The following is a 56196-nucleotide window of genomic DNA, read 5'->3' as shown; positions in this document are numbered from 1 at the left end:
GGCCCGACAGCGACGTCGCTGACTCTGGTAGCCATGCCCCGCTGAGTGAGAACCTCACCACCTCGCCGAGGCACGATCTCGCGACCCGCGTACCGGCGTAACAACTGATCACGCAAGAACATGGGTAACCCACCGGGTACGCCCAGGCGTCGATCAGCGCCTCTCCGCAGGCCCGCGAACCCAACACGCCGCCCGCAAACGACCGGCAAAATACGCGGAGAGACGGACTAGCGGTACAGTGGTGGTCCGTGGGTCATCAACGGAATCAGGCTAAAAGTGCCACCAAGCACATCTTCGTGAGCGGTGGCGTCGCCTCCTCATTGGGTAAGGGTCTCACCGCCTCCAGCCTCGGTCAGCTCCTGACCGCGCGCGGTATGCGGGTGACGATGCAGAAGCTCGACCCGTATCTCAATGTCGATCCGGGCACCATGAACCCGTTCCAGCACGGCGAGGTGTTCGTCACCGAAGACGGTGCCGAGACCGACCTGGACGTGGGTCATTACGAGCGTTTCCTCGATCGCGATCTGACGATGGACGCGAACGTGACCACCGGCCAGATCTATTCGACGGTGATCGCCAAGGAACGCCGCGGTGAGTATCTGGGCGATACGGTGCAGGTCATTCCGCATATCACCGACGAGATCAAGAGCCGCATCCTGGCGATGCAGGGCCCCGATCTCGAGGGGCACGTGCCGGATGTGGTGATCACCGAGATCGGTGGCACCGTCGGTGACATCGAGTCGCAGCCGTTCCTCGAGGCGGCCCGCCAGATCCGTCACGATGTGGGTCGCGACAACGTGTTCTTCCTACATGTGTCGCTGGTGCCGTATCTGGCGCCCTCGGGTGAGCTCAAGACCAAGCCGACGCAGCACTCGGTGGCCGCGCTGCGCAATATCGGTATCCAGCCCGACGCGCTGATCCTGCGGTGCGACCGCGAGGTCCCGCAGGGTCTCAAGAACAAGATCGCGCTGATGTGCGACGTCGATGTGGAGGCGTGCATCTCCACGCCGGACGCGCCGTCGATCTACGACATCCCCAAGGTGCTGCACAGCGAGGGCCTCGATGCCTATGTGGTGCGCAAGCTGGGGCTGCCGTTCCGTGATGTGGACTGGGCGGTGTGGGGCGATCTGCTCGATCGCGTGCACTCTCCGCGTGAGACTGTCGAGGTGGCGCTGGTCGGCAAGTACGTCGATCTGCCCGATGCCTACCTGTCGGTGACCGAGGCGCTGCGCGCGGGCGGTTTCGCCCATCGCGCCAAGGTGAACATCCGCTGGGTGCCGTCGGACGAGTGCGAGACCGAGGTCGGCGCGCAGGCGGCGCTGCGTGACGTCGACGCGGTGCTGATCCCCGGTGGGTTCGGCATCCGCGGTATCGAGGGCAAACTCGGCGCGATCGGCTACGCCCGCCGTCGCGGTATCCCGCTGCTCGGCCTGTGCCTCGGTTTGCAGTGCGTGGTCATCGAGGCGGCGCGTTCGGTCGGTATCGCCGACGCGAACTCGGCCGAATTCGAGCCCGACACCAAGAACCCGGTCATCTCGACCATGGCCGACCAGGAAGACGTTGTCGCCGGTGAAGCCGATCTGGGCGGCACCATGCGACTGGGCGCCTACCCCGCCACGTTGAAGAAGGGCTCGGTCGTCGCGCAGGCGTACGGCACCGAGAACGTGTCCGAGCGGCACCGGCACCGGTTCGAGGTGAACAACTCCTACCGCGACGCCATCGCCAAGAGCGGGCTCGTCTTCTCCGGCACCTCGCCCGACGGGCACCTGGTGGAGTTCGTCGAGTACCCGGCTTCGGTGCATCCGTTCTTCGTCGCCACCCAGGCGCATCCGGAGCTCAAGAGCCGTCCCACCCGGCCGCATCCGCTGTTCGCGGCGCTGATCAACGCCGCGTTGAAATACAAACTGGCCGAACGCCTTCCCGTAGACTTCCCGGAGGAAGAGCTCGCGGAGCAGGCCACCGCGGAAGCCTAGGAAGATCGGCGATAGGAACGCATGAGCGAGCCCGGTAGTCACGACTTCGAGACGGTGTCGAGCCGGGTGCTCTACAGCGGCGCGATCCTGGCCCTGCGCCAGGATCAGGTCAGGATGCCGGACGGGCGGGTCGCCGAGCGTGAGGTGATCGAGCATCACGGTGCTGTCGCGGTGCTCGCGCTCGACGACGACGGCAACGTGGTGCTGATCCGCCAGTACCGGCATCCGATCGGCACCAGGCTGCTGGAGCTGCCCGCCGGGCTGCTCGACATCGACGGCGAGGACCCGCTCACCGCGGCCAAGCGTGAGCTGGCCGAGGAGACGGGCCTCGCCGCCGCGCAGTGGTCGGTGCTGGTGGATGTGGCGTTGTCGCCGGGCTTCACCGACGAGGCGCTGCGCGTGTTCTTCGCGACCGGTCTCAGTGCCACCGACCGGCCCGATCCCGAGCACGAGGAAGCCGACCTCGAGCTGGTGCGGATGCCCCTCGCCGAGGCGGTGCGAGCCGCGCTGGCGGGGGAGATCGTGAACGCGACCGCGGTCGCCGGGGTGCTCGCCTATGCCGCGGCCGAGGCGAGCGGGGTGCCGTTGCGCGCACCCGACGCACCGTGGCCCGGTCAGCCGACCACGTTCCTGCGGCGTAAAGCCGCTGAGGCGCAGCCGACGCACGGCAACCACGCGTGAGTACCGCAGCGGTCGGCGGGGACTAGACGGGCGAGGGCGTGCTCGAACGGGAGATAGCCGCCTACCTCGACCATCTCGCGGTCGAGCGCGGAGCCGCGCGCAACACTCTCGGCGCCTACCGCCGCGACCTCGCCCGGTACCGGAGTTTCTTGACCGGGCGCGGTGTCGAATCGCTGGGTGCGGTGGCCCAGGGCGATGTCGCCGAATTCACCATGGCGTTGCGCGCCGGCGGCGCCGATCATCCCGCGCTGGCCGCGGGTTCGGTGGCGCGGGCGTTGATCGCGGTCCGTGGACTGCACCGGTTCGCCGCTGCCGAGGGCCTCACCGACACCGATGTGGCGCACGCGGTGAAACCACCCGCGCCGGGTCGCCGGCTGCCCAAAGCACTGCCCTACGACCAGGTTCTGCGGCTTCTCGAATCGGCGGGTGGCGAACCGGACGGTGCCGACGGCGGCCCGCGCGGACTGCGTGACCGGGCACTGCTGGAGCTGCTCTACTCCACGGGCGCGCGTATTTCGGAGATGGTGGGACTCGACGTCGACGACATCGACGCCGAGCAACGCTGTGTGGTGCTGCACGGCAAGGGCGGAAAGCAGCGCCTCGTCCCGATCGGCCGTCCGGCACTCGCGGCCGTCGACGCGTACCTGGTGCGCGGCCGACCCGCTCTCGCCGCGAGCGGAAAGGGTTCCGGCGGAGCTCTTTTCCTCAACGCCCGCGGCGGCAGACTGTCGCGGCAGAGCGCGTGGCAGGTCTTGCAGACCGCCGCCGAACGCGCCGGAATCGGGGCGACGGTCTCGCCGCACACTTTGCGTCACTCCTTCGCGACCCATCTGCTCGACGGCGGCGCCGATGTGCGGGTGGTGCAGGAACTGCTCGGCCACGCCTCGGTGACCACGACCCAGATCTACACGCTCGTGACGGTGAGCACCCTGCGTGAAGTGTGGGCCACGGCCCATCCCCGTGCGACGTGAACCGGCACCTCCGATACCCGCTGAGCAGGTATCGTGCGAACACGCCCGGCGTTGCCATGCCGCACCTCACCGGTCCGAGCGGTAGCGTCTACCCAGAGTTGGACCGTACGAAAGCGAGCCGGTCCCGGATCGGCCTCGCTACCCTCGACAGGGGTTACCGGCAAGGAAAACGTATAAGGAGCAGCGGATCGTGACGACAGCGGAAACACCGTGGGACGGTGGACCGGAACAGGTCGCCGAGGCCGTCGAGATGGGCCCGACAGGGCGCCCGCTGCGACTGGTACCCGATCCACCCCAGGTCCAGCGACACGGCGACGCACTCGTCGTCGCCATGTGCAACCAGAAGGGCGGGGTCGGAAAGACCACCTCGACCATCAATCTCGGTGCGGCACTGGCCGAGTACGGTCGCCGGGTGCTGCTCGTCGATCTCGACCCCCAGGGTGCGCTCTCGGCCGGGCTCGGGGTGGCACACCACGATCTCGAACTCACCGTGCACGACCTGCTGATCGGCGGCAAGGCCAAGGTCGACGACGTGCTGCAGACCACCAAGGTCGACGGCATGGACCTGTTACCCAGCAACATCGACCTCTCCGCCGCCGAGATCCAGCTGGTGAACGAGGTCGGCCGCGAACAGTCGCTCGGCCGCGCCCTGCACAGCGTGCGCGATCGCTACGACTACATCCTCATCGACTGCCAGCCCTCGCTCGGCCTGCTCACGGTCAACGCGCTGGCCTGCTCCGACGGTGTGATCATTCCGATGGAATGCGAATACTTCTCGCTGCGCGGGCTCGCGTTGCTCAACGACACCGTCGAGAAGGTGCGCGACCGTCTCAACCCGCGACTGAGCCTCTACGGCATCGTGGTCACCATGTTCGATGCGCGCCTGCTGCATTCGCGTCAGGTGATGTCGCGGGTGGTCGAGGTGTTCGGTGACCTGGTCTACGACACCGCCATCTCACGCACCGTGCGCTTCCCCGACGCCAGCGTCGCCGGGGAGCCGATCACCACCTGGTCGCCGAAATCGGGCGGCGCCGAGTCGTATCGAGCGATGGCCCGTGAAGTCATCCACCGGTCTGGCCGGTGATCGGAGCTACACCTGCGGTGCAAGCAGTACCCGAAGACGCGGTGCCGGCCGCGGACAAATCCGGATTCCATCTGCGGCTCACCAATTTCGAGGGGCCGTTCGATCTGCTGCTGACGTTGATCAGCTCGCGCAAACTCGATGTCACCGAAGTCGCGCTGCACCAGGTCACCGACGAATTCATCGCCTACACCAAGGCCCTGACCGCCGAGCTGGCCGAGAACACCAAGCTGCGCGCGGACAAGATTCTCGATCAGACCACCGAATTCCTCGTCGTCGCCGCCACTTTGCTCGACCTCAAGGCCGCCCGGCTGCTGCCCTCGGGTGAGATGACCGACGCCGACGATCTCGAACTCCTCGACGCGCGCGACCTGCTGTTCGCGCGATTGCTGCAATATCGCGCGTTCAAGCAGGTGGCCGAACTGCTCGCCGAGCTGGAAGCCGCGGCCCTGCGCCGGTATCCGCGGTCGGTGGCGCTCGAGGAACAGTTCGAAGGACTGCTGCCCGAGGTCACTCTCGGGGTGGACATCGCCGCGTTCGCCGAGATCGCGGCGGCGGCCTTCCGGCCACGTCCGGTCGCCGAGGTCGGGCTCGGGCATCTGCACATGCACACCATCTCGGTCGCCGAGCAGGCCGAGGTGGTGCTGGCCATGTTGAAGGAACGCGGGCCGGGCGGCTGGACGACCTTCGCCGAATTGGTGGTCGACTGCACAGTCCCGGTGGAAATCGTGGCGCGGTTCCTGGCGTTGCTGGAGCTGTACCGCGGTAAGACCATCGCCTTCGACCAACCCGATCCGCTCGGGCCGTTGGCTGTCAGCTGGCTCGGCGAGCTCGACCCTGATGCGGAAGCAGTGGCATTGACCTTCGAGGAGGATTACGGATGAGCGCGTCAGGCCCGGAGGCGGCAGCGCAGTGTGACCACGCAGGGCCCGCGATCATCCGAGGAGGCAGAGCATGACGGAAGCAGTGGCGGAATTCACCTCCGAGCCACTCGACGACCTCGAACTGCGGTCCGCGCTGGAGGCGATGCTGCTCGTCGTCGACGCCCCGGCACCGACAGAACAGCTGGCAGCGGCCTTGGACGACACCAGCGAGCGCGTCGAAACCGTGCTGCGCGCGATGTCGGCGGAACTGAGTGCGCGGGGCAGCGGCATCGACCTGCGTTTCGTCGGTGACGGATGGCGCTTCTATACTCGACAGGAGTACGCGCCCTATGTCGAGCGGGTACTGCTCGACGGGGCCCGGACGAAGCTGACCCGGGCCGCCTTGGAAACCTTGGCGGTAGTGGCCTATCGCCAGCCGGTGACCCGCATGCGGGTCAGCGCGGTCCGAGGGGTGAACGTCGACGGAGTGATGCGCACACTGCTGGCCAGAGGCTTGATCGCGGAAGCGGGTCAGGACCCCGAAACCAACGGCACGCTGTACCGCACCACCGAGTTGTTCCTCGAACGGATCGGGCTCGCCTCTCTCGGCGACCTGCCACTGCTGGCGCCGCTGCTTCCCGGCGTCGATCTGATCGACGAGATCAGCGAGAGCCTGGAAACCGATCCCCGGTTCACCAGGCTGAAAAAACCCGCCGAGTCCGACATGGATCTCGGCACCGACGATTGACAGGACAGATGAATAATTCCGCTCGCCGAGATGGCACACCGGATCGAAGAAGTCGCAGCGACCAGCCCCGAAGTGGCGCGAACCGAACTGCGGGCAACCGTGGCGAGGGTGCGCGCACCGGGCAGGGTGGCTCCCGCGCAGCGGCTCCGGGCCGCCGCGGCACCGGCGCGGGTGGCTTCCAGCGCGGCAATCAGACAGCAGCCCGGTCCGCGGGCAGTTTCCAGCGTGACGCCGAGTCCGGCGGTCGCCGTGGATCCACCGGTGGTGGGTACCAGCGCGATGACCGTCGTGGCGCGTCCACCGGTGGGGACCGTCGCGGCGGTTCGCCCGGTGGCTTCCAGCGTGACGATCGACGCGGCGCCCCGGCCGGTCGCGGCGCGTCCGCCGGTGGTTACCAGCGTGACGACCGTCGAGGTGGCCCCGCAGGCGCAGGTCAGCGCGATGACCGTCGCAGCACCGGTGCCTCCAGCGGTGGCGGCTACCCGCGTGGTGACGCCGACCGCGGACAGCGTGGAGGCACCGCCGGTCAGCGCAGCGGCGCTTCGGCAGGCACACAAGCCTTCGCGGCTCGCAAGAAGACCACGAAGCCGCAGAAGAAGGTCGTCGCTCCAACGATCCTGAACAACGCCAAGCCCGCGCGGCACCAGCACGCCGACGTCACCGAGGGCCCCAAGAAGCTTCCCTGGGGCGAAGGCGAACGTCTGCAGAAGGTTCTCGCCAAGGCGGGTGTGGCCTCGCGTCGCGCCGCCGAGGAGATGATCGCGGCCGGTCGCGTCGAGGTCGACGGCAAGATCGTGCGTGAGCAGGGTCTGCGCATCGACGCCGAGAACGCGGTCGTGCGCGTCGACGGCACCCGTGTCGTGGTCCGCGACGAACTGGTGCACCTGGTGCTGAACAAGCCGAGGGGCTGGCAGTCCACCATGTCCGACGACCTGGGGCGCCCCTGCGTCGGCGATATCATCGCCGAACGGATCGCCGCTGGTCAGCGCCTGTTCCACGTCGGCCGTCTCGATGCCGACACCGAGGGCTTGCTGCTGGTCACCAATGACGGCGAGATGGCGCATCGACTGATGCACCCCTCGTTCGAAGTTCCCAAGACCTACTTGGCCACCGTCGACGGCGAGGTGAACTACCGCCTGGTCGGCAAGCGCTTGCGCGAAGGCGTCGAGCTCGAGGACGGGCCCGCCAAGGTCGACAAGTTCATGGTGCTCGAGGCCTACCAGGGCCGGTCGCTGGTGAAGCTCGTGTTGCACGAGGGCCGCAAACACATCGTGCGTAGGCTGCTCGACGAGGTCGGCCACCCGGTGATCCGGCTGGTGCGCACCCACCTCGGCCCGGTGGCGCTGGGCGACCAGCGTCCCGGCACGCTGCGGGTGCTCGGCCGCGACGAGATCGGCAAACTCTACGAGGCGGTGCAGCTGTGAACGGTGTGGACTTTCCCCTGGAATTCACCGGCGACCGGATGACCGGTGACGCGACGCTCGTCGTCGCGATGGACGGTCCTTCCGGCACCGGTAAGTCCAGCGTGTCGCGTCGGCTCGCGGCGCGTCTCGGCGCCCGTTACCTCGACACCGGTGCCATGTACCGGGTCGCGACCCTGCGCGTGCTGCGTGCGGGTGTCGAGCTGACCGATTCGGATGCGATCGCGGAAACCGTTGCGGCACTGCCGCTTTCGATCGGTACCGACCCCAGCCACGAGGTGATCGAACTCGACGGGGAGGACGTCTCGGCGGAGATCCGCGGCGACGCCGTCACCAAAGCCGTCTCCGCTGTTTCCGCGGTGGCGCAGGTGCGCGAGCAGCTCGTCGCCCTGCAGCGCGAGATCACGGCGATGGCCGGACGCATCGTGGTCGAAGGCCGCGATATCGGCACCGTCGTACTCACCGGCGCCGACGCCAAGATCTATCTCACCGCCTCCGCGGAGGCACGCGCCGAGCGGCGCAACGCACAGAACATCCGCGAGGGCCGCGGCGACGATTACGCGGCCGTGCTGGCCGACGTGCAGCGCCGCGACACCCTCGACTCCACCCGCACAGTGTCGCCGTTGCGCCCCGCCGCCGACGCGGTGCTCGTCGACACCAGCGACCTGACGATGGCACAGACCATCGAGGAGCTGTACCGCGTGGTGGCTCAGCAGCTTTCGGCCACGACAGGAGGTCCGCGATGATCGAAGAGATTCTCGTAGGCGACGGAACCTGGACCGACGAGTCCGAATGGGAAGTCCTCGACATCGACGGGGACGGCGAAGGCGAACAGCACGTCGCCATGCCCACGCTGGCCGTGGTCGGACGCCCGAACGTGGGCAAGTCGACCCTGGTCAACCGCATTCTCGGCCGCCGCGAAGCGGTGGTCGAAGACGTTCCCGGTGTCACCCGTGACCGCATTTCGTACGAGGCCAACTGGGCCGGGCGCCGCTTCATGGTGCAGGACACCGGCGGTTGGGAACCCGACGCCAAGGGTCTGCAGCAGCACGTCGCGCGCCAGGCCGAGGTGGCGATGGAAACCGCCGACGCCATCCTGCTCGTCGTCGACGCCACCGTCGGAGCTACCACGACCGACGAGGCCGCGGTGCGCAAGCTGCGCCGCTCCAAGATCCCGGTGATCCTGGTGGCCAACAAGGTCGACGATCAGAAGGTCGAAATCGAGGCGGCCTCGCTGTGGTCGCTGGGTCTGGGCGAACCGCGTATGGTCTCGGCCGCGCACGGCCGTGGCACCGGTGACCTCCTCGACGACGTGCTCGGCGCGCTGCCCGAGACCCCGCGCGAAGGCACCGCCGTTGCGGGACCGCGTCGCGTGGCACTGGTCGGCAAGCCGAACGTCGGCAAGTCCAGCCTGCTGAACAAGCTGGCCGGCGACGAGCGTTCGGTGGTCCACGATGTCGCGGGCACCACCGTCGACCCGGTCGACTCGCTGGTCGAACTCGGTGGCAAGACGTGGAAGTTCGTCGACACCGCTGGTCTGCGCCGCAAGGTCTCCAATGCCACCGGCACCGAGTTCTACGCCTCGCTGCGGACGAAGTCGGCGCTGGAAGCCTCCGAGGTCGCGATCATGCTGATCGACGCTTCGGTGCCGATCACCGAACAGGACCTGCGTGTGATCAGCCTGGTCGCCGACTCCGGTCGCGCGCTGGTGCTGGCGTTCAACAAGTGGGACCTGGTCGACGAGGACCGCCGCTACATGCTCGAGCGCGAGATCGATCGCGATCTGGTGCGGGTGCCGTGGGCCCAGCGGGTCAATATCTCGGCCCACACCGGCCGCGCCGTGGCGAAGCTGGTGCCGCAGATGGAAACCGCGCTCGAGTCCTGGGACAAGCGCATCTCCACCGGCCGCCTCAACACCTGGCTCAAGGAAGTCATCGCGGCCACCCCGCCGCCGATGCGTGGCGGCCGTCAGCCCCGCGTCATGTTCGCCACCCAGGCGAGCACCCGCCCGCCGACGTTCGTGCTGTTCACCACCGGGTTCCTCGAGGCAGGCTACCGCCGCTTCCTGGAGCGCCGCCTGCGTGAGGAGTTCGGTTTCGACGGTTCGCCGGTGCGCATTTCGGTGCGTGTGCGCGAGAAGAAGGAACGCAAGAAGTAGTTCGAGTGTCAGACGAGTGAGCCCCGGCGAATATCGCCGGGGCTCTTCGTTTTTCAGGCGTCGAGCACGCGGTCGAGCAGATGGTCGACGAATTGTGTTGTGCGCGCGAGCGGCTGGTCACGATCACCATGCCGACGCTGGTACTGCTCGGGTCGGAATCGTCGGTGGTTACCGCTCGGACGCCACCACGCCGCGCCCGCGATCACCACGAAGAACGTGGCCGCGGGCCTGATAATCGACTGAGAAAAACCGGGTGGTGGACACCTTGGCAATGTCGGGCACGTTGAGAGCGGTAAGAGGTCCTCTGTGGCCTCCGCGAGGGAGTGCGTCATGAGTCTTGTCGGAACCCTGGTCGGCTACGCGCTGACAGTCTTTCTGGTGCTGCTGATCGCCCGGATGGTGGTGGACTGGATCGATGCGCTGGGCAACGGACCCCAGTGGGCCCGCAAAGCCAGGGAGGTGACCCACGCCGCGACCGAACCGGTGATCGCCCCGGTACGCAAGGTACTCAAGCCGATCCGGATCGGTGACTTCTCCCTGGACCTGGCCTTCACCGCCGTGTTCATCGCCGTCCTGATCCTGCGAGCGATCGCCTTCAGCCTGTAGTCGAGGTGGCGCTGCCGAGGGGTCAGCGCGCCGGCGAGTTCACGGACGCGTCCTCGACGGGTAGGCCCGCGAGCAGGGCCAGTGACTGTGCGGAATCAGAACCCGGCTCGGCGTGGTAGACGACAAGCGTCTGGCCCGGCGCGCCGTTGACCGTGAAGGTCTCGTAGGACAAGCCGAGCTCACCGACCAGGGGATGGACGAAACGTTTCTCCCCGGCGGTTTTCGCGCGGACATCGTGCTTGGCCCAGAGGCGGCGGAAATCCTCGCTCTTCAACGACAGTTCGCCCACCAGCTCGGTCAGACGTGGGTCGTCGAGATCGGTGCCCGTGCCGGCCCGCAGACCGGCCACGGTCTCCGCGGCGATTCTCGGCCAATCCGGAAAAACGTTGCGGGCCTCGGGGTCGAGGAACACCATCCTGACCTGATTGACTCCCGGCGCCGAACACGAATTCAGCGCGATGGCCGACGGCGTCGCGGCCAGAACATCCATATACCGGCCGAGTACCAGCGCCGGGGTGTCCGACCAGGTGCGCATCAGGCGCAGCAGGCTCGGCGTGACCCGTTCCGGTCGTCGCGGTGCGCGACTGCGTCGCGGTGCGGGGCGCGCCAATTCCCGCAGGTGCGCGATGCCGTCGTCGTCGAGCGAGAACACCCGGGCCAACGCCGCCACGATCTGATCGGACGGGTGCTTGTCCCGGCCCTGTTCGAGCCGGATGTAGTAATCGGCGCTCATCCCGGCCAGCATGGCCACTTCCTCGCGCCGGAGTCCGGCCACGCGCCGCTGACCGCCACCGGCCATCCCGAACTCTTCGGGGCCCACCTGCTGGCGCCGGGCCCGCAGGAACGCACCGAGACGGTTGTCGGTATCCATGCTTTCGAGGGTATGCCGACCTCGCGGCGGCTGGGTGGCCCTCGCACTACCAGGAAGTTTCCGACCTGGCACGCGTCGAGGACCGAGACGAACGTTGTGGTCATGACACACAACATCGAAGGCCGAGTCGCCGTCGTCACCGGAGCATCCAGCGGTATCGGTGCCGCCACCGCGCGACGGCTGGCGGCCGACGGCATGAAGGTCGCGCTGCTCGGGCGGCGTAAGGATCGGCTGGAAGAACTCGCGCGCACTCTCGGCGCGAACACCCTCGCGGTGACTGTCGACGTGAGCGTGCGGCAGTCGGTCCTGGACGCCGCGGCGCAAGTGCGTGCCGCGTTCGGCTCCGTCGATCTGGTCGTCGCGAACGCGGGCATCATGCTCGGCGCGCCGTTCGAGCAGGCCGAGATCGACGAATGGGATCAGATGGTGGCGACGAATATCAACGGATTGCTCTACACCGGAAGAGCTTTCATCGATGACCTACTCGCCGCGGCAGGCGCGGGTCGACGCGCTGACCTGGTGTTCGTCGGTTCCATCGGCGGCCACGCCGCGTTTGCGAACTACGGCGTCTACTGCGCCACGAAAGCCGCGGTAGCGCACCTGACCCGCACTCTGCGCACCGAACTCGGTCCACGCGGTGTTCGGGTCAAGAACATCGAACCCGGATTCACCGGCACCGAACTCGGTGCCGGAATGCGCGACGACACCCGTCGCGCCGAGCTCGCCGGATGGCGCGAGGGACTGGAAATCCTGCTCCCCGAGGACATCGCCGACGCGATCGCCTTCGCCGTCTCGGCACCACGCCGAGTAAACGTCGCCGAACTCATCGTCGTACCCACCGAACAGGGATGATCGAGTGCTGCCGCCGAAACCATTCGGCGGCAGCAGTGGGCTCGAACCCTGCCGAGGCACAGCAGCGAACCGCCACCTCGAAACCAGTCGAAGAAAACCGGTGACCAGCCGCGCGTCGCGTGTGGCGATCCGATTCATCCGTTTCGGGTGAGGCCCTCGCGGCTCCCATCGGGAAACGTTGGACGTCGGTCTTCTACGGAAGGATTCATGATGGCTCACGTATCGGAAACCGGGCATCCGGTCCGGCAGGGTTTCGCCGCGGGCACGTCCATCGGCGCCGCGATCCTGCTCCTGGTCGTCGCCGTGTTGTCCGTTCTGCAGGGCATCGCCGCGGTGGCCGAGGACGACCTGTTCGTCGTCGGCATCGACTACGTCTATGAATTCGACACCACGACATGGGGCTGGATCCACATCATCGGCGGGATCGTACTCGCGCTGAGCGCGGTGGGGCTGATGAGCGGCGCGACCTGGGCGCGGATTGTGGCGGTCGTCATCGCGTCACTGTCGATCATCGCGAATTTCCTGTGGCTGCCGTATTACCCGGCGTGGTCGATCCTGATCATCGTGCTCGATGTGGTGGTCATCTGGGCCGTCACGACATGGGATCCGCGCTCGGTCTGATCCGCCGAAAATGCCCGGTGGCAGCGGTCCGCCGCCGCTGCCCCGTGCGGCGGACCAGTCGGGTACCGGACAGCGCTGCGGCTTACACCACGTACGTGATCGTCGCCGCCACCGCCAGGGCCAGCATGCCGAGGCAGTTGATCCAGAACTCGTATCCGAGGAACCGGGCCCGGTAGTGGGCGTACGCGGCGCATCCGAAATAGGCGATCACGCCGACCGCGGTGGCGAATCCGACGCCGGGATACTTCAGTCCGACAAGGAGACCGGCTGTGGCCGCCAGCTTGATGGCGATCAGTGTCCACCACCAGTCGCGGGGAAAACGGACGCCGTCGAGGCATCGCTGAATGAACATCGGCGGGCGCACGGACATGAGCGCGTCGGCGAACAGCGAGACCGCGAGTAGTGCTGGTAGCCACCATGGTTGGGAAGCGTGGATCATTGGTTTCCTTTCGGGGGCGTGATGACGAATTCGATGATCTGTCGTAGTTGTTCGGCCGCGGCGGGCATCTCGATGGCACCGCTGGACGCGGTCATCAGCAAGCCGAGATAGGCGAGATAGATGGTCCGAGCGCCGTGGCCGACCTGGCTGCGGGGCAGCGCTGATCGGGCGAGCACGGTTTCGAGTTCGCCCAGCAGGGCCAGCGCGAGGTCGCGAAAGATCACCGACTCATGGTTTCCGCGGACGAGGATCGCCAAATACTCGCGTGAGAGCTCGGAGTCGAGCGCGAAATGTCCGACGAAGGGCGCGAAGAGCTCGAGCACGTCCTCGGTGGTCGCGGTCTTCGTCGAGGGTGCGAGTTCGGTTTGCCTGCTGTTGTGTACCGCGGTGATCCAGTTGTCGTAGAGCGAGACGAGCAGCGCGTCTTTTTCGCCGGCAGCCATGACGGTCCCGGTGCTCACGTTCGCTTCGGCGGCGATCTGCCGAATCGTGGTCGCCTTGAACCCCTGGGCGCGGAAGAGCCGTTCGGCTGCTGCCAAGACCTTCTGTCGCGTCGCCGCCTGTTGCTCCGACCGCGACTGAACATGTTCATTGAACATGTTCAGAACGCTATACCAATGATGATCTCGGACGCAAACGCGGTGTCGTCGGTCGGTCGATGGGCCGGCCCGCCCTCTGCGCACCGAACAGGGGCGATCGAAGGCTGCCACCGAAACCATTCGGCGGCAGTCGTTTTCGTTGCCGAATTGGTACGGCCGTGCCCGGATTGCCTGGATACTCGAAGGGGTCACCCGCGGATCGCGTGCGGGGGAGCAGGGGAGAGGACTCGGGATGGCCCTGGTTGTGCAGAAATTCGGCGGTTCGTCGGTAGCCACCGCGGAGCGGATCCGGCGGGTCGCCGAGCGGATCGTGGAGACCAAGAAGCAGGGGCACGATGTGGTGGTGGTGTGCTCGGCCATGGGCGATACCACCGATGAGCTCCTCGAATTGGCGGGCCGGATCGCCTCCGCGCCGGAACCGCGCGAGTTGGACATGTTGCTCACCGCCGGTGAGCGGATCTCGAACGCCTTGGTGGCCATGGCGATTCACGCACTGGGTGCCGAAGCCCGATCGTTGACGGGCTCGCAGGCCGGCGTGATCACCACCGGCGCCCACGGCCGGGCCAAGATCATCGAAGTCGACCCGGGCCGGGTGCGCCGCGCACTCGACGACGGCGAGGTGGTGCTCGTGGCCGGGTTCCAAGGCGTGAGCCAGGACAGCGACGATGTCACCACTCTCGGTCGTGGCGGCTCCGACACCACCGCCGTCGCGCTCGCCGCGGCCTTGAAGGCCGATGTGTGCGAGATCTACACCGACGTCGACGGAGTCTTCACCGCCGACCCGCGCATCGTGGCCGACGCGCAGAAACTCGACCAGATCTCCTACGAGGAGATGCTGGAAATGGCCGCCTGTGGTTCGAAGGTCCTCATGCTGCGCTGCGTCGAATACGCGCGCCGCTACCAGGTACCGGTGCATGTGCGCTCGTCCTACACCGACGCGATCGGCACCACCGTCTTCGGCTCGATGGCCGACATCCCGGCCGACCAGGCCGTGCTCACCGGCGTCGCGCACGACCGCAACGAGGCCAAGGTGACCGTCGTCGGCCTGCCCGACGAGCCCGGCTACGCGGCCGAGGTGTTCCGCGCGGTCGCCGACGCCGAGATCGGCATCGACATGGTCGTGCAGAACACCGGTACCGGACGCACCGACATCACCTTCACCCTGCCCGCCGCCGACGGCGCGCGAGCGGTCGCCTTGCTGCGCGACCGCCGTGCCGAGATCGGCTTCGCCGACGTTCGCTACGACGACCGCGTCGGCAAGGTCTCGTTGATCGGCGCGGGCATGCGCAATAATCCGGGCGTCACCGCGAGCTTCTGTGAGGCGCTGGCCGCGGCGAATATCAACCTCGACCTGATCGCCACCTCGGAGATCCGCATCTCCGTGCTGGTCCGCGACACCGACCTCGACGAAGCCGTGCGCATCCTGCACCGGGCCTTCGATCTCGGTGGTGCGGAAGTCGCCGTCGTGCACGGGGGAACAGGACGGTGAGCGCTGTTGACGCCGGGCACGGGCCCCGAGTAATTTACCGATAAGTAAGTTACTGGATCGGAGGGTTCGTTGAGCACCCAGTTGACCACTTTCACCAGGGCTGGACTCGAGTTCGACGTCGTCGACTCCGGACCGCCCGACGGCCCCGTCGTCGTTGCGCTGCACGGCTTCCCGCAGACCGCGACCTCGTTGCAGCCACTCACCGCGTTGCTCAACGCGCGCGGTTACCGCACCATCGCCCCGAACCAGCGCGGCTACTCACCGGGCGCTCGGCCGTCCGGCCGCCTCGCCTACCGCGTTCCCGAACTCGTCGACGACGTGGTCGCGTTGATCGAGGACATCGACCGCGGTCCGGTGCATCTGGTCGGGCACGACTGGGGCGCGATGGTCGCCTGGTCGGTGGCCGCGGCCCGCCCCGAACTCGTCCGCACGCTGGTGACCGTGTCGGTGCCGCATCCCGGCGCCTTCGCCCGCTCGATGATCAGCAGCGATCAGCTCCTTCGCTCGTCCTACATGGCGCTGTTCCAGCTGCCGGTGCTCCCCGAGCGCCTGATTCGCGCGCGGCCCGGCGTCTTCGACCAGATCCTGGCCACATCGGGCATGTCCGCCGACGCGATCGACCGCGTGCACACCGAGATCATCGACACCGGCGCGCTCACCACCGCGTTGAACTGGTATCGCGCCTTGGCGCTGATCACACCGCGCGCGGTGACGGCACGCGTCACCGTGCCGGTGACGCACGTGTGGAGCACCGGCGACGCGGCGCTGACCCGCCGTGGTGCCGAACTGACCCGCGGATTCGTCACCGGTGACTATCGTTTCGCCGTGCTCGACGGCTCGCATTGGCTGCCCGAGGAATGCCCGGATGAACTCGCCGACCTGATCGCCGACCGTATCGAGTCGTCGCGGGGCTGAGTCGTCGCGGGGCTGAGACCTCAACCGATCGGCGAAGAAGCCAACGGCCGCAACGCCGCCGCGGTCGCCGGGATCAACGGCGCGCCCCGCAGGGCGGCCCGGGCGGCCAGTTGTTCGATGATCCGCCCGCGCACCCCCGGCCATTCGTCGTGCAGGATCGAATAGAACGCGGTGTCACGCACCGCGCCGTCGAGCCCACGCGAATGTGCCCGGCGCACACCGTCACTCACCGCGCCGAGCCGTTCGATCGCCGCCCGGGAGCGCAAGTTGCGGGCGTCGGCGCGCAGGGTCACCCGCCGCACGCCCCAGCTGTCGAAGGCGTGGGTGAGCAGCAGCAGCTTGGAGTCGAGATTCACCTGACCGCCCCGCACCGCGGGGGTGAGCCAGGTATTGCCGATCTCGACGGCGTCGGGGATCGCCCCGCCGGGCAACGAGGTGACCGGTTCGGCGGACAACGGCCAGGTCAGTGGTCCCTGCCAGTAGTCGAGCCGGGTGAATCGGGTCGCCCCGACCACACACTCGTCGGCGACGGTGACGATCGCGAAAGCCAGCGCTGTGCCTGCCAGCTGCGCCGCTTCGGCCTGGAAGACATAGGTGCGCGCCTCCTGGTCACCGTGCGGGACGACGGTGAACCCGGCCGGTCCGTCGAGCGCGGCGGCCGCGGCGATCAGTCCCGGAACGTGGTGAGGTGCGAGAGGTTCCAGCCGTGCGATGCGGCCGTGGAGGATAACGGGTGCGGGCATGGTGACCGGCGTCCCTTCGTCTGAGAGGGTCGCCGACAGCGCGAGGCGTGGATCTCACGCGGCACGCGATTTCGGCGAAGCGACACGAACGATCCAGCAGCATCGAAAAACTAGATCAAGATAGCCGACGTGACGCGTTCCCTCGTTCGAACCCACGCAGAAGTCGCGGTCGGAAAGTTTCGCGCCTCGACGATCGGTTCCTCCCGGACCGGCCGGTCCCGATCGGGCGGTTTCCGTCACGGTGGCGTGTCGGTGGCTCATGGGGGTACCAACTGGATCGCGGTGGGCGGAAGTGTGTGTTTTCCCACGTCAGGGCCGTAACGGTTCGATAAATGACATCAATGTCGGCCTGTTGAACAAATGCCCAGTTGTGTCGGGTTTTCGCCAGTTCCAGCCCGTGTTCCGGCGAAATGTAACGCACGTTATCGGATCGTGTCGCACAGGAGTTCGATGTGATGCAGATCACATCACCTATTCTCTAGTCGGCCTGGCTGGCAAGCTCGTAATTGCTGAACGTTAACCGTTTGTGATCATCGACCGGATCGACACGGATCCGGGGTCGCGAACGACCCGCACTTCCGCTGCGGCGTGGCGGTCATCAAAGGATCCGGTACGGATCACTTATCGGCCGTGTCGGGGCGGCTGTCCGGAAGGGACTTGTTGTCATGAGCAGCATCTACTTCGAATCGAACAGCAATCTGTCAGTTACCGAGCGCGGCCGCCGCGTCTCGGCGACCTCCGCCATCGAATCGCCCATCGCGCCGCTGGCGATGCCGGGGCTGATTCTCGGGCTGATCCTGCTCGGCCTCGGTGTGGCCGGCCTGCTGCGACTGGGTGACTGGGTGGGCAATTACGGATCCGTCCTGGTTGTGCTGGCCTACTTCCTCTATATGGCCGCGGCCGCGAGCCTGATGCTCTGGGGTGCGGTCACCGTCCGGTCGCTGCATCGTCGATAACCGGGCGTCGACGAGATTCGTGGGAACCCGGCAAAAGCGGCATTCGGCGGTTACGGTTTGACGGATGGATGGTGTCGGATGGTTACGCGACGCTTTTCTCCGATCCGGGCAAACGGCGAGCATTTCGGTCGGCGGCGATTCCGATAAGAGCGTGTTGATCGGGGAATGTATCCCACGCAGGGGGTGGGATACATTCCCCGATCGCTCCTTACCGCTGATCTGCGGACGACAATATCCATGGATTTCGAGCTATCGCGAATCTTCCGCGCTCGATTAAGGTGCAGGAATCGACCTACTCCATCCGGCGGAGGTGTGGACATGCCCGATTCCCCTCGTGGATCCACCGATAAGGAGCCGGAGCGGCGCGGCGCCGTCTCGAGTCCCACCGTGCCTGTGGCGCAGGTTTCCGGCGGCCGCCTCATCGGGCCGGATACCGATACCTCGGTCCGGGTACCGCACACCGTCCAGGACGGACCGGAGCCGGTGATGGTGTCCCCGGTCACCGAACCACCGGTCGAGACGCCACCCGATTCGCCGGAGCGGGAGGCGATGCGGGCCAGGATCAAGAAGTTCGTGCTCACTGTCGTCGTCATCGCCGCGCTCGGCGGCGCGCTGTTCGGCTACGACACCGGCGTCATCTCCGGCGTGCTGGTCTACCTCACGCCTGATTTCGCGCTGAGCCAGACCCAGGTCGGCGTCATCACTAGTTCGCTGCTCATCGGCGCCGCGATCGGCTCGATCACCGGCGGCTGGATGGCCGACCGGTGGGGCAGGCGGACGACGCTGCTGTTCGCGGGCGCCCTGTTCTTCATCGGCGCGCTCGCCCAGGCGCTGGCGCCCGATGCCACGGTCATGATCATCACCCGCCTGTTCCTCGGCGTCGCGGTCGGTACCGCCTCACTGGTGGTCCCCATGTACGTCTCCGAGATCTCCCCGCCGACCTATCGCGGGCGCCTCGTGTCGATGAACTCGCTGATGATCGCCAGCGGGCAGTTGCTCGCCTACATCGTCAACGCGCTGCTCGCCCCGACCGGGAACTGGCGGCTCATGCTCGCGATGGCGGCCGTTCCGGCGGCGGCGCTCGTGATCGGCATGTATTTCATGCCGGATTCACCGCGGTGGTATCTGAAACAGGGCCGTACCGCCGATGCGAAGAAAGTGCTCGAACAGTCTTATTACCCGGAGAATGTCGAGCCGACGATCGCCGAGATCGAACAGTCCGAGGCCGCCGATGCGGCGGTCAAGGACAGTTTGAGCGACCAATTGCGGAAACCGAAGGTGCGCGCGCTGTTCTACACCGGAATCGGATTGGCGTTGATTCAGCAATTCGTCGGCGTCAATACCGTCATCTACTACGCACCGTCCACTCTCGCCCAGGCGGGGATGGGTGACAATGCGGCGATCACCTCGTCGATCGGCATCGGTGTCGGCGCGGTGCTCGGCGTGATGCTCGGCATGAGCCTGGTCGACAAGATCGGCAGGCGCCCACCGATGTTCCTCGGCCTGGCGATCATGGTCGTCGCGTTGGTCGGTATGGGTCTGATGGAACGTCTCACGCAGAGCACTGCCACCGGGTATGTGTTGGTGACATTGATGATCGTGTACGTCTGTGCCTTCCAGCTCGGCGTCGGGGTGCCCACCTGGTTGCTGATCTCGGAGATCTTCCCCGCCCCGATCCGCGCCACCGCGATGAGTATCTGCACCTTCCTCATCTGGATGGGCAATTTCACCGTCTCCCTGGTGTTCCCGCCGCTGGGCGAACTCTGGGGCGCGTCGACGATGTTCTTCCTCTTCGCGGTCGTTTCCGCGCTGTCGCTGGTGTTCTGCTATCGCCGGGTGCCCGAGACCATGGGCGAGTCCCTCGACGACATCACCAGCAAGGCGGAGAGCTGAGGGCCTACGGGTAGGCTGACCAGGTGAAGCAACTGTGAAACACCTGACGGTCGGCGTCGTCGCGACCTCTCGCAAGGAAAACGAACACCGGCTGGCAATCCACCCGGCCCACCTCGACCGCATCGATCCCGAGCTGCGCGGTCAGATCTACCTCGAACACGGTTACGGTAACCGATTCGGCTACCCCGACGACGTCCTCGCCCCACTCGTAGCGGGCCATCGCACTCGCGACGAGCTCTTCGCCGAGTGCGATGTGCTGCTGCTGGCCAAGCCGCTGGCCGAAGACCTCGCGCAGATGCGCCCCGGCACGACCGTGTGGGGCTGGCCGCACTGTGTGCAGGACGCGAGCATGACCCAGCTGGCCGTGGACCGCGACCTGACGCTGATCGCCTGGGAGGCGATGAACCACTGGACGAAGTCGGGTGCTTTCAGCGTCCACGTGTTCCACAAGAACAACGAACTGGCCGGTTACTGCTCGGTCATGCATGCCCTCCAATTGCGCGGCGTGAGTGGAGATTACGGTCGCCGGATGCGTGCGGCGGTCATCAGCTTCGGCGCCACCGCGCGTGGTGCGGTGCGGGCGCTGTCGGCACTGGGGATCAGCGATGTGACCGTGCTGACCCAGCGCAGTGTGTCGGCGGTGGCCTCGCCGTTCGCCTCGGTGCGAATGCAGCATTTCAAGCGTGATCCGGGACTGCCCGGCCGGACACTCGCGCTGAAGGCGCCCGAGCCGGGGCCGCTGGCGGAGATGCTGGCCAACTACGACGTGGTGGTGAACTGCATGTTCCAGGACACCGAGGACCCGTTGACGTTCATCATGAACGATGACCTCGAACTCTTCTCGCGCGGAACGCTTTTCGTCGACGTCTCGTGCGACGAGGGAATGGGCTTCGAGTTCTCGCGCCCGACCTCGTTCGCCGATCCGATGTTCACCGTCGGTGACGATCTGCACTACTACGGTGTCGACCACAGCCCCTCGTTTCTCTGGGACTCGGCGACGTGGGAGAACTCCGAAGCTCTGCTCGAGTACCTGCCCGTCGTGCTCGGCGGCCCCCCAGCGTGGGATGGCAGCGAAACGATTCGCCGGGCGATCGAGATTCGCGACGGTCGGGTACAGAACCCGCGGATCCTGTCGTTCCAGGGTCGCTCCGACGTATATCCGTACGCGGTGAACTGATTTCCGGCACGGTCCTGCCGTTCCGCTATCGGTGCGGGCCGTCCACGCCCAGCAGTCCGAGGGCGAAGTCCGCGTAGGCGGCGGCGATCTGTTCGGGAGAGGACGGGCCGTCGAGCCGGAACCACTGGGGCAGTGCGGTGCACATCGTCGCGATGGCACGGCCCGCGTCGCGGGCCCGGGCGGTCGATCGGTTCGCCTCGGTCAGCGCGGCGTCGATGTCGGCATCGAGAAGGTATTGGATCTCATTGCGGGAGGCTGTGATCCGATCACGATCGGCCGGGTTCAGGCTGCGCATCTCGCTGGCGCCGATGAAGGCGAGTTCGCGGTGGTGCGTGTGGAACAGGGCGAGCGCTTCGACGACACGGCTCACTCGTTCGCGGCCGTTCGTGCCGTCGAGGCGTGCCGCGCGCACCCGCCGGTGCAATTCGTCCATGGTCAGGTCGAGTGCGCGGACCAGCAGGTCTTGTTTGTCGCGATAGTGGTGGTAGACACCGGGCACGCTCATGCCCGCCCGCGCGGCGATCGAGCGCATCGTGGCTCCGTGATACCCGGTCTCGACGAAGGAATCGATGGCGGCGGCGAGCCCCGGGTCGAGAACCAGGGGCGGGAACTCACGCCAGGAATTCGGTGCGCCGGAGTCGGGCGATCCGGTTTCACCGTGCGCGGGGCTTCCGGCGGGGCGGGTATGGCGCGAATCAGTCGCGCGCGGTGCCGGGGGAGGAGCGCCGGTGGTGCGCTGGTCGCCGATCAGCCGGGCCACCGTCGTGCCCAGCTCGGCGGCGAGGGATCGCAGGCGCGAAACCGAGGCGCCGGTCTTGCCCGTCTCGATGGCGCTCAGCGTGGCCGCGCTGACCCCGATTCGCTGCGCGGTCGCCCGTAGTGACAACCCCGCCGCGGTCCTCGCCTGGCGCACCCGCGCCCCCATCGCCTGCTGTTCAGCTGCCGTCGAATCCATGATGTTCAGAATAGCTGAACAAACATTGGAGTCCTACCAGGCTTTTTGACAGCATGAATACGCGCGTGCGACTGTCGTAACAGTCAATGTGCCGAGCGATCGTTCGGCAACCGAGCCGAGGAGCGGACCCGTGCCGATCGACCTGTCCTATCCGTCCGAGGTGCAGAGCCTGGCCGACCGCACCCGCACCTTCGTCCGCGACCATGTGCTCCCGGTCGAAGACGCGCACGACGGCGACATCACCGCGGCCGGTGGTGAGAAGCTGCGCCTCGAACTCCAGCAGGCCGCCCGTGATGCCGGTGTCTTCGCCCCGCACGCGCCGCTCGAATACGGTGGCCACGGTCTGGACATGTCCAACCGGGCCCCGGTGTTCGAGGAGGCGGGCTACTCGCTGTTCGGCCCGACGGCCCTCAATATCGCCGCCCCCGACGAGGGCAATGTGCACATGCTCGCCCACATCGCCGACCCGGAGCAGAAACAGCAGTTCCTCGCCCCGCTCGCTCGCGGCGAGGTGCGCTCGGCCTTCGCCATGACCGAACCGGCGCCGGGTGCGGGCTCGGACCCCTCCGCGCTGAGCACCCGCGCGGTCCGTGCCGATGGCGGTTGGCGCATCACCGGCCACAAATGGTTCATCACCGGCGCCGACGGGGCGGGGTTCTTCATCATCATGGCCCGCACTTCGGGCGAGCCCGGCCAACGTGGTGGCGCCACGATGTTCCTGGCACCTGCCGACAGCCCGGGCATTCGCGTCGGCCGCCATCTGGACACCCTCGACAAGTCGATGATCGGTGGCCACTGCGAGGTCTTCTTCGACGACCTTCTCGTCCCGGAGTCCGCGGTACTCGGCGAAGTCGACCGAGGCTTCGAATACGCCCAGGTGCGGCTCGGCCCCGCCCGGATGACCCATGTGATGCGCTGGCTCGGCGCTGCCCGTCGCGGTCATGACGTCGCGGTCGCGCACGTGGCGCACCGCGAGGGCTTCGGTTCGCGCCTCGGCGACCTCGGCATGGTCCAGAAGATGATCGCCGACAACGAGATCGACATCGCCGCCACCCGCGCACTGCTGACCCGTGCCTGCTGGGAACTCGACCGTGGCGAGCCCGCCGCGAATGCCACCTCCATCGCGAAAACCTATGCCGCCGAGGCGATCTTCCGCATCGTCGACCGGAGTATGCAGATGTGCGGCGGTCTCGGCGTCTCCGCCGACCTGCCGCTGGCGCGACTCTCGCGCGAGGTGCGCCCGTTCCGGATCTACGACGGTCCCTCCGAGGTGCATCGCTGGGCCATCGCCAAACGCGCGGTGAGCGCCGCCAAGCGGACGAAACGGGATTCCGAATGACACTGCCGGGCATGGACATCGCCGCGCTGGAACAGTTCCTGCGCGCCAACGGCGTCGAGGTGGAAGGCGAGCTGCGCGTCGAACTGATCAGTGGGGGCCGGTCGAATCTGACCTTCGCCGCCGCCGATGACGTCTCGCGCTGGGTGGTGCGCCGCCCGCCGGTCGCCGGGCTCACCCCGTCCGCGCACGATATGGCCCGTGAGTACACCGTCACCAGCGCGTTGCAGGCATCGGCGGTGCCCGTGGCGAGAACGATCGCCTTCGACGCGACCGGATCCGCGCTGGGCGCGCCGATGACCGTCGTCGAGTTCGTCGACGGGACGGTGTTTCGCGACCAGGACGATCTGTCCGCGCTCACCGATGAGCAGGTGAATTCGAGTGTGCGCGCGCTGGTCCGCGTTCTCGCCGATCTGCACGCGGTGGACCCGGGCGCTGTCGGTCTCGAATCATTCGGCAGGCCAGCAGGTTTCGTCGCCCGGCAGGTCGAGCTCTGGGCATCCCAGTGGGAGCGGGTCAAAACCCGCGAGCTCGCGGATGTGGCGGCCCTGCATGCCGCACTGGCCGCCGCGATCCCGCCGGAGACATCGGCTTCGATCGTGCACGGGGACTTCCGTATCGACAATACGATCCTCGACAGCGCCGACCCGGCAACGGTCCGTGCGGTGGTCGATTGGGAGCTGTCCACCCTCGGTGACCCGCTCACCGATGTCGCCCTGATGTGCGTGTACCGGTCGCCGATCTTCGACGTGATCCTCGGGACCCGTGCGGCGTGGACCAGCCCGCGCCTGCCGAGCGCCGACACGCTCGCACATGCCTACGCCACCGCGTCCGGGCGCGAGCTCGACAACTGGGGCTTCTACCTCGCGCTGGCCAACTTCAAACTCGGCATCATCGGCGAGGGCATCACCCATCGCGCGCATCAGGGTTCCGACACCGGTTCCGCCGCCGACCGGGCCGCCGAGGCCACCCCGGAATTCATGGCGGCCGGCTTGCGCGCGCTGAAAGGATCCGCGTAGTACCGCCGCGCGGTCGAACCGAACGCCGCCCGGCGTGCGGCGCGAATCATCCGATGATCTCCGGGGGCAGGAACATCGCGCCGAGCTGCGCCGCGATCGCGCTGGTGTGATCGACGATGCGCTCGGCGTCCACGTCGAGCACACCGGACCGCCACGCGGACAGTAGTTCGATGAAGCCGCCGATGCCGGCCAATGTGCTCATCCGCATGGCGGTTTCGTCGACGTCGGGGCGCAGATAGGGCCAGGCGGCGGCGATGAGCAGATCGGTCGCGTCGGTGAGCATGGTCTTGCGGCGCTGTTCGAGCACGGCGCTGCCCGCGTGATCGGCCAGCAGAATCCGGGCGCGTCCACGCAGATCGGTCTGCAATCCGACGGCACAGGCGATGGCCGCGCGGGTGATCTCGAGGGGGGTCCGGTCGGCATTCTCGGCGACGACGCTCGCCAGTTCGGCGAACACCCCGGCGCACACCTCGTCCCAGACCTCGGCCAGTAGTTCGTCGCGGTCGGCGAAGTGCTCGTAGAAGTAGCGATCGTTGAGCGAGGCCCGCTGGCAGACACCGCGCATGGTCACCGCGGCCCAGCCGTGGTCGAGCCAGATATCGAGGGCGGCCTCGACCAGGCCGACCCGCCGCTGCGCTCTGCGCTCCTCGGCGGTCCGCCCGCCCCAGGTCCGTGCCGGTGCGCGCACATCCATGGTTGACAAAGTACTCCTCCGCGCGCCTAATTGGTGTCAGGTGCGGCCAATGGTGGCAGATGCCACCAATTTGAGTCTCACCGGGTCGACCCGGGAGTTGCCATGCGATTGTTCCCCTTCGGCGGACACCGCCGAACCGCTGCCGCCGATGCTGTGGTGACCGGTGCGGGTAGTGGAATCGGACGTGCGTTCGCCGTCGAATTGGGTCGTCGAGGCGGGCGCGTCGTGTGCTCCGATATCGACCCCGACCGTGCGGCCGAAACCGCCGAACTGGTCGAGGCGGGGGGCGGCAAGGCGATCGGCACCCGTTGCGATGTCACCGTGATCGACGAGGTCGTACAGCTGGCGGCCACCGCGCAGGACTGGTTCGGCGGCCCGCCCACCGTTGTCGTCAACAACGCGGGCATCGGCGCGGGCGGGCCGGTGGTCGGCGAGTTCGCCCTCGACGACTGGCACCGCACGCTCGGGGTGAATCTCTGGGGCGTGATCCACGGCTGCCACGTCTTCGCGCCGATCCTGCGCGCGGCCGGGCACGGGTCGCTGGTGAACGTCGCCTCGGCGGCCGCGTTCGGCGCGGCACCGCGGATGGCCGCCTACAACGTCAGCAAGGCGGGTGTGCTGGCGCTGTCGGAGACGATGTCGGCCGAGCTGGCCGGCACCGGCGTCGGCGTCACGGTGCTGTGCCCGACCGGTGTGAAAACCAATATCATGACCGCGGATTCGCCGATGGACGACACCGCCGAGCGCCTCGGCGGGCTGCTGCTGCGCTGGACCGGCCGCGCGCCCACCGTCATCGCCCGCACCACGCTGGACGCGGTGGACCGTGGCGAGCTGTATGTGGTGCCGCAGCTCGAGGCCAAGATGCTGTGGCAGGCCAAACGCTGGCTACCCGCGACCTACACCCGTTCGGCAGGCCTGCTGGAGCGGGTCGTGCGCTGATCCACACCGAAGGAGATCGAACAATGACGTTCGCCTACCCCGACATGCTCGCCACGATTCGCGCCAAGCAGTGGGCACTGGCCGATATCGACTGGGACGCACCGGGCGCCGACACCATCACCGACGAGCAACGCCCGCGATTGGCCACCTTCATGGCCGACCTGGTGTGGATCGAACACGTCGGGGCCCGCGGCTTCGCCGCCCTGACCCGCCAGGCGCCGCCCGGCCCACTGCGGGAGATCTACCGGTACTTCCACGCCGAGGAACAAAAGCACGCCAACGCGGAACTGGCGCTGATGCGTCGCTGGGGCATGCTCCCCGACGGCGAGGCGATGCCGGTGCCCAACAAGAACATTCGCCTCGTCATCAGCTGGCTCGACCGTTACGCCGACCAGCTGACCCTGCCCGTGCTCGGAACCGTCATCCCGTCGCTGGAGACCGCCCTCGACGGCGCGTTGGTGAAGTTCCTGCTCGACGAGGTCGACGACCCGGTGTGCCACGAGGTGTTCCGGCACATCAACAGCGACGAATCTCGCCACCTCGCAGTAGGTTTCCAGGTTCTCGAACAACTCGGCGCGGGACCGTTGCGCCGAACCGTCATCGAGACAGCCGGTTTCGCGGTCCGTCCGTCGTTCGTGCTCGGCGCGTTGCTGTACGCGCCGCTGCTGTCACGGATGTCGACCAACATCATGGCGCTGGGCCTCGACGAGGAGAAGCTGTGGCAGGCGGTGCGCCGGTTCGAGAACGTGGGGGAGCGCAGCCCGGCCATCCGCAAGCTCCCGCTCTACCACGTGGTGAAGATGCACGGGAAGGCCACGATTCACCGCCGTCAGCCGTTCCAGCTGCTGGCCGACGTGTCGAATGCCTGTATCGATCGGTTCCCGATCCGGGTGCTCGGCCGCAGGCCGTCCTGGTCCGACGAGCTCACCTACGAACCGGTGGCGAAATGACGACGCCGCGTTTCGCCGATACCTTCACCGGTTCCCAGGTGCACCGCACAGCCTTCGCGCCCCGGCACGAGTTCACCGGTCAGCGGGTCGCGATCATCGGCAGCGGGGCGGCCGCCGCGCGCCTGCTGCCCGGCATCGCCGCCGAGGCCGCACGGGTGACGGTGTTCCAGACCGAGGCGGTGTGGGTGCTCCCCCGCGTTCCGCTGCCCACCGCGACGATGCCGCAGCGGCTCCTGCGACTCGTCGCCCGTGTCAATCTGGCTGTCCAGGTGCGTGATTCGTGGCTGCGACACCGCCTGACACCGGACGACACCGCGGGCGTCGCGGTGCACAACAGCTACTACCGAACCCTGCGGCAACCGCACTGCACCCTGGTGACCTGGCCGATCGCGCGGTTGGTGCCGCTGGGTGTGCGCACCGTCGACGGCATCGAGCATCAGGTGGACAGCATCGTCTACGCCGACGACGCGGGCTGTGTCGTTCGTACCGTCGCCCGGCCTCGCCGGCTGCATCCGTCGGCCGCACTCGTGAAGGAGATCGCATGAGCACCAAGGGAATCGACCACGAGATCGTCATCGTGGGCGCCGGCTTCTCCGGCATCGGCGTGGCGATCGAGTTGCGCAAGGCCGGGTTCGACGACTTCGTGATCATCGACGAGGCCGACGGCGTGGGCGGCACGTGGCACTGGAACACCTATCCCGGTGTCGCCGTGGATATCCCGTCGTTCAGCTACCAGTTCTCCTTCGAACAGCGCACCGACTGGTCACGGGTCTACGCGCCCGGTCGCGAACTCAAGGCCTATGCCGAATCGTGCGTGGACAAGTACGAACTCCGTTCGCGAATCCGCTTCGGCACCACCGTGGTCGGCGCGGATTTCGACGAGCGGGCCGACCACTGGGTGCTGCACACCACCGACGGCGACGACCTCACCGCACGGTTCGTGATCAGCGCGACCGGTGTGCTCACCCGCCCCAAACTGCCCGATATCCCCGGCATCGAAGGCTTCGCGGGCGCGACCATGCACACCTCGCGCTGGGATCATCGCCAGGACCTGCGAGGCAAGCGGGTGGCGATCATCGGCACCGGCGCCTCCGCGGTCCAGGTGATCCCGGAGATCGCCTCGCGGGTGGAACATCTGACGGTGTTCCAGCGCACGCCGATCTGGTGCCTGCCGCGCCCGGACCTGCCGTTGCCTCTCGCCGCCCGGCTGGCGTTGAAGGTCCCCGGCGGACGGACCGTGACCCGCCTGGTGAGTCAGACCTACGTGGAGGTCACCTTCCCGCTCGCCGCCCACTATCACCGCTCGTTGCCCACCGCCGCCATCGGTGAACGCGCGGGCCTGGCCCACCTGCGGCGTCAAGTGAAGGACCCCACCGTCCGGGACGCGCTCACCCCGCGATACGCCCTCGGGTGCAAACGGCCGAGCTTCTCCAACGACTATCTGTCGACCTTCAACCGTGCGAACGTGACCCTGGAAACCGCGGCGATCAGCGAGATCACCGCCACCGGTGTGCGCACCGCCACGGGTGCCGAACATCGCGCCGACGTGCTGATCCTCGCCACCGGCTTCAAGGTCATGGAATCGGGCAACATGCCGACCTATGACCTGCACGGCGTCGGTGGCCGCGATCTGGAGACCTGGTGGGACGAGAACCGGCTGCAAGCCTACGAGGGCGTGAGCGTTCCCGGCTTCCCGAACTTCTTCTCCATCATCGGCCCCTACGGCTACAACGGGGCCTCCTATTTCACGCTGATCGAGAACCAGACCCGCCACATCCTGCGCTGCCTGCACCACGCCAGGGCCAACGACGCGGACCGCATCGAGGTCACCGAGGAAGCCAACGACCGCTACTTCCGTGAGATGCTCGCCCGCCGCGGCGACCAGGTGTTCTGGGACGAAAGCTGCGTCACCGCCAACAGCTACTACTTCGACAAACACGGCGACGTCCCCCTACGTCCCACCTCCACCATCGAATCCGCCTGGCGCAGCGGTCATTTCCCACTCACCGACTACGTCTTCTCCTGATCGCATCGGCCGGCTCGGGCGGCGCGCAGTTCGTTGTTCACCCGCGAGACGACCGTGACAGCGCCGCATCGATCTCGTCGAGGTAGGCGCGAACCGGGCCTACGCTGAGAAGTCCACTCTGCGCCGTTGTTTCGGCCGCCGCGGGGGCCAGCTGGGTCCGGGCTCGGCGCATGGTCTCGCGATCGCCGACGGCGGTGGCCGCGTATGCCACGATGGCCCACAGTGCTTCGAACAGCAGGTCGCGCGGCGGGGATGTGATGGTGCGCAAGGCCTCTCGCGCACTGTCGAGCTCGCCCCGCGCGACGAGCAGGGCGGGCTCGACCCAGGATTTGTAGGGCCCCCAGTCCGTCTCGGGGTCGATCGTGGCGATCCTGCCGGTCTCGTGTCGCCGCAGAGCCAGGCTCAGCTGCGCCAGTGGCAACAGACCACGGTCGAGTCCCGGCATGCCTGCTCCGGTGAGTGAGGCGGCCGCTGTCACGTACGCGGCTTCCGCAACCGCGAGGTCTGTTGTCGCGCTGGCCCGTAAGGCGCGGTACCAGCTGGTGAACACCTCGACCAGCGGCAATTCATACCGCTGTGCCAGCGCGTCCGCTGCTTCGGCGTGCTGGTCGGCGCTCGTGTAATCCGCTGAGGCACACCGTGTTTGGATGAGGATGAGGTGGCCCAGTACCTCGTAGGTCGCGAGTTTGCTGTTGGCTGCCACCGCGATGATCTCGGTGCCGACAGCGTCACGCCGGTGCGCCAGTCCCGCTCGCTGGAAGCTCTGCATGAACACACCGTTGAGTGCGAAGGCCAGCAGGGCGGGGTCGTGCAGCCGCCGGGCGATCTCCTCGGCCTGACGGGCGGCACGCAGCGGGCGCAGTCCCGCCTCGGTCGGATCGCCCACCGGCAGGGCGCCGCGCGATTCGACGGCGATGGTCGCCAGCAGCCTGGCTCGATCGGCATCATCGTGGACGGGCAGGCGCAGGAGTGTCTTCTCGGCGATGCCAACGAGGCGTCGATCCTGCGCCGGGTCGTCGGAGCGGGTCCAGATCGCGGGGACGTCGTAGATGCCGATCACCCGCGCGGTCAGCTCGGCGTCACCGAGGTCGTCGGCGGCGACCACCGCCGAAATCCGGTGTGCGCGTGCGGCCGCGAGACCGCCGCCACCTGTTACCGCGAGATCGCGCATCAGGCCCGCGGTCGATTCCAGCCGCGTCCTCGTACGCGGCGGGACCGCGCTGTCGTAGGCGGCCCGCGCCTGTTCCCACACCCGCACCGTGGGGTCGGTCGCGACCGGGTCGAGGTATTCGGCCTGGCGGAGCAGGTCGTGTTCGAGGCGGCGCAAAGCTGGTCCGGGGTCGATGCCCAGATCATCGGCCAGCATCCGCCGTGCCCTGGCGAGAACCGCGAGCGCATCGGCCTGGCGGCCCGAACGGTAGAGGGCGGTGGCCAGCAGCCCCCATGCGTCTTCACGCCAGGGATGTTCGGCGACGTGCGCGTCGAGGTCGGGAACCGCCGCGGCGGCGGCACCCAGTGCCAATTGCGCCGCGCCGCGACGTTCGACGGCCAGCAACCGCTGCTCGGTGAGCCGCGACCGTTCGGCCTGCGCCCATCCGGCGTCGGCGAAGTCGGTATAGGCAGGCCCCTGCCACCAGCTCAGTGCGTCGGTGAGCAGCGAGAACGACTCTTCCGGCGGCAGGGCTGCCGCCGCACGCACCGCATCGTCGAATCGCCACGCGTCGACATCCTCCGGTTCGGGCCGCAGCGCGTAACCGAGCCCTTCGGTGACGAGCAGTCGTGGCGGTGTGCGGGGCGGACGATCGGGTTCGAGTGCGCGCCGCAATCCGGCGACGAAGGTACGGATCGCACCCACCGCGTTCGGAGGCGGCTCGTCCCACAGGTCCTCGACCAGGCGACCGACCGGAACGACCCGCCGGTGCGCGAGGATCAGCCGTGCGAGCACTTCGCGGTAGCGCGGACCGCGCAGCGTGACCGGCTCACCGCGCTCGTCGTGCGCGATGACCGGTCCGAGCACCTGAAACCGCATCAGGCCAATGTAGTGCGCGTTCATCGGCTGCTCATCGCGACACCGCACGCTCGAACTCGCTCCGCGCAGACCCCGCGGAACACCCTTCGAACGAAGCGAGAGCCCACGCGATGACCCGCACCATTCCCGGTTTCGACTACCACCGCGTCCCGGTCGCCGACGATGTCGCCCTCACCGTCGCCGTCGCCGGTGCGGGAACCCCGATCGTGCTGCTGCACGGCTTCCCGCAGACCCACCTGATGTGGCGTCACGTCGCCGCCGACCTGGCCGCCGACCACACGGTGATAGTCGCGGACCTGCGCGGCTACGGCGACAGCGACAAACCCGCCGAAGCAGGCAGCGACACCTACTCCAAGCGGCGCATGGCGGCCGACATCGTCGCTGCCGCCGCTGCCTTCGGCCACGACCGCTTCGCGCTCGCCGGTCACGACCGCGGCGCGCTGGTGGCCTTCCGCGCCGGGCTCGACCACCCGGACGCGGTTACCCATCTCGCCTGCTTGGACGTGCTGCCCACTCTCGACATGTGGGAAGTGCTGCACGGCGCCACCGCCGCCGTCGGGTTCCACCTGTACTTGATGGCACAGCCGCCCGGACTGCCCGAACAGATGATCTCCGCCAGCGCTGACGCGTTCTTCGCCTACTTCCTCGACCAGTGGGCGAAGACCCCCGACGCGATCCCCGCGCCCGTGCGCGCCGCGTACCTCGACGCCTGTCGTGACGCTGTCCCCTCGATCGTGGCCGACTATCGCGCCTCGGCAACCATCGATATCGACCACGACCGTGCCGACCGCGCGGCAGGCGCCAGACTGTCCATGCCCGTCACGGTCATGCAGCAGGACTGGGGCGCCGCGCTCGGATACGAAGCGGCGGCACTGTGGTCGAGCTGGGCGCCCGACCTCGACCACCGCACCGTCGACGCGGGTCACTTCATGGCCGAGGAGGACCCCCAGACCGTCACCGCCGCTCTGCGTGAGCTTCTCCGGCGCTGAGGACGGCGCGGCCCCGCTCAGTACGAGACGGTGAAGCGCAGGCCGACGAAGGTGTTCTCCGCCAGCGCGTCGACGATCGCGCTCGCGTAATCGCCCACGCTGATCCGGCTTTCACCAGCGGCGTCGACAATCGGGGTGTCGCGAGCCTCGGCGCGGTAGACGCCGGTCGCCTCGCCGGGGATCAGGTGAACGGGCGGCGGGCTGACATACGACCACCGGACCGGGGAGTCGGCGGCACGCAAGATTTCCAGCGCTTCGCACTGGTCACGGGCCGTCGCCAGGTACTGGGCGGGGAAGTCGGGCGAATCGACGAAACGGTGCCCCGGTGCGTATTCGAGGCTGCCGCCCCCGCCGAGGAACACCAGGCGGTCGACCCCGGCGAGGGGGAGTGCTTCCAGGAGGGTCTGCGCGCCACGCGGCACCAGTCGGTCATCGCCCTTGACGGCCGCGACGACGGCGTCGTGTCCCGCGACGGCGTTCTTGACCGAGGCCGCGTCGGTGACATCCACCGTGTCCCGGCCGAGCGCGGTGACCTGCATGCCGCGAGCGGTCGCCTCGCGGACGACCGCACCGCCGAGATTGCCCGTGGCGCCGATGACAGCGATCCTCATCGGCTTGCCCCGGTCCAGGCTGTCAACGAAATCGCTGATGAGCGGGGCGATTTCGGGAAGGTTCTCCTCGAGCGCGAAATGGCCGGTGTCGAAGAGATGGACGGTGGCGTCGGGCAGATCGCGGAGGTAGGCGTTGGCGCCCGCCTCGGGAAAGAAGGCGTCATTGCGACCCCACAGCACCAGCGTCGGCGGTCGGTGCTCGCGCAACCACTGCTGCCACACCGGGTAGAGCGCCACATTGGTGTGGTAGTCGAGGGCCAGGTGCGCCTGCGCGTCCTTGCGGCCGGGGAGGTCGAGAAAATGCTGGTCCAGGGTCCAGCCGTCGGGTGCGATGAGCTCGAGATCGGTGGTGCCGCCCTCGTATTGGCCGCGGGTGACGGGCAGTTCGAGGATCTGCCGAACGTTGTCCTCGGCGCCCGGCTGTCCCGGCTTGTTCGCGGTCATCGCGCGTGCCATGTCGGACAGGCCGTCGTCGTAGGTGTTCGCGTTCTGCACGATCAGTCCCGCGATCCGCGCGGGGCGGCGGGTGGCCAGGCGGAGGCCGACCGGACCGCCGAAGTCGAAGGCGTACAGCACGAATCGGTCCAGGGCGATCGCGTCGACAAAGCCTTCGACGACGTCGGCCAGCCGTTCGAAGGAATAGACGAAATCGTCGGGGACCTGGGTGTGCCCGAAACCGGGATAGTCGGGGGCGATCATCCGGAATCGGCCACCGAGGGCGTCCATGAGCCGGCGGAACTGGTGCGAGGCCGACGGAAAGCCGTGCAGCAGAAGCAGCGCCGGTGCGTTCGCGGGTCCGGTCTCTCGATAGAAGACCCGCACTCCGTCGACCTCGACGACCCTGTGCCTGATCTGCGGGACGTGCACTACCGCCATGTCGAAACCGGCCTCTCTGAACATATTTCGTAGACGGATCTATGATCAACAGTTCGCCGGGCGTGATCAACGACAAATCACCCAAGGGTCGTTAACCGGCGAGCAATGATCGAAGGCGGCCGTGGAGCGAAACGAGATCGAGGCGTTCCTGACGCTGTCGGAGGAACTGCATTTCGGCCGAACCGCCGAGCGGCTGCGGGTTTCCACAGCGCATGTCAGCAAGACGATCAAGGGGCTCGAACGTCAGGTCGGGGTGGCGCTGTTCGAACGGACCAGTCGCAAGGTCGCCCTCACCCCGGTCGGCCGTCAGTTGTGCGAAGAACTTCGCCCCGCCTACGAGCAGGTTCGGCGCAGCGTGCGCAACGCCGAACTGGCCGGGCGTGGCATCCAGGGCACCGTGCGGGTCGGCTATTTCGGATCGGCCGGTGGACGGTATCTGCTGGAAGTCGCCGAGCGCTTCGAGGCCAGGCATCCCGAATGCGCTGTGCGGATCACCGAATTGCAGCTCAGCGATGGTGCGAATCGGTTGCGCAGCGGCGAGGTCGACGCGATGCTGTGCTGCTTCCCGATGCGTGAGCCCGACATGACCATCGGCCCGCCGCTGATCTCCGAGGCCAAGATGCTCGCGGTCCCGGCCGGCCACATTCTCGCCCACAGACCAGCGCTGTCACTGGAAGACCTCGCCGATGCCGCGATGATCCAGAACCCGCCGCAGCTGCCCGCCTACTTCGACGAATTCCACCACCCCCGAAAGACCCCCTCCGGTCGCCCCATCCGGCCCGGCCCGACCGCCGCCACCTTCCAGGAGATCCTCGCCCTCGTCGGCGCGGGCAAAGGCGTCTACCTGACCACCGAACAAGCGCCCCTGTTCTACCTCCGCCCCGACGTCACCTTCATCCCTGTCACCGACGCCCCACCCCTCCAATTCGGCCTCGGCTGGCTCAACACCGGCCTCACCACCCGAGTACAGGCCTTCGCCCACACCGCATCCGCCACCGCCACCGCCACCGCCACCGCCACCCGATTCTGACTCTTCGACGCGGGACGGCGTGTGCCCTCGGCTATCGCGGCAGAAGTTGAAGGATGCCTTGGGTGGCCCGGCGAAACGGTTCGCTGGACTGTGCGCCGCGAGCAAGGACGTAGGCGCCTTGTCGGACAGCGAGAATCGTGGCGGCGAGGTCATCGACATCCAGGTTCGGGTCGAGTTCGCCGTTTCGTCTGCCCTCGGCGAGGACTTGCCGGATCTGATCCTGGATCCAGTCGAACGTCGCGGCAATCGGTGCTCGTAGCGAATCGTCGTCCACCACTGCCGCGTCTTGGACGAGCCGCCCGAGTCGGCAACCGCGCAGCACATTTTCGTCGAGGGTCAAGAAGGCCGAGACCTTCTCGCGGGTCGTGGACCCGCTGTCCAGCCGGACGGTGATCTGGTGTTTCAGCTCGTCGCTCATCTGCAGCTCGGCAGCGACAGCCAGGCCCGCCTTGCTCCGAAAATGGTGGTACATGCTGCCTTGTCCCGCACCGGCGAGCTCTTGGACCGCTCGCGGACTCGTGCCCGAGTAGCCGCGCTCCCACAGCAGGGTGTGCATGCTCTCGATCAAACGCTCGGCCGTAGTCATCGCACAACTGTACCTATCAGTAGGTACAGTATCGATCTGTACTCATAGGTACAGGACCGACGAAAGGCGGCGCGATGGGGGAAGCGGGGTCGGAACCGGCGTCCGTGACAGTGGACGAGTCCGCGCAGTCGGGCGGGAGTCGCGAGCGGTCGCCGAACACGACCGCCGCCCTGGCCGCAATCTGTCTGGGGTTCTTCATGATTCTGCTGGACGGCAGCGCGCTGAATATCGCGTTGCCGTCGATTCGGGCCGAGACAGGCGGGTCGATGGCGGCTCTGCAGTGGCTGGTGAACGTCTACACGATTCCGCTGGCCGCGCTGCTGCTCAGCGCGGGAACGCTGGCTGATCGGCTCGGCGCCCGCCGGGTGTTTGCCTGGGCGCTGGGCGGATTCACCGTCGCGTCACTGATCTGTGCGGTGAGTGCGACCTTGCCGGTGCTCCTCGTCGCCCGGTGCTTTCAAGGGATCTTCGCGGCCGGAGTCCTGCCCACCACGCTCGCGATCATCGCCCGGATGTATCCGGACGCGACGCAGCGCGCACGCGCGATCACCGTGTGGGGCGCGACCGGCGGTGTCGCACTGGTTGCCGGGCCGATCGGTGGCGGGCTGCTCACCGAGGCGCTGGGCTGGCGGTCCATCTTCTTGCTCAACGTGCCGATCGGAGCGGCGGCGCTGTGGCTGACCTGGCGGCACATCACCGAAACCGCACGCCGTGACGACGAATCCTTCGACTGGACAGGCCAGCTCCTGGCGATCGCGGGTCTGGGGACACTCGTCGGCGGTCTGATCGAAGGTGGTGAACGTGGCTGGTCGTCGCCGTTGACGCTGGTACTTCTTGCCGCGTCCGCGCTGTTCCTTTCGGGGTTCGTCGGGGCCGAATCGCGGGTTGCGTCGCCGGTCCTGCCGTTGACGATGTTGCGCAGCGCATCCTTCTCCGCCTCGATCGCGAACGGGTTCGCCTTCCAATTCGGCGCCTACGGGCTGCAATTCATGCTCGCTGTGTTCCTGCAGACGCAGTGGGGCTACGACGCCCGCACCACCGGATTGTTCTTCCTGCCGTTCGCTGTTCTGTGGACGTTCGCGACCCTGGTACTCAACCGCCGGTGGGCGGACCGTGGGATGAGGTGGCTACTGATCACGGGGTCGCTCACCGCCGGGGTCGGGGCCGTCGTGTGTTCGGCTGTGGGAGAGCCGGACAGGTGGCCGGTGGTGCTGGTCGGCTCCGCGATCGTCGGATTCGGGTGCGGACTTTTCGGGCCCAGCAGCAACGGCGCGGCGATGGCCTCCGCGGACCCGCGCTATGCCGGTTTGGCATCCGGAGTCCTCAATACCTCGCGTCAGGTCGGAATGGCGATCGGCATCGCACTGTTGGGGGCGTGCCTGGCCGCTCCGGATCCGATCTTCGGCGCGCGCATCGGGATTACCCTGACAGTGGTGTGTTTCGTCGCGATAGCGGTGCTGAGCATGCGCTACGTTCCGCGCCGCAGCACGGCGCACTGATCCGATGCAGTCCGGACCGTGCAATCGGGTCAGGGTTCGGAGGCTCGTTGTTCGGCGCGGTGGGTGAGTGCATCGACGATGCGTTGCCAGGCGGGGGAGGACTCCGAGATGCGGGAAGCGACCAGTTCGGTGGAGCGGGTGCGGCCGCGGGTGTGGGCGATTTCCCAGGCGTCGAGGTCGTCGATGAGGCGGTCGAGGCGTGGGTCGTGGGGGTGCCAGTCGACCGATTCATCGACCGCGCGGTACAGGCGGGTGGTTTCCGGGTCGTCGAATTCGGCGTTCTTCTCCCGGATCCGGTGCGGGATCGCGTCGGCGTCCAGCGCTTGCAACAAGATCCAGGCGTCACGCTCGAGGCGCATCCGTTGTTCGCTGATGCCGAGACCGCGCATCCGGTTCAACAGGGTGACCACCTCGCCGGGGAGGAAAAGGCTTTCCCCGCTCGCCAGTTCGGCGATCCGGTGGCGGTACTCGGCGAGCTGATCGATCTTGCGCTGGAGCGCGGTGTCGATCTCGCTGATGGCTGTGGCGAATTCGGCCGGCTGGGCGTGGAGCAGCGCGTCGATCCGCGACAGCGGAACGCCCGCGTCGGCGAGGGTTCTGATCCGGATGAGATCGACCGCCGCCTGCGCGGGGTAGCGGCGATAGCCGGAGGCGTCGCGCTCGGGCTCGGGCAACAGGCCGACCTGGTGGTAGTGGCGTACGGTGCGCACGGTCACGCCGGCGGTCGCCGCGAGTTGGCCGATGGTGAGCACCGCGTCGATCCTAGCGGCGACGAACCTGGTCGATGACATCGCGGATCGCCTCGACCACGGCATCGGGGCGATCGAAGCAGAGCCGGTGATGCACGGTGTCGGTGAGAATTCGCTGTTGCCCCTGGGAAACCCCGCGCACCACAGCGGCGTCCATTCGCCGCCTGCCGTCGTGGATCTCGGCCAGCGCCTCGGGCGACTGGTGAGGGTCCGGGCCCAGCACGCTGAGCACCACCAGCGGAACATCGGGAAGGTTCGGCCCGGCGTGCAATTCGGCGGCCAGTTCCGGCAGCCCGTCGCGCTCGGCGAAGCCCGCCCGGATCGATTCGTCGCTCGTCTTGGCCTCCGTCAGCGCTCGCCGCACCGGTTCCGGGTAGTCCGCGAGCAGCTCGGCGCGCATCTCGCGAAGGGCTGTGCGCAGGTGTTGGAGCTGCTCGGCGTCGGGCGCGGGCGCCGCGGCCGCGGCCAGTCCCATCGCCGGTGGCATGAACTCGTCCCAGTCTCGGTGCAAGCCGTCCATCCAGACCAGTCCGGCCACTTGCCGCGGGTACAGCTGCGCGAACCGGTGCGCGTAGAGGCATCCGAGTGAGTGGGCAGCGAGAACATAAGGGCCGCGAAGTTCGTCGAGAGTGCCCAGCAGCTGGTGCAATTCTGTGGCGACCGCGGTGGCGGTACGGGGCAGGGGCAGCGGATCGCTGTAGCCGGTGCCGCCGCGGTCGTACACCACGGCACTGGTGAACTGCGAAACCTGCTGCTGCACAACGAAATAGTCGAGGCCGATCGCGCTCGCACCGGGCAGGAAGACCACCGCCGGTCCACCGCTGCCCGACCGATGGACGAAAAGGCGATTGCCGTCGATCTCGGTGAACCCGCCGACCGGCGGTGCGGGCTTCGTCGAGGAGATGTCGTTGTTCGTCATGCGACAAGAGTGCAACCCTGACGCTGCGTCAAGGTCAACCTCTGCGTCGGCTACAGCGCGAGCGGAGGCGCGGCAGTGGTGGGTGTGGCCGGCGGGCGGTAGGTGCGCCACGCTTGCGCGAGGCGATCGACCGCGGTGGTGAGGGTCTCCAGCGGATGCAGGAAGTGGATCCGCAGATACCGTTCGCTGCCACCGGTCGGATCGAGACCACCGCCCGCCAGGATCGAAACACGATGTCGCAGTGCGGCTTGTGCGAAGGAAGGGCCGTCGCCGCGCGGCAGCCGGATCCAGAGAGTCTGTCCGCCCCGGACCGGCGGCACGTCCCATTCGGGGATCCGGCGCGCGAGCTCGGCGCGCAGGTGGTCGTGGCGACGTTCGCGTTCGGCGGCCTGGGTGCGCAGCATGCCGTCGAGGCGGGGGAGTAGCTCGGCCGCGGCCAGCTGGGCAGGAAGATTGCCGCCGAGATCGTGCACCGCGCGCAGTCTGGCGAGCTTGGCGACGACGGGGGCCTCCGCGCGGATCCAGCCGATACGCAGTCCGCCCCAGACACTCTTGCTCAGCGATCCGATGGTGATCACGGTGTCGGCGAACACGGCAAGGGGCGGCGGAGTCTCATGGCCCGGGAAGCCGAGTTCGGCGAGCACCTCGTCATCGATCAGCGGAATCCTTTCCGCTGCTGATGTTTCCGCGAGGCCGCGGCGCGCGAGCGTGGAAAGCACCGACCCTGTCGGGTTCTGATAGGTGGGGATCACGTAGGCGAGAGCGGGCCGGCGGTCTCGGATCGCACCCGCGAAACCGTGCAGTCCGGGCGGCGCTCCGGAGACGACCGCCGCTTCCGCGCGAAAGGCTTCCAACGCGCCCGGGTAGGTCGGGGCTTCCACGAGGACGCGATCGCCGGGCCGAAGGTAAGCCCGGGCGAGCAACGACAGTGCTTGTTGCCCACCGGCGGTGACGAGGATCTGCCCGGCCTCGGTCGGCAGGCCGCGCCCCCGGTAGTACTCGGCGACGGCCTCCCGAAGCGCCGGATGGCCCGACGGGTAGTAGCCGATGTCGTCGGTCGTCGCGGCCAGCGCGGGCAGCATCGCCGCATAGGACTCGGCCAGTTCGACCGGCGGCCGGTCCGGTGCCGCGCAGGCCAGCGAGATCACGTCGGACCGCGGCTCGAGCAGGTCCAGAAACATCGGCTCACTCGTGGTCGCCGGCGGATCGACCCGTGGCGTCCCCGCGACCCGGGTGCCACTGCCCTGCCGCCGCACGATCCGGCCTTCGTCCTGCAGCAGGTCGTAGGCCGCTACCACGGTGCTCCGCCCGACCGACAAGGCGACGGCGAGTGTCCGATCCGGCGGCAGCAGCGCCCCCGGCGCCAGTTCGCCGTCCTCGATCAGCGCGCGCAAACCGGCCGCGAGCAGGGCATACAGCGGTCCGCGCCCCGCCGACCAGCGGCCGAGCCGATCTGTCACGTCAATTGGTTCCATAGGCAAACCAATTATGCTCGATTGGCGCTGGATCGGCGCCCCGCGCGGCCCGACGATGATCACCATGACAGTCTCGAGCACCACCGGTTCCGTCTCGATCCCCGCGGCCATCGCCGCCCTGCCCGGCCCGTTCCAGCAGCACGAGCTGGCAACGGTCAACGACACCGTCGTCCGCGTCGCCCGGCTGGCGGGTGAGTTTCCCTGGCACCACCACGACGAAGACGAACTCTTCCTTTGCTGGGACGGCACGTTCCGCATCGAACTGGCAGACCGCGCACCGGTGATCCTGCGACCCGGCGAACTATTCGTGGTGCCCAAAGGAATTCGGCATCGGCCGGTCGCCGACGAGGTCGCGCACGTGCTGTTGATCGAGCGTCCGGAGACCGCGCAGTACGGCAACTGAACGCTGTGGGCACGTCACACCCGCGAAGTCACCGTCCCGGATTCGACGGGCACCGTGCGAAGTAGTTCGGCCACTTCCGTGGGTGTGGCGGACGGAAAGAGCTGCCGCACACCGATCATCGCCAGGAGCCGGTCCTGATCGGCACCGACGCCCATCCGCGACACCACATCGTGGGCGGCGCGGTTGGCCTCGGCGATCTCGTCGGCTTTGCTCAAGCGGGTGAGGTTCTCGCCCACGATCTTGTCGAGGTCGGTGGAACGTTTGTAGAACAGCGCGGTGATCCCGACCGGTACCGCGCCCATGATCGAGGTCGCGGCGGCGGCGTCGCGATTGCCGAACGCCACCATTGACGCCGCGGCGAGGACTACCACCACTCCGCAGCAACCGCTGATCATGTACGCCCAGAAGAACGCCGTGCTCTGCGCCATCGCACTGCGTACCTGGCGAAGGTATTCCTCTGTTCGATGACGCGGCGTCCCGGTGTCGCCGGTGGTCGGGTCCGCTGTTTCCGAGACGCCGGGGGCAGCAGTGTCGCCGGTCATCGTGACTTCGATGGCCCGCTTGCTGATGCGGCGACTGAATGTCGCGGAGAACCACGCTGACACCGCGGCGATCATCGTGGGGATCAGCCCACCCACCCCGATCAAGGCCAAGACTTCGTCCACCGTATTCCCCCGACTCAAGCGCCGACACCCCTGTGAACGTTCACGCGCACTCTACCGCGCGCCGGTTATCCACTCGCACAGGGCGATCGGTGCTCATCGTTCGGCCGTCGGCTTGGTTGCCGGGTCGAAGAGGAACGAGATCCGCTCCATCCTCGGTTTGAATAAGGCCTCTTGTTAGAAACAAGTCATCGTGCTGTAATCAGCGTCACCTAGAAGAGGAGACGCCATGCAGCGCAGCACGGCAGCCACCGTCCGCCCGGGGTGGGGACGCAGGCTCGGAACGAGGTGGGCGGCGGTGCCCTTGGCGGCGGTGTGCCTGGCGATGTCGGGCGTCGGCACCGCCGCCGGTGACCCGTATCCGAGTTTCCCGCCGGATCAGAACCAGCTCCCGCAGCTGCCCGCCGAACCTCAGCTCTACGACATGCTGCCGATCCCGGTGCCCGCCGAGGATCCCTGGTACGACGACCCGGCGGACCTCGATTCCTATTCGCCCGGCCAGATCATCCGTTCCCGAACGGTGCAGACACGCCTGCTCGGCCTACCGTTCCCGGTGCATACCGAACAGCTGCTGTTCCGCAGCAACGACGTGCACGACAACCCGATCGCGACCGCGACCTCGGTGATCGTTCCCGGTATCCCGTGGTCGGGCAGTCCGCGGCCGGTGGTGTCCTTCCAGGAGGCCATCGACGCGACCGACTCGTCGTGCAACCCGTCCTACACATTGCAGACGGGCACGATGAAAGAGGCCGCGCTGGCGGTGTATTGGCTCGCGCAGGGGTTCGCCATCAATGTCGCCGACTTCGACGGCAAGTTCAATACCTTCAACACCTACGACGAAGGCAAAATGGTGCTCGACAGTCTGCGCGCCATGAAGAACTCGGCATTGGGCCTGACGGACTCCGGGATCGCGCTCTACGGGTACTCCGGCGGCGGCTCCGGTTCGATCCGGGCGGCTGAACTCCGCGGGAGCTACGCCCCCGATGTGCGGTTGCTCGGCACCGCGGTGGGTGGATTCCCCGCCGATCTGCGAGCACAGGCCCGGTACGCGATCGCCCAGCAGCCGGGCCTCACCGGCGCCAGTAATTTCACGATGTGGCTCGGGTTCGCCGCGTTGTCGCGGGAATTTCCCGACCAGTTCGACGCGAGGGAATTGCTCACCCCGGAAGGGCAGGCGATCGTGGCGGATATGCGCAGTCGTTGCGTTTACACGATCGCCGCCGCCGGCGCGTACCGGCCGATCAGTGCCTATTTCCAGCCGGGGAAGTCACTCGAAACGGCACCGGGTGTGATGGAGGTTCTCGCAGACCAGAGTCTGGGACACCATATTCCGGACAGCCCGATCTTCTGGTGGCACGGAATCTGGGACGAACTGATCCCGACGTCGGCGGTACTACCGACGGTGAACGACTACTGGAACCGGGGCGCGGATCTGCGGTTCTACACGATGCCGCTGCCGGAACACATCGTCAATGCCGTCGCGGGCTGGCCGCCCGCGGTCGCCTGGACCAGTGCGGTGCTGCGCGGTCTCCCGCCGGGCGAGCGATTCAAAGCCGATATCCCGCTGCCCAACTGAAACGAAAACAGCACGGCGCGCGGAGGGAATGCGCGCCGTGCTGTTTTCGAACCGAAACTTTACGCCGAGGCCTGCTCATAGGCCGAGATTACGTCCGCCGAGATCCTGCCGCGGCTGGACACCGTGTGTCCGTTCTGCGAAGCCCACGCCCGGATCTCGGTGAGATCGTTGCGCCGGGTGGATTCTGCCGCCGGTGCCGCGCCGAGACGACGTGCGGCGCCTGCCTTCGCGCGGCCGGTGCGACGCGCGTACGGAACCCACTGTTCGAACACCTCACGCAACTGTGCCGCGTTGGCATCCGACAGGTCGATTTCGTAGGCCGCCCCATCGATTCCGAATGTGACAGTCGCATCGGCAGCGGACGTGCCATCGAAATCATCGACAAGTGTGACAACGACTTTGCGCGCCATGGGAGTCCTGTTCGTTCGGGTGCCGAGAATTACCGTCGTTGATCTTAGTTGACGACGGTGCGGGTTATTCGCTCGGCATCGGTCGCGATCAGCTCGCCCGGCGTTGCGGCTCACCACGGTAGCGGGTGTAGCCGCCGTCGACTTTCAGTAGCTTCCACAACTGTCGGGTCACCGGGTTCATCATGCCGAGTTCGTCGACCAGCGTTCGGATGTCGCCGAAGAATCCGCTGAGGATCCGACGGGAGGTGGGGCTGCGCCAGAACGCGTCGTCGAATACCTCGTCGGGGATGTCGAACTTGGTGGCGAAGGATTTCGACGGCTTGACCAGTTCGTCGGCCAGCCAGCGCATCGCGATCGGGAACGCCACCGCGCAGACCGCGGTGCGTACCGGGCCCATGCGGGCGATGTGGGTGCGCAGGAACTCGTTGGCGAACGAGATGTGGCGCGCCTCCTCGGCGATATGGATCTGCATGATCCGCAGGAGGGCGGGCTGGGTCTCTTTGTCGGAGCGGATCAGCGCCTTCTGATAGTGATCGATCGGTTCCTCACCGCCGAGGATGCCGATGAACAGAATGGCCCAGAAGTAGCCGCCCGCGACACCGATGAACGGTGACATCACCCGGAACATCGGCCGCATGCCCGGCACATCGTCACCGATGCGATTGACCAGCTCCTGGAACATCTGGATGTGGTTGCACTCCTCGGTCATCTCGTGGAGGCAGTACCGGAATTCGGGGGAGCCGTTGGGCAAGGTCATGGCGTACTGCATCATCCCGCGGATCAGGATGGATTCGAATGCGAGCCCGACCTTGGCCGCGTTGGCTTGTCGCCACCGCCCTATCTCGATCCGGCGCTCCAGCGGCAGGTTCTGATACCAGCTCGTGGCGCCGAGCGGGTCGAGCTCGTCGGAGAGCACCCAGCGAGGATCGTCGCGATCGATCGCCAGTTCCGGTGCGTCCCAGTCGATGTCGAGGTAGGGGTCGAACCGGCGATGGACCGACCCTTCCGACAGTGTGTGCAGGGTTTCGGCGTACTCGGCAGCCGCGGTTTTCGAGAACGTCATTGTTTCTCTCCGTTGTCACCTGGACAGCCATCGAGCGGCTGATCCTCAATGTAAATGTAACGCACTGTCGCAGGTAATTCTAGGGGGATTCAGTCGGCGCGCGGGATGCGTCCGTCGACGTCGGTGAATCCGTAGTCCTCGGCGAGGTCGGCGACTTTCCAGGACTTCCCGGAGCGAGTCGACCGGCCCGGGTCGGCGGCCAGTGCCACCACGGCCCGCCCGGGGAAACGCGGGGTCTCGGCGGTGTCGAGATCGAAGGAGCCCTCGCCGGGCAGGGTCACCCGACGGTGGCCGTGCTCGTCGGCCGGAATCAGTTGCAGCAGTTCGGTATCGACGATTCCCGGCCAGATCGAGACGGCGGTCGCGCCGGTGCCGTTCAGATCGTGGGCGAGATCGGCGGTGAGGCGATCCAGTGCGGTCTTGCCGACGCCGTAGACGGCATTGTGCATGTACCGCCGCGCGCCGGGGGAGGAGACATTGACGATTAGCCCGGCCGACTCGATCAGCAGTGGCGCGGCGAAAACGCTGGCCACGTAGTGCGACCGCACGCCGATTTCGAAGGTCTCGTCCCAGGCCCTGGGCGGCACGTCCCAGAACTTGCGGCCCAGCCAGCGGGCGGCGGCGGGGGAGTTGTAGACGTTGTTGACCAGTACGTCGAGGCGGCCCTGTTCCACGCGGATCCGGGCGAAGAGCCGCTCGACCGCGTCGTCGTCGCGGTGATCGCAGACCGCCGCGACGCCGTGCCCGCCGAACTCGGTGACCATCGCGGCGGTCTCGTGCACGGTGCCGGGCAGTCTGCCCGGCTCGGTGGTGCGCCCGGTGACGTACACGGTCGCGCCTGCCGCGCCCAATTCGAGGGCGATGCCTTTGCCGATGCCGCGACTTGCCCCGGTGACGACCGCGACGCGCCCGGCCAGAATCTTGGGTGTTCCGCTCATGACCTCAGGACACTACCGTCAAACCAGAACACGTTCTAGAAATTGGAGGCGGTAGTGGAGCAGAGATTCCTCGACACGGGCGGAATCCGGATGCATGTCACCGAGCAGGGGCAGGGCTACCCGGTCGTGTTCTGTCACGGCTTTCCGCACACCGGGTTCATCTGGCACCGGCAGATCGCAGCCGTGGCCGAGGCGGGATTCCGGGCTATCGCGCCCGACCTGCGCGGGTACGGCCGAACCGAGGCGCCCGCTGATGTCGCCGCCTATACCAACGCGGCCGTGATCGGCGACCTCCTGGCGCTACTCGATGACATCGGCGCCGAGAAGGCCGTGTTCGTCGGCCTCGATTTCGGTGCCCAACTGGTGTGGGAACTGTCGCTGCGCGCCCCCGAGCGGGTCGAAGCCGTCGTGGTGCTGAACAATCCGTACTCGCCGCGCCCGCCGCGCCCGCCCTCGGCGTTCTGGACCAAGGCCGCCCAGCGGCACTTCCTGCACCTGTCCTACTTCCAGGAACCCGGCGTCGCCGATGTCGAACTCGCCGCGCGGCCGAGGGAATTCCTGTCCCGCGTCTACTTCTCCCTCTCCGGCGACTACCACTATCTCGACACCTGGAAGAACCCGCCGGGTCTGGGTTACCTGGATGTGCTGCCCCAGGCGCCCGCGCTGCCGTGGGCCTGGCTCACGGAGGACGAATTCGACACCCTCGCCGCCGAATTCGAACGGACCGGTTTCACCGGAGGCCTGAACTGGTACCGCAACCTGGATCGCAACTGGGAGCTCACCGAGCCCTTCGCCGACGCCCGGATCGAGGTGCCGACGTACTTCCTCTACGGCGAGAACGACCCCGACATGGAGGGCTTCAGCGGTCGTGACCCCCTCGCCACGCTCCGTGCCAATGTCACCGATCTCCGCGCGGTCGTGGAACTTCCGGGCGCAGGCCACCTCGTGCACCTCGAGCGAACCGACGCGGTCAACGATTTCCTGATCGCCGCGCTGCGGGAAGTCGGTGTCGGTCAGCGCGCGCGGTCGTAGGTCGGGGCGATCTCGCCCAGCTCGCCGACCTCGCGATGCCCGAGCGTCCACCGCTGCCCTGCGATCCCGTTCCGCGGCAACCGATTCTGCTGCGAGGGCGGCACGGCATCGCTCCACGGCATCGCGCTCGGCCGGAAGACGCAAAGTGGCGGTACTTTTGGTGGGCGCACGCCAGGCGGACCACCGGAAAGGATGCGGCCTCTTGGAGATGGCGCTCGGAACCGATGAACGGGCGGCGAGCTAGTGTTCGCGCGCTGGGGTGATCTGATCCATCGATTCCGGTTCGCGGTACTCGGCGTCGTCGTGGCCGCATTGCTGGCGCTCGGCGGATACGGCCTGGGTCTGCACGATGAGCTGAGCTCCGGCGGCATGGACGATCCCGGCTCGGAATCCGCGCTGGCAGGGCGCTTGGCCGACAGCGCGTTCGGTCGCAACCACGACCTCGATGTGGTGGTGCTCTACACCGCGCCGCCCGGCAGGACCGTCGACGATCCCGAGTTCGGCCGCAAGATCGTCGACAACCTCAACAGCCTGCCTCGTGCGTACCCCGGTGCGATCGCCGGCGTCAACGGCGCCTACTGGCCGACGGAAACGGGCCGGGCGAGTGGTTCCCTGTTCGCCACCGGCGACCGCACCCGCGCGGTCGCCGCCGTGGCCATCGTCGGCGACAACGACACCGAGATGCTGCGCAACACCAGAAAGGTGAAGGACGCCTTCGCGATTCCCGGCGTCGATGTGCAGGTGGGCGGCCTGCAACCGGTGGCGGGAACACTCAACGACACCCTGTCCGACGACATCCGGCGGATGGAAGTCCTCGCCTTCCCGGTGGTCGCGCTGCTGCTGTTCTTCATCTTCGGCGGTGTGGTCGCGGCCGCGCTGCCGTTGATCGTGGGTGGGTTGACGATGGCGGGTGCGAGCGGGATCGTGCGCACCTTCACCTACGTCACCGAGGTGAACTCTTTCGTCGCGCCGGTGGTTTCGATGATCGGCGCCGGATTGGCCATCGACTACGGGCTGTTCATCGTGAGCCGCTTCCGTGAGGAACTCGCCGAAGGCTACGACACCGCGTCGGCGGTGCGGCGCACGATGACGACGGCGGGACGCACCGTGGTGTACTCCGCGACGATGATCATCGCCAGCGCGGGCGGCATGCTGTTGTTCCCGCAGGGGTTCCTGAAATCCATCGCCTACGGCGCGATCGCGACCGTGTCGCTGGCGGCGCTCACCGCGATCACCTTGCTGCCCGCGATGCTCGCGATCCTCGGTGCGCGCGTAGATCTGTGGGGCAGCAGACGGCTCCGGCGAACGAAGTCCGCGCACGAGGTGGAGAACGGTTTCTGGGGTCGTAGCACCCAGTGGGTGATGCGGCATCCGGTGAAGGTCGCGGGTGTGCTGTGCGTGGTGCTGGTGCTGCTGATCCTGCCCGCCCGCAACCTCGCCTTCGGTGGCTTCAGCGAACGATATCTACCGCCGGACAACAGCACTCGCGTCGCGCAGGAGCAGATCGACGCGACCTTCCCCGGCCGCCGATCGGATCCGATCGACCTGATCTTCGTCTCCGGCGACAGCGTCGCGATCGGTGCGGCCCTGAAACTGGCCAACCGGGCACCCGGGCTGGCGGCGAAGTTCGAACTGCCGTCGCGCTCGCCGGTGCAGTCCGATGTCTACCGCACCACAACGACGCTCACAGACTCCGATGCGGCCGGTGACACCATCGAATACCTGCGCGGCATCGAACTTCCCGACGGGGTCCAGATGCTCGTCGGCGGTGTCCCCACCATCCAGAAGGACAGCATCGACGCGCTGCTCGAGCGCATCCCGTGGATGATCGCGCTCGTTCTGCTCGTCACCACACTGCTGATGTTCCTGACCTTCGGTTCGCTGATCCTGCCGATCAAGGCCGCGCTCATGAGCGCGCTCGGTCTCGGCTCGACGCTGGGCATCCTCACCTTGATCTTCATCGACGGTCACGGCGCGAGCCTGCTGAACTCCACCCCGCAACCCATCCAGGCCAACATGCTGGTGATGATCATCGCCATCATCTACGGCCTGTCCACCGACTACGAGGTCTTCCTGCTCTCGCGGATGGTCGAAGCGCGGGCCGCGGGTGCCTCCACGACGGAGGCTGTGCGTATCGGCACCGCTCACACCGGCCGCATCATCACCGCCGCCGCCCTGATCCTGCTCGTCGTCACCGGCGCCTTCGCCTTCTCCGACCTTGTCCTGATGCAATACGTCGCTTACGGCATGATCGCCGCGCTCATCATCGACGCCACCGTCCTGCGCATGCTCCTGGTCCCCGCGACGATGAAACTGCTCGGCGACGACTGCTGGTGGGCCCCCACCTGGATGAAGGCCGTCCACGCCAGGTTCGGACTGGGCGAATCACCGTCCTCGGCAACGACAGCGGCAGATTGTCGGACCTCTGACATACGGTGACCGAAGATCTGTCACGCCGTGTGTTCGGTTGCCATGAACGGAGTAATGATGAGCCGCCATATTCAGATCACCTTCGACGCGCACGATCCCGCCGCGCTGTCGACCTTCTGGCGGGATGCGCTGGGGTACGTGCATCCGGGGCCGCCGGGGGTCGAGGTGCCCGCCGGGGTGGATCCGCTCGTTGTGTGGGATCAGTTTCTCGCGCGGATCGGGGTTCCGGCGGAGGAGCGGAACTCGAAATCGGCGATCGAGGATCCGGACGGTCATGGTCCGCGGGTGTTCTTCCAGCGGGTACCCGAGGGCAAGGTCGCGAAGAACCGGGTTCACCTCGATGTGCGGGCGGCGCCCGGGTTGCAGGGGGACGAGCGGATGGCGGCGTTGGAGACCGAGTGCGCGCGACTGGTCGCGCTGGGTGCTAAGCGGGTCGAGCGCTTCGAGCCCGAGCCGCCGATGAGTGCCGGGTGGATCGTGTTGGCCGACCCCGAAGGCAACGAGTTCTGCCTCGATTAAATTTGACACTCTTGTCAGAGTTAGCGGCGGGCGGCTAACTTCGACCTCATGAAACACGCTCCGATACGCGCACTGGCCCTGCTCACCACCGGTCTTCTCGCCGGTGCGTTCGGCTACGGTGCCGCGAATCTGGTCCCGACTTTTCATCGGGTCCCGCTGCAGATGCGCCTGGAATTCCACACCGAGCTCATGCAGAACAACAGCATCAGCATGCAACTCACCATGGCCGCCGCCGCGCTGAGTTGCCTCGTCCTGGCCGTCGTGCAGGCGGGCAGGGACCGGGTGCTCGCCGCGGCGGCCGCGCTACTCGTCGTCGGATCGTTCCTCATCACCAGGCTCGGCAACGTGCCGATCAACCACAAGATCAACGCCTGGGCTGTCGACGGGGCGCCCGCCGATTACGCCGACATCCTCGCGCGGTGGGATCTGTTCCACTTCCTGCGGACCGGGACAGCGCTGGCCGCGTTCGCGCTGATCATCGGCCTGGTGGTGTGGCGTGCCGAGGAGCAGAAGCGAGAGTTTCGCCGTGCGGACGAGGGGGTCGGCGCTACCGTGGGTTGACCACGACGACGTGGTCACGTGGCTGCCATCGGAAGGAAGCCCCGCGATGCGGTATTTCGACTTTCGCGGAACGTCGATCGCCTATGACGAGGCGGGTGCGGGCCCCCCGATCGTCTTCCTGCACAACCTCGGCGGCGACCGCCACATCTGGCGCGCGCAAGTCGATGCGCTGCGGCAGACGCATCGGGTCTTCGCGATCGACCTCATCGGCTACGGCGATTCCGGCGCTCCCGACGACGGATACACCGTCGAGAACTATCTGGCCATGGTCACCGCGTTCTTCGAGGAGCAGGATCTGCGCGATGTGACGCTGGTCGGCCACTGTTTCGGCAGCGCGCTGTCGCTGCTCTACACGCAGCGCAATCCCGACCGGGTGCGGTCACTGGTGCTGAGCAGCCCGCTGACCCCGGCCACGCTGCGGCCGACCCGCACCGCATGGGCGGCCCGACTGGGTCGGCGCGTGCACATCGACTCACTGCTTGCCCGCGTCCGCATTCCCGGCCCGCTGGCGGGACTGATCGTGGCAGAACAGCTGGGTTCGGAGAAAGCGCCGCACGCGACGGACATCGTCGCGCACTTGCGCGAGAGCTGGACCGAACCCCGCCGGCTGATGGTCACCGCCGCGATCTCCCGGGAGATCCCGCGGCTCGGCGAACTGGACGAGTTCGTGCCGCCCCACGACTTTCCGCCCATCACCACGGTCTGGGGCAGCCGCAATCGAGTGCTGTGCGCTCGCGCCGGCGCCACGCTGAACCGCACGTTGGCGCCGTCGCGGGCGATCGTCGTCGAGGGCGCGGGGCACCTGGTGATGGTCGAGGCGCCCGATCAGGTCACCGCCGCGGTGCGCGCCGCGACGACGGGCGCCCGCGTCGTCGATTCCTAGTACGAACGGATCACCGCCGGGCGCGAATTCCACGCCACCGCGACATGCGGCGGAGCGGGCGCTGTTGCTCGGTGAACCGAACTTGTCGGTGCGCGAAGTTAGTCTGCTCTCATGGACGGACCGGACTCTGCGCTACGCCGCTTGACCCGCGAGGCAGGAAAGCTGTTGCGGCCCTATGGCTTTCACGGAACGGAAGCATCCTGGACCCAGGTCGCCGAAGGCGGGGTCGCCTCGATCCGCCGCACTCGCGTCCAGCGGACCTGGACAGACGGTCAGCAGGCGCTCGGATTCGGCCTCGAGCTCAGCGCGACGCCGACCGCCTGGTGGGAATTCTGCGCATGGCGTGACGCTGCGCGCGACCTCCCGCCCGCGGCGCTCGAACAAGCCACCGGGCCCGGAGTGATCGACAACCACGGCCTGAGCGCGGAGCTGACCGAGTTGTGGTGGCTGCGTGTCGATCCGGCCCACCGGGAGCGGCCCGCACTCCAGGCCGACGTCGACGCCGTACGCGCCGACTTGCCGGTGCGCGTCCATGCCTACGCGCGCCGGGCACTGCGATTGCTCGAACCGGACGCCTATCTGGACGAACTGCTGGCGGACCCGAATCCGCGGCCTGCCGTGCTGGAGGCGATCATCGTTCTGCTCGCCGAACACGGACCCGGACCGCGACTCGACGATGCGGTGAACCAGTTCCGATCATCGGTCGCCGACCCGAACGAGTCGGGCGCCGAGGACGTCATCGCCTACCTGCGCGGCCGAGCCGTCCCCGTCTGAGCGCCCTGCTCGGGCAGCCGGACGGACGGCTCGCCATTATCATTCCGCCCGTGGGAGATGCGGTACAGGACGATGCCCGGCGGATTCGCCCCGGCAACCGGAAAGACTTCGGTGTCGCCGCCGAACTCCTGGCGGCGGCGTTGGCGGAGGATCCGGCGACCTTGTGGCTGCACCCGAAGCAATCCAGCCGCAGAACCCGGCTCGTCCGATCGTTTCGATTCTCGCTCGATGACGCACGCGATTGCAGCGACGGCGTCGACCTCGCGCTCGACAGCACCGGCGCGATCGTCGGCGTCGCGGTATGGCTGGCCACCTTTCATATCCTGCCGCGAGCGACGCTGGGTCGACAGCTGAGATCGATCCACACCTACGGTTCGCATGCCGGACGTGCCAGCGCTGGTGCGCGCGCGACCTACGCGGCCGGTGTGCAGGAGCAGCATTGGCACTTGCTGGCCGTCGGTGTCTCCGCGGCGGCGCGTGGACACGGACACGGACGGGATCTGATCGCGGCGGGAATGTACCGAGCTGCCGCAGACGGTGTCCCCGTGCACCTGGAAACGACGAATCCCCACAACCTGTCCTTCTATGAACGCCTCGGATTCGAGACGACCGGGGTGCTCGACCTTCCGGGTGGTGGCCCGCGCAGATGGCTCATGCGTCAAGTGCCGCAACCGATCCCGAATCCCGCCCGGGACAGGCGGCCACGCAATACCTGAAGGTGCCACGAAACGCGAGACGTTCGCGATGGAAATTGTTGTGGAAATCCATGACAATTCCGCGGAAAGGGAATTGGAACGTCAAAACCTGTGCACGGTGATAGCGGTTTGCATGGTGACCGTGATCTGATCGAGATGTCCCGAAGCTGGGATGCTTCACAGAGTGCAAATAAGGATGACCGTATGAACTCCAGAATTTCCCGTCCGCTCGCCGTCGCCGCGATCGTGCTGTCCGCCGGTGCGATCGGCGCAGGCACCGCCACGGCCGCGGCGCCTGCGCCCGTCTCGGGTTCGGTGGAAGTGTGTGTCCCCCTTCCGCTCCCGGTGCTCGAGGTCAGCTTCTGCCTGTAACCGACTGACACGGCTAAATGCGGCGGTGACGACACCGTTCACGGAGTGAAGATGTGCGCGGCTCCGGTTCGGATCCGCCACCGCCGCGTCGTTGTGGACCCGCAGGCCCGCGGGTTTGTTTGTCGGAAAGCATCATTGATCCAGCCTTCTCTTACTCTTTGTCACAAGTGAAGGTTGGACGGGGGATTGTCGTTCACGGTAGTTTGGGGGCTTGCCCAGTGATCTGGGTGGGAAGGATTCATCATGGCTGGCGCAACTTCCATCGAGCCGTTCCTGACCGTTTCGGGGCGGCCCGTGTCGAACCCCTTGAAGGATGTGCGGACGATATCCCGCCAGATGGTGGTGCATTTCATCGAGAATGTCGTGCCGTGCGGCACGCTGCCCGGCGAAGCGCTCGACGGAGACGTCACCACGGTGACCCGCGTCTGTCTCGAGCTGACCAGGAGCATGCTCGACGGCCGCGATATCCCGGGACGGGTCGAGCGAGTACAGGCCGCCGCCGCCGATTGGGCGCGCGAGGGAATCCCGATCGACACCATTCACGACGCCGTGCACGAGGGCTTCAAACTCGGCTTCGATCTCGTCATCACCAATGTCACCAATCATGACTACGACACCGTGGTCGGGGTGGCTCGGCGGCTGATGGACGCCCAGAAGATGATCACCTCGGCGGTCTCGGTGGCCTACGTCCGCGAATTGCGATCGGTGGACAGCGAGCATCACACCGCGGTGCACACCCTCACCTCGGCGCTGCTCGGCGGCCAGAACACCTCGACGATGGCGCGCGAATGCGGCATCGAGGTCGCCGATCGCTATCACGTGATGGCACTGGAACTACCGCCGCACGCGGAGGAATTCGATCCCACCCTCGACGCCAAAGTCGTCGCCCGACGCAAATTGCGCCGCGTGCAGGCAGAACTGGCGGACCGCTGTGAAGGGAAGGTGCTGTCGCTGTTGAGCGTGGACGGCGGCACTCTGCTGTTGCCCGCGCACGAATTCACCCAGGTGGAATTGGATGAGCTGATCGTGCACCTGTCCGCCGCGGCGCAGGTGCCGGTGCGTGCGGTGGCGACGTCGGCGACGCCGCCCGAAATCCCGCACGCCGCTGAGCAAGTCCATGAACTCGTCGAAATCGTGCATCGATTCGGTGGTCCGAGCAAGGTATATCGTCCGCACGAATTGGCCTTCGAATATCAGCTGACCCGGCCGGGCCCCGCGCGCGACTATCTGAGTTCCATCGTCGATTCCCTCGAAGCGCATCCGGAACTACTACGCACGCTCGAGGTGTACATGTCCACGAATATGCAGCGGGCGCGGACCGCTCGCATGATGTTCATCCACACGAACACCGTCGATTACCGATTGAAAAGGATCGGCCAGATGACCGGGTTCGACCTCAACGACGTGTCCGGTCTGTGTCATCTGCGCGCCGCTCTGTTGATCCGGGCCCACCGTGGGTCCGGATCAACAGAGCTCTATCGAAGCCCGAGCGAAACCAGTTCGCGCGCAGGCTGATCACATGGGATAGAGCGGGTGCTTACGCGGGTTGAACTCCGGCTTGACCGGCGGCTTGTCGCGCAGCAGGCGCAGTGCGTGCCGGATCTCGAGGCGGGTGCGTGAGGGCTCGATCACCGCGTCGATGTAGCCGCGCTCGGCGGCGACCCACGGGGTGGCGATGGTCTCGTTGTACTGGTTGATCATGAAATCGCGCGCCGCGGCGCGGTGTTCCTCGGGGACAGCGGCCAATTGGCGTTTGGCGGCGAGGTCGACCGCACTTTCGGCGCCGATCACGGCGATCCGGGCGGTCGGCCAGGCGAAGCTCACGTCGGCACCGACCTGACGGCAGCCCATCATTCCGTAGGCGCCGCCATAGGACTTGCGCACCACCAGGCTGATGATCGGTACTGTCGCCTCGATGATCGCCCGCGGCATCCGGCCGCCCCGGATGATCACGCCCGCGTCTTCCTGATCGAGGCCGGGCAGCACGCCGGGAGTATCGGTGACGAAGATCAGCGGGATGTTGAAGGCGTTGCACAGCCGGATGAAGTAGGTGCCCTTGTCGGAGCACGCGGCGTCGACGGACCCGCCGAGGACCAGTGGCTGATTGGCGATCACGCCGACCGGGTAGCCGTCGACCCTGGCGAACCCGGTGATCAGGTTCGGGGCGAAAGCCGCTCGGATCTCATGGAATTCACCATCGTCGAACAGGCGCAACAGGACGTCGTGCATGTCGTACCCCGCACGATCGGAATCCGGGATGATCGTCTCGAGTTCCAGGTCGTAGGCGGTGATGTCGGGTTCCAGGCCGGGATTGACGACCGGCGGCTGTTCGAGGCAGCTCGACGGCATGTAGCTGAGGTAGTTGCGGGCCCAGTCGAAGGCTTCCTGCTCGTTGTCCGCGACGTGATGCAGGGTGCCACGTTTGGCCTGCACCTCCGCGCCGCCGAGCGCCTCGGCGCTGATGTCCTCACCGTTGACGGCCTTGATCACGTCGGGCCCGGTGACGAACATGTAGGTGTCCTTCGTGCCGACGAGCACGTCGGTATTGATCGGCCCGTAGACCGAGCCCGCCGCGCATTTGCCGAGCATGATCGACACCTGCGGCACATAGCCCGACAGCTTCTCCAGAACCCGGGTCATATCGCCGAACGAGGCGAGCGAACCGGCCGCGTCCTGAACCCGTGCGCCGGGGGACTCGTTGATCGTCACCACCGGGCACCCGTTGTCGAACGCGAGTTTCAGCGCCTGCATGAACTTGCGCGCCGCCGTGATACCGACCGACCCGCCGTACACGGTCGGATCATGAGCGATCACGATCACTGTCCGGCCGTGGATCAGCCCACGACCGGTCACCAGTCCGTCACCGTAGAGGGCATCAGGCTGTCCGGGCTGTCGTGCCAGCGCTCCGATTTCGATGAATGTCCCAGGGTCGAGCAGCATGTTCATCCGCTCGCGAACGCTCGGAACGCCCTTCTTCGCTCGCTTGGCTACGGCGGCCTCACCTGCTGGTTCCGCGGCGATCGCCAGAATCTCGGCCAGCCCGTCGAGCTTCGCCTTGGTACTTACCACGCTTACTGCCACCTTCCAACCAACTCAAATGCTGTGCGCGACGGTAGTCGAATCACGGTGCGGCAGCGCGATAAGCGGGGGAGGCGGGAGAGGTCACAAAGTCTCGGTCGGCGATCTCATCGCATTCTCTACACCGAGCTCAGCGGTCGTCGTGGGTGGACGCGGTGACCGGCCAGATCGGCAGGCGAAGGGCGGCGGTCGCGGTGGCGGGAACGACGGGGTTGTTCGGTGCCACCGCGGCGATCCGCTCGTACGGAACGCCCATCGCCGGGCGCGGATCCGGTTCGCCCTTGTTGGGCCACAGCGCGGCCGCGCGTTCGGCCTGGGCGGCGATCGTCAGTGACGGATTGACACCGAGGTTGGCCGAGATCGCCGAACCGTCGACGACGCTGAGACCGGGGTAGCCGTGGACCCGGTGATAGGGGTCGATGACGCCGTCGCTCGCATCGGTGCCGATCACGCAACCGCCGATGAAGTGCGCGGTCATCGGGACGTTGAACACATCGGGCCAGGTACTGCCCGGTGTGGCACCGAGTTTCGCGGCGACGTGCCGGGTCGCCTCGTGCCCGGGCGGAATCCACGACGGGTTGGGTTCGCCGAAACCCTGCTTGCTGGTGAACCGGCGGCCGAACACCCCGCGCCGGGTGTAGGTGGTGATCGAATTGTCCAGACTCTGCATCACCAGCAGCACCAGCGTGCGCTCGCTCCACCGGTTGGTGCGCAGCAGCCGCACGGTCTGCACCGGGTGTCGCCCGGCGATGAGCAGCACCCGCGACCATCGCGGCAGGCGCTGATCGCCGTCGACCAGATAGGTGTTGAGCAATCCCATGGCATTGGATCCCTTGCCGTAGCGCACGGGTTCGACATGGGTGTTCGGTGTGGGATGGAACGAGGACGTGATCGCCACGCCCTTGGTGATGTCGACGGCGGGGTCGACCTCGGTGCGTCCGGCGCCGAGGATGGCCTCGGAGTTGGTGCGGGTGAGCACACCCAGTCGCGGCGAGATCCCGGGAAGCACCTTGGTGTCACGCATGCGGAACAGCAGGTGCTGGGTGCCCCAGGTGCCCGCG

Annotated in this window: 56 protein-coding genes (2 of these 56 running past the window's edge); 38 read left to right on the top strand and 18 right to left on the bottom strand. The window is 67.1% G+C overall.

Going from position 1 to position 56196, the window contains the following annotated elements; translation table 11 throughout:
• The 11 genes from ACWF99_RS07200 to ACWF99_RS07150 form a co-directional block, all read left to right on the top strand.
• Positions 1–45, top strand: partial view of a copper transporter gene (locus ACWF99_RS07200; RefSeq protein WP_452535326.1) — the 3' portion only. The gene continues 897 nt to the left of window position 1, outside the view; only the last 45 of its 942 coding nucleotides appear in the window; the start codon falls outside the window, past its left edge; it ends in the stop codon at positions 43–45.
• Positions 46–248: 203 nt separating this feature from the next.
• Positions 249–1973, top strand: coding sequence for a CTP synthase (locus ACWF99_RS07195; RefSeq protein WP_378630070.1), 1725 nt, complete (start codon positions 249–251; stop codon positions 1971–1973).
• 21 nt (positions 1974–1994) lie between these two features.
• Complete coding sequence (locus ACWF99_RS07190) at positions 1995–2654, top strand: NUDIX domain-containing protein (protein WP_452535282.1); 660 nt, start codon at positions 1995–1997, stop codon at positions 2652–2654.
• 38 nt (positions 2655–2692) lie between these two features.
• Positions 2693–3625 (top strand): site-specific tyrosine recombinase XerD, encoded by a 933-nt coding sequence (gene xerD, locus ACWF99_RS07185; protein WP_378630075.1) that lies wholly within the window; start codon positions 2693–2695, stop codon positions 3623–3625.
• 250 nt (positions 3626–3875) lie between these two features.
• The gene (locus ACWF99_RS07180) at positions 3876–4709 is read left to right on the top strand and encodes a ParA family protein (protein WP_101463778.1); all 834 of its coding nucleotides are present in this window, start codon (positions 3876–3878) and stop codon (positions 4707–4709) included.
• The gene (locus ACWF99_RS07175; protein WP_378631422.1) at positions 4709–5590 is read left to right on the top strand and encodes a segregation and condensation protein A; all 882 of its coding nucleotides are present in this window, start codon (positions 4709–4711) and stop codon (positions 5588–5590) included. Before ACWF99_RS07180 ends, ACWF99_RS07175 begins: the two co-directional genes overlap by 1 nt.
• Positions 5591–5660: 70 nt before the next feature.
• Positions 5661–6317 carry an SMC-Scp complex subunit ScpB gene (scpB, locus tag ACWF99_RS07170; RefSeq protein ID WP_101463266.1) on the top strand — a complete coding sequence of 219 codons (657 nt, stop codon included), beginning with the start codon at positions 5661–5663 and terminating at the stop codon, positions 6315–6317.
• 8 nt (positions 6318–6325) lie between these two features.
• Positions 6326–7741: a pseudouridine synthase gene (locus ACWF99_RS07165; RefSeq protein ID WP_452535280.1), complete on the top strand. Its 1416-nt coding sequence runs from the start codon at positions 6326–6328 to the stop codon at positions 7739–7741.
• A gap of 38 nt (positions 7742–7779) precedes the next feature.
• Positions 7780–8484, top strand: a complete 705-nt coding sequence (gene cmk, locus ACWF99_RS07160) for a (d)CMP kinase (RefSeq protein WP_452535325.1) — start codon at positions 7780–7782, stop codon at positions 8482–8484.
• Positions 8481–9896: a ribosome biogenesis GTPase Der gene (der, locus tag ACWF99_RS07155; protein ID WP_378630079.1), complete on the top strand. Its 1416-nt coding sequence runs from the start codon at positions 8481–8483 to the stop codon at positions 9894–9896. The genes cmk and der overlap by 4 nt, the downstream gene beginning before the upstream one ends.
• A 330-nt stretch (positions 9897–10226) precedes the next feature.
• Entirely contained in the window at positions 10227–10502 is a 276-nt protein-coding gene (locus tag ACWF99_RS07150) for a YggT family protein (protein ID WP_378995159.1), read from the top strand.
• Positions 10503–10524: 22 nt separating this feature from the next.
• Here ACWF99_RS07150 and ACWF99_RS07145 read toward each other — a convergent pair whose 3' ends face one another.
• The gene (locus tag ACWF99_RS07145; protein WP_452535278.1) at positions 10525–11373 is read right to left on the bottom strand and encodes a helix-turn-helix transcriptional regulator; all 849 of its coding nucleotides are present in this window, start codon (positions 11371–11373) and stop codon (positions 10525–10527) included.
• Between the two features lie 102 nt (positions 11374–11475).
• On the opposite strand from ACWF99_RS07145, the gene ACWF99_RS07140 reads away from it, so the two are divergent.
• The gene (locus ACWF99_RS07140; RefSeq protein WP_452535277.1) at positions 11476–12225 is read left to right on the top strand and encodes an SDR family oxidoreductase; all 750 of its coding nucleotides are present in this window, start codon (positions 11476–11478) and stop codon (positions 12223–12225) included.
• A 210-nt stretch (positions 12226–12435) separates the two neighbouring features.
• On the top strand, positions 12436–12846 hold the full coding sequence (locus ACWF99_RS07135) for a DUF7144 family membrane protein (protein ID WP_378630087.1): 411 nt from the start codon (positions 12436–12438) through the stop codon (positions 12844–12846).
• An 82-nt stretch (positions 12847–12928) separates the two neighbouring features.
• Here ACWF99_RS07135 and ACWF99_RS07130 read toward each other — a convergent pair whose 3' ends face one another.
• Together ACWF99_RS07130 and ACWF99_RS07125 are read right to left on the bottom strand one after the other, a co-directional pair.
• On the bottom strand, positions 12929–13285 hold the full coding sequence (locus ACWF99_RS07130; protein WP_378630089.1) for a DoxX family protein: 357 nt from the start codon (positions 13283–13285) through the stop codon (positions 12929–12931).
• Positions 13282–13884 carry a TetR/AcrR family transcriptional regulator gene (locus ACWF99_RS07125; protein WP_452535274.1) on the bottom strand — a complete coding sequence of 201 codons (603 nt, stop codon included), beginning with the start codon at positions 13882–13884 and terminating at the stop codon, positions 13282–13284. Before ACWF99_RS07125 ends, ACWF99_RS07130 begins: the two co-directional genes overlap by 4 nt.
• Positions 13885–14116: 232 nt before the next feature.
• Between ACWF99_RS07125 and ACWF99_RS07120 the strand changes: the two genes are divergently transcribed.
• Together ACWF99_RS07120 and ACWF99_RS07115 are read left to right on the top strand one after the other, a co-directional pair.
• Positions 14117–15373 (top strand): aspartate kinase, encoded by a 1257-nt coding sequence (locus tag ACWF99_RS07120; RefSeq protein ID WP_378630092.1) that lies wholly within the window; start codon positions 14117–14119, stop codon positions 15371–15373.
• A 69-nt stretch (positions 15374–15442) separates the two neighbouring features.
• Positions 15443–16288 (top strand): alpha/beta fold hydrolase, encoded by an 846-nt coding sequence (locus ACWF99_RS07115; protein WP_378657099.1) that lies wholly within the window; start codon positions 15443–15445, stop codon positions 16286–16288.
• Between the two features lie 20 nt (positions 16289–16308).
• Here the strand turns inward: ACWF99_RS07115 and ACWF99_RS07110 are convergent, their stop codons facing one another.
• Positions 16309–17031: a GNAT family N-acetyltransferase gene (locus ACWF99_RS07110; RefSeq protein WP_378630096.1), complete on the bottom strand. Its 723-nt coding sequence runs from the start codon at positions 17029–17031 to the stop codon at positions 16309–16311.
• A 665-nt stretch (positions 17032–17696) separates the two neighbouring features.
• On the opposite strand from ACWF99_RS07110, the gene ACWF99_RS07105 reads away from it, so the two are divergent.
• From ACWF99_RS07105 to ACWF99_RS07095, 3 genes are all read left to right on the top strand, one after another.
• Positions 17697–17987: a hypothetical protein gene (locus ACWF99_RS07105; RefSeq protein ID WP_378630098.1), complete on the top strand. Its 291-nt coding sequence runs from the start codon at positions 17697–17699 to the stop codon at positions 17985–17987.
• A 318-nt stretch (positions 17988–18305) separates the two neighbouring features.
• Positions 18306–19880, top strand: a complete 1575-nt coding sequence (locus ACWF99_RS07100; protein ID WP_378630100.1) for a sugar porter family MFS transporter — start codon at positions 18306–18308, stop codon at positions 19878–19880.
• Between the two features lie 34 nt (positions 19881–19914).
• Positions 19915–21057 (top strand): N(5)-(carboxyethyl)ornithine synthase, encoded by a 1143-nt coding sequence (locus ACWF99_RS07095; RefSeq protein ID WP_378630101.1) that lies wholly within the window; start codon positions 19915–19917, stop codon positions 21055–21057.
• A 25-nt stretch (positions 21058–21082) separates the two neighbouring features.
• Here the strand turns inward: ACWF99_RS07095 and ACWF99_RS07090 are convergent, their stop codons facing one another.
• The gene (locus ACWF99_RS07090) at positions 21083–22012 is read right to left on the bottom strand and encodes a TetR family transcriptional regulator (RefSeq protein ID WP_452535273.1); all 930 of its coding nucleotides are present in this window, start codon (positions 22010–22012) and stop codon (positions 21083–21085) included.
• Positions 22013–22142: 130 nt separating this feature from the next.
• Here ACWF99_RS07090 and ACWF99_RS07085 point away from each other — a divergent pair, with 130 nt between their 5' ends.
• Together ACWF99_RS07085 and ACWF99_RS07080 are read left to right on the top strand one after the other, a co-directional pair.
• Positions 22143–23351, top strand: coding sequence for an acyl-CoA dehydrogenase family protein (locus tag ACWF99_RS07085; protein WP_378657084.1), 1209 nt, complete (start codon positions 22143–22145; stop codon positions 23349–23351).
• Positions 23348–24367 carry a phosphotransferase family protein gene (locus tag ACWF99_RS07080; RefSeq protein ID WP_452535271.1) on the top strand — a complete coding sequence of 340 codons (1020 nt, stop codon included), beginning with the start codon at positions 23348–23350 and terminating at the stop codon, positions 24365–24367. Before ACWF99_RS07085 ends, ACWF99_RS07080 begins: the two co-directional genes overlap by 4 nt.
• A 46-nt stretch (positions 24368–24413) precedes the next feature.
• Here the strand turns inward: ACWF99_RS07080 and ACWF99_RS07075 are convergent, their stop codons facing one another.
• Complete coding sequence (locus tag ACWF99_RS07075) at positions 24414–25061, bottom strand: TetR/AcrR family transcriptional regulator (protein WP_378630110.1); 648 nt, start codon at positions 25059–25061, stop codon at positions 24414–24416.
• Positions 25062–25163: 102 nt separating this feature from the next.
• Here ACWF99_RS07075 and ACWF99_RS07070 point away from each other — a divergent pair, with 102 nt between their 5' ends.
• The 4 genes from ACWF99_RS07070 to ACWF99_RS07055 are packed head-to-tail and all read left to right on the top strand — an operon-like array spanning position 25164 to position 28976.
• Positions 25164–26000, top strand: coding sequence for an SDR family NAD(P)-dependent oxidoreductase (locus tag ACWF99_RS07070; protein ID WP_452535269.1), 837 nt, complete (start codon positions 25164–25166; stop codon positions 25998–26000).
• A 23-nt stretch (positions 26001–26023) separates the two neighbouring features.
• A complete protein-coding gene (locus ACWF99_RS07065; protein WP_378630115.1) occupies positions 26024–26950 on the top strand; it encodes a ferritin-like domain-containing protein in 927 nt (308 codons plus the stop codon).
• Positions 26947–27495, top strand: a complete 549-nt coding sequence (locus ACWF99_RS07060; RefSeq protein ID WP_378657079.1) for an NAD(P)/FAD-dependent oxidoreductase — start codon at positions 26947–26949, stop codon at positions 27493–27495. Before ACWF99_RS07065 ends, ACWF99_RS07060 begins: the two co-directional genes overlap by 4 nt.
• Positions 27492–28976, top strand: a complete 1485-nt coding sequence (locus ACWF99_RS07055; RefSeq protein ID WP_452535268.1) for a flavin-containing monooxygenase — start codon at positions 27492–27494, stop codon at positions 28974–28976. Before ACWF99_RS07060 ends, ACWF99_RS07055 begins: the two co-directional genes overlap by 4 nt.
• A 37-nt stretch (positions 28977–29013) precedes the next feature.
• Here ACWF99_RS07055 and ACWF99_RS07050 read toward each other — a convergent pair whose 3' ends face one another.
• A complete protein-coding gene (locus ACWF99_RS07050) occupies positions 29014–31005 on the bottom strand; it encodes an AfsR/SARP family transcriptional regulator (protein ID WP_452535266.1) in 1992 nt (663 codons plus the stop codon).
• A 110-nt stretch (positions 31006–31115) separates the two neighbouring features.
• On the opposite strand from ACWF99_RS07050, the gene ACWF99_RS07045 reads away from it, so the two are divergent.
• Complete coding sequence (locus tag ACWF99_RS07045) at positions 31116–31994, top strand: alpha/beta fold hydrolase (protein ID WP_452535264.1); 879 nt, start codon at positions 31116–31118, stop codon at positions 31992–31994.
• 17 nt (positions 31995–32011) lie between these two features.
• Here ACWF99_RS07045 and ACWF99_RS07040 read toward each other — a convergent pair whose 3' ends face one another.
• The gene (locus ACWF99_RS07040) at positions 32012–33481 is read right to left on the bottom strand and encodes an alpha/beta fold hydrolase (protein WP_452535262.1); all 1470 of its coding nucleotides are present in this window, start codon (positions 33479–33481) and stop codon (positions 32012–32014) included.
• Positions 33482–33602: 121 nt separating this feature from the next.
• Here ACWF99_RS07040 and ACWF99_RS07035 point away from each other — a divergent pair, with 121 nt between their 5' ends.
• A complete protein-coding gene (locus ACWF99_RS07035; RefSeq protein WP_452535261.1) occupies positions 33603–34511 on the top strand; it encodes a LysR family transcriptional regulator in 909 nt (302 codons plus the stop codon).
• Positions 34512–34542: 31 nt separating this feature from the next.
• Here the strand turns inward: ACWF99_RS07035 and ACWF99_RS07030 are convergent, their stop codons facing one another.
• Positions 34543–35097, bottom strand: coding sequence for a TetR/AcrR family transcriptional regulator (locus ACWF99_RS07030; protein ID WP_452535260.1), 555 nt, complete (start codon positions 35095–35097; stop codon positions 34543–34545).
• 104 nt (positions 35098–35201) lie between these two features.
• Here ACWF99_RS07030 and ACWF99_RS07025 point away from each other — a divergent pair, with 104 nt between their 5' ends.
• Positions 35202–36596 carry an MFS transporter gene (locus tag ACWF99_RS07025; RefSeq protein WP_452535258.1) on the top strand — a complete coding sequence of 465 codons (1395 nt, stop codon included), beginning with the start codon at positions 35202–35204 and terminating at the stop codon, positions 36594–36596.
• Between the two features lie 29 nt (positions 36597–36625).
• On the opposite strand, the gene ACWF99_RS07020 is transcribed toward ACWF99_RS07025, so the two are convergent.
• The 3 genes from ACWF99_RS07020 to ACWF99_RS07010 are packed head-to-tail and all read right to left on the bottom strand — an operon-like array spanning position 36626 to position 39724.
• Positions 36626–37387: a MerR family DNA-binding transcriptional regulator gene (locus tag ACWF99_RS07020; RefSeq protein ID WP_378630132.1), complete on the bottom strand. Its 762-nt coding sequence runs from the start codon at positions 37385–37387 to the stop codon at positions 36626–36628.
• Entirely contained in the window at positions 37359–38264 is a 906-nt protein-coding gene (locus ACWF99_RS07015) for an alpha/beta fold hydrolase (protein ID WP_452535257.1), read from the bottom strand. The genes ACWF99_RS07020 and ACWF99_RS07015 overlap by 29 nt, the downstream gene beginning before the upstream one ends.
• Positions 38265–38314: 50 nt before the next feature.
• Positions 38315–39724, bottom strand: coding sequence for an aminotransferase-like domain-containing protein (locus ACWF99_RS07010; RefSeq protein ID WP_452535256.1), 1410 nt, complete (start codon positions 39722–39724; stop codon positions 38315–38317).
• 79 nt (positions 39725–39803) lie between these two features.
• On the opposite strand from ACWF99_RS07010, the gene ACWF99_RS07005 reads away from it, so the two are divergent.
• Positions 39804–40142: a cupin domain-containing protein gene (locus tag ACWF99_RS07005; RefSeq protein WP_452535254.1), complete on the top strand. Its 339-nt coding sequence runs from the start codon at positions 39804–39806 to the stop codon at positions 40140–40142.
• A 14-nt stretch (positions 40143–40156) separates the two neighbouring features.
• On the opposite strand, the gene ACWF99_RS07000 is transcribed toward ACWF99_RS07005, so the two are convergent.
• Entirely contained in the window at positions 40157–40807 is a 651-nt protein-coding gene (locus ACWF99_RS07000; RefSeq protein ID WP_452535252.1) for a TRADD-N-associated membrane domain-containing protein, read from the bottom strand.
• Positions 40808–41129: 322 nt separating this feature from the next.
• Here ACWF99_RS07000 and ACWF99_RS06995 point away from each other — a divergent pair, with 322 nt between their 5' ends.
• Positions 41130–42380: a lipase family protein gene (locus ACWF99_RS06995; protein WP_452535324.1), complete on the top strand. Its 1251-nt coding sequence runs from the start codon at positions 41130–41132 to the stop codon at positions 42378–42380.
• Positions 42381–42439: 59 nt separating this feature from the next.
• On the opposite strand, the gene ACWF99_RS06990 is transcribed toward ACWF99_RS06995, so the two are convergent.
• From ACWF99_RS06990 to ACWF99_RS06980, 3 genes are all read right to left on the bottom strand, one after another.
• On the bottom strand, positions 42440–42790 hold the full coding sequence (locus ACWF99_RS06990; protein ID WP_378630144.1) for a histone-like nucleoid-structuring protein Lsr2: 351 nt from the start codon (positions 42788–42790) through the stop codon (positions 42440–42442).
• 88 nt (positions 42791–42878) lie between these two features.
• On the bottom strand, positions 42879–43853 hold the full coding sequence (locus ACWF99_RS06985) for an AurF N-oxygenase family protein (protein WP_378630146.1): 975 nt from the start codon (positions 43851–43853) through the stop codon (positions 42879–42881).
• An 89-nt stretch (positions 43854–43942) separates the two neighbouring features.
• Entirely contained in the window at positions 43943–44791 is an 849-nt protein-coding gene (locus ACWF99_RS06980) for an SDR family NAD(P)-dependent oxidoreductase (protein WP_452535250.1), read from the bottom strand.
• A 90-nt stretch (positions 44792–44881) separates the two neighbouring features.
• Here ACWF99_RS06980 and ACWF99_RS06975 point away from each other — a divergent pair, with 90 nt between their 5' ends.
• The 9 genes from ACWF99_RS06975 to ACWF99_RS06935 all read left to right on the top strand — a co-directional run bounded on the left by ACWF99_RS06975 (position 44882) and on the right by ACWF99_RS06935 (position 53572).
• A complete protein-coding gene (locus ACWF99_RS06975) occupies positions 44882–45823 on the top strand; it encodes an alpha/beta fold hydrolase (protein ID WP_452535322.1) in 942 nt (313 codons plus the stop codon).
• 243 nt (positions 45824–46066) lie between these two features.
• Positions 46067–48262 carry an MMPL family transporter gene (locus ACWF99_RS06970; RefSeq protein ID WP_452535248.1) on the top strand — a complete coding sequence of 732 codons (2196 nt, stop codon included), beginning with the start codon at positions 46067–46069 and terminating at the stop codon, positions 48260–48262.
• 48 nt (positions 48263–48310) lie between these two features.
• Positions 48311–48772 (top strand): VOC family protein, encoded by a 462-nt coding sequence (locus ACWF99_RS06965; RefSeq protein WP_378630152.1) that lies wholly within the window; start codon positions 48311–48313, stop codon positions 48770–48772.
• A 48-nt stretch (positions 48773–48820) separates the two neighbouring features.
• Complete coding sequence (locus ACWF99_RS06960) at positions 48821–49333, top strand: anthrone oxygenase family protein (RefSeq protein ID WP_452535246.1); 513 nt, start codon at positions 48821–48823, stop codon at positions 49331–49333.
• Between the two features lie 46 nt (positions 49334–49379).
• Complete coding sequence (locus tag ACWF99_RS06955; protein ID WP_452535244.1) at positions 49380–50216, top strand: alpha/beta fold hydrolase; 837 nt, start codon at positions 49380–49382, stop codon at positions 50214–50216.
• A gap of 111 nt (positions 50217–50327) precedes the next feature.
• On the top strand, positions 50328–50990 hold the full coding sequence (locus ACWF99_RS06950) for a hypothetical protein (protein WP_452535242.1): 663 nt from the start codon (positions 50328–50330) through the stop codon (positions 50988–50990).
• 50 nt (positions 50991–51040) lie between these two features.
• The gene (locus ACWF99_RS06945) at positions 51041–51706 is read left to right on the top strand and encodes a GNAT family N-acetyltransferase (RefSeq protein ID WP_378630160.1); all 666 of its coding nucleotides are present in this window, start codon (positions 51041–51043) and stop codon (positions 51704–51706) included.
• A gap of 183 nt (positions 51707–51889) precedes the next feature.
• Entirely contained in the window at positions 51890–52057 is a 168-nt protein-coding gene (locus tag ACWF99_RS06940) for a hypothetical protein (RefSeq protein ID WP_378657025.1), read from the top strand.
• 243 nt (positions 52058–52300) lie between these two features.
• Entirely contained in the window at positions 52301–53572 is a 1272-nt protein-coding gene (locus ACWF99_RS06935) for a PucR family transcriptional regulator (protein ID WP_378630163.1), read from the top strand.
• Here ACWF99_RS06935 and ACWF99_RS06930 read toward each other — a convergent pair whose 3' ends face one another.
• A complete protein-coding gene (locus tag ACWF99_RS06930; protein WP_378630165.1) occupies positions 53573–55126 on the bottom strand; it encodes an acyl-CoA carboxylase subunit beta in 1554 nt (517 codons plus the stop codon). It abuts the gene before it with no gap.
• 139 nt (positions 55127–55265) lie between these two features.
• Positions 55266–56196, bottom strand: partial view of an FAD-dependent oxidoreductase gene (locus ACWF99_RS06925; RefSeq protein WP_452535239.1) — the 3' portion only. The gene runs 815 nt beyond the window's last position; the window shows 931 of its 1746 coding nt (coding positions 816–1746); the start codon falls outside the window, past its right edge — the gene reads right to left on this strand; its stop codon occupies positions 55266–55268.

The sequence above is a fragment of the Nocardia sp. NPDC055002 genome (assembly GCF_053608825.1).
Note: the sequence above shows the minus strand (reverse complement) of the source record. Positions and strands in the feature narration are given on the sequence as shown.

What these genes read in the sequence shown, in the direction of transcription:
- ACWF99_RS07190 (WP_452535282.1), top strand. Translation starts at nt 1,995, where the DNA reads ATGAGCGAGCCCGGTAGTCACGACTTCGAGACGGTGTCGAGCCGGGTG.
- ACWF99_RS07180 (WP_101463778.1), top strand. Translation starts at nt 3,876, where the DNA reads ATGGGCCCGACAGGGCGCCCGCTGCGACTGGTACCCGATCCACCCCAG.
- scpB (WP_101463266.1), top strand. Translation starts at nt 5,661, where the DNA reads ATGACGGAAGCAGTGGCGGAATTCACCTCCGAGCCACTCGACGACCTC.
- ACWF99_RS07165 (WP_452535280.1), top strand. Translation starts at nt 6,326, where the DNA reads ATGAATAATTCCGCTCGCCGAGATGGCACACCGGATCGAAGAAGTCGC.
- cmk (WP_452535325.1), top strand. Translation starts at nt 7,780, where the DNA reads ATGACCGGTGACGCGACGCTCGTCGTCGCGATGGACGGTCCTTCCGGC.
- der (WP_378630079.1), top strand. Translation starts at nt 8,481, where the DNA reads ATGATCGAAGAGATTCTCGTAGGCGACGGAACCTGGACCGACGAGTCC.
- ACWF99_RS07150 (WP_378995159.1), top strand. Translation starts at nt 10,227, where the DNA reads ATGAGTCTTGTCGGAACCCTGGTCGGCTACGCGCTGACAGTCTTTCTG.
- ACWF99_RS07145 (WP_452535278.1), bottom strand. Translation starts at nt 11,373, where the DNA reads ATGGATACCGACAACCGTCTCGGTGCGTTCCTGCGGGCCCGGCGCCAG.
- ACWF99_RS07140 (WP_452535277.1), top strand. Translation starts at nt 11,476, where the DNA reads ATGACACACAACATCGAAGGCCGAGTCGCCGTCGTCACCGGAGCATCC.
- ACWF99_RS07135 (WP_378630087.1), top strand. Translation starts at nt 12,436, where the DNA reads ATGGCTCACGTATCGGAAACCGGGCATCCGGTCCGGCAGGGTTTCGCC.
- ACWF99_RS07130 (WP_378630089.1), bottom strand. Translation starts at nt 13,285, where the DNA reads ATGATCCACGCTTCCCAACCATGGTGGCTACCAGCACTACTCGCGGTC.
- ACWF99_RS07125 (WP_452535274.1), bottom strand. Translation starts at nt 13,884, where the DNA reads ATGTTCAATGAACATGTTCAGTCGCGGTCGGAGCAACAGGCGGCGACG.
- ACWF99_RS07120 (WP_378630092.1), top strand. Translation starts at nt 14,117, where the DNA reads ATGGCCCTGGTTGTGCAGAAATTCGGCGGTTCGTCGGTAGCCACCGCG.
- ACWF99_RS07110 (WP_378630096.1), bottom strand. Translation starts at nt 17,031, where the DNA reads ATGCCCGCACCCGTTATCCTCCACGGCCGCATCGCACGGCTGGAACCT.
- ACWF99_RS07105 (WP_378630098.1), top strand. Translation starts at nt 17,697, where the DNA reads ATGAGCAGCATCTACTTCGAATCGAACAGCAATCTGTCAGTTACCGAG.
- ACWF99_RS07100 (WP_378630100.1), top strand. Translation starts at nt 18,306, where the DNA reads ATGCCCGATTCCCCTCGTGGATCCACCGATAAGGAGCCGGAGCGGCGC.
- ACWF99_RS07090 (WP_452535273.1), bottom strand. Translation starts at nt 22,012, where the DNA reads ATGGATTCGACGGCAGCTGAACAGCAGGCGATGGGGGCGCGGGTGCGC.
- ACWF99_RS07080 (WP_452535271.1), top strand. Translation starts at nt 23,348, where the DNA reads ATGACACTGCCGGGCATGGACATCGCCGCGCTGGAACAGTTCCTGCGC.
- ACWF99_RS07075 (WP_378630110.1), bottom strand. Translation starts at nt 25,061, where the DNA reads ATGGATGTGCGCGCACCGGCACGGACCTGGGGCGGGCGGACCGCCGAG.
- ACWF99_RS07070 (WP_452535269.1), top strand. Translation starts at nt 25,164, where the DNA reads ATGCGATTGTTCCCCTTCGGCGGACACCGCCGAACCGCTGCCGCCGAT.
- ACWF99_RS07065 (WP_378630115.1), top strand. Translation starts at nt 26,024, where the DNA reads ATGACGTTCGCCTACCCCGACATGCTCGCCACGATTCGCGCCAAGCAG.
- ACWF99_RS07060 (WP_378657079.1), top strand. Translation starts at nt 26,947, where the DNA reads ATGACGACGCCGCGTTTCGCCGATACCTTCACCGGTTCCCAGGTGCAC.
- ACWF99_RS07055 (WP_452535268.1), top strand. Translation starts at nt 27,492, where the DNA reads ATGAGCACCAAGGGAATCGACCACGAGATCGTCATCGTGGGCGCCGGC.
- ACWF99_RS07050 (WP_452535266.1), bottom strand. Translation starts at nt 31,005, where the DNA reads ATGCGGTTTCAGGTGCTCGGACCGGTCATCGCGCACGACGAGCGCGGT.
- ACWF99_RS07045 (WP_452535264.1), top strand. Translation starts at nt 31,116, where the DNA reads ATGACCCGCACCATTCCCGGTTTCGACTACCACCGCGTCCCGGTCGCC.
- ACWF99_RS07040 (WP_452535262.1), bottom strand. Translation starts at nt 33,481, where the DNA reads ATGGCGGTAGTGCACGTCCCGCAGATCAGGCACAGGGTCGTCGAGGTC.
- ACWF99_RS07030 (WP_452535260.1), bottom strand. Translation starts at nt 35,097, where the DNA reads ATGACTACGGCCGAGCGTTTGATCGAGAGCATGCACACCCTGCTGTGG.
- ACWF99_RS07020 (WP_378630132.1), bottom strand. Translation starts at nt 37,387, where the DNA reads ATGTCATCGACCAGGTTCGTCGCCGCTAGGATCGACGCGGTGCTCACC.
- ACWF99_RS07015 (WP_452535257.1), bottom strand. Translation starts at nt 38,264, where the DNA reads ATGACGAACAACGACATCTCCTCGACGAAGCCCGCACCGCCGGTCGGC.
- ACWF99_RS07005 (WP_452535254.1), top strand. Translation starts at nt 39,804, where the DNA reads ATGACAGTCTCGAGCACCACCGGTTCCGTCTCGATCCCCGCGGCCATC.
- ACWF99_RS06995 (WP_452535324.1), top strand. Translation starts at nt 41,130, where the DNA reads ATGTCGGGCGTCGGCACCGCCGCCGGTGACCCGTATCCGAGTTTCCCG.
- ACWF99_RS06990 (WP_378630144.1), bottom strand. Translation starts at nt 42,790, where the DNA reads ATGGCGCGCAAAGTCGTTGTCACACTTGTCGATGATTTCGATGGCACG.
- ACWF99_RS06985 (WP_378630146.1), bottom strand. Translation starts at nt 43,853, where the DNA reads ATGACGTTCTCGAAAACCGCGGCTGCCGAGTACGCCGAAACCCTGCAC.
- ACWF99_RS06980 (WP_452535250.1), bottom strand. Translation starts at nt 44,791, where the DNA reads ATGAGCGGAACACCCAAGATTCTGGCCGGGCGCGTCGCGGTCGTCACC.
- ACWF99_RS06975 (WP_452535322.1), top strand. Translation starts at nt 44,882, where the DNA reads ATGCATGTCACCGAGCAGGGGCAGGGCTACCCGGTCGTGTTCTGTCAC.
- ACWF99_RS06965 (WP_378630152.1), top strand. Translation starts at nt 48,311, where the DNA reads ATGAGCCGCCATATTCAGATCACCTTCGACGCGCACGATCCCGCCGCG.
- ACWF99_RS06960 (WP_452535246.1), top strand. Translation starts at nt 48,821, where the DNA reads ATGAAACACGCTCCGATACGCGCACTGGCCCTGCTCACCACCGGTCTT.
- ACWF99_RS06955 (WP_452535244.1), top strand. Translation starts at nt 49,380, where the DNA reads ATGCGGTATTTCGACTTTCGCGGAACGTCGATCGCCTATGACGAGGCG.
- ACWF99_RS06950 (WP_452535242.1), top strand. Translation starts at nt 50,328, where the DNA reads ATGGACGGACCGGACTCTGCGCTACGCCGCTTGACCCGCGAGGCAGGA.
- ACWF99_RS06940 (WP_378657025.1), top strand. Translation starts at nt 51,890, where the DNA reads ATGAACTCCAGAATTTCCCGTCCGCTCGCCGTCGCCGCGATCGTGCTG.
- ACWF99_RS06935 (WP_378630163.1), top strand. Translation starts at nt 52,301, where the DNA reads ATGGCTGGCGCAACTTCCATCGAGCCGTTCCTGACCGTTTCGGGGCGG.